The sequence below is a fragment of the Delftia sp. PE138 genome, assembly GCF_018320755.1.
Taxonomy (GTDB): Bacteria; Pseudomonadota; Gammaproteobacteria; order Burkholderiales; family Burkholderiaceae_C; genus Comamonas; species Comamonas tsuruhatensis.
Genome location: NZ_JABEPN010000008.1, coordinates 267,731 through 312,004, shown reverse-complemented (window position 1 = coordinate 312,004; position 44,274 = coordinate 267,731). Strand labels below are relative to the sequence as shown.

General features: G+C 67.9%; 40 protein-coding genes and 1 tRNA gene (1 of these 41 running past the window's edge). 18 read left to right on the top strand and 23 right to left on the bottom strand.

The window, feature by feature from the left end; all coding sequences use genetic code 11:
- The coding region (locus tag HFGMBDPB_RS24650; RefSeq protein ID WP_212646480.1) for a transposase at window positions 1-292 on the top strand (292 nt) is incomplete at its 5' end.
- Between the two features lie 275 nt (window positions 293-567).
- On the opposite strand, the gene HFGMBDPB_RS24645 is transcribed toward HFGMBDPB_RS24650, so the two are convergent.
- The 6 genes from HFGMBDPB_RS24645 to HFGMBDPB_RS24620 form a co-directional block, all read right to left on the bottom strand.
- Window positions 568-642: transfer RNA gene (locus tag HFGMBDPB_RS24645), tRNA-Arg, on the bottom strand.
- Window positions 643-719: 77 nt separating this feature from the next.
- Window positions 720-5,039 (bottom strand): translocation/assembly module TamB domain-containing protein, encoded by a 4,320-nt coding sequence (locus HFGMBDPB_RS24640; protein ID WP_212646479.1) that lies wholly within the window; start codon window positions 5,037-5,039, stop codon window positions 720-722.
- A 2-nt stretch (window positions 5,040-5,041) separates the two neighbouring features.
- Window positions 5,042-6,964 carry an autotransporter assembly complex protein TamA gene (locus HFGMBDPB_RS24635; protein ID WP_205626982.1) on the bottom strand — a complete coding sequence of 641 codons (1,923 nt, stop codon included), beginning with the start codon at window positions 6,962-6,964 and terminating at the stop codon, window positions 5,042-5,044.
- 4 nt (window positions 6,965-6,968) lie between these two features.
- A complete protein-coding gene (locus HFGMBDPB_RS24630; protein ID WP_016453729.1) occupies window positions 6,969-8,156 on the bottom strand; it encodes a vWA domain-containing protein in 1,188 nt (395 codons plus the stop codon).
- A gap of 31 nt (window positions 8,157-8,187) precedes the next feature.
- A complete protein-coding gene (locus HFGMBDPB_RS24625) occupies window positions 8,188-8,922 on the bottom strand; it encodes a GNAT family N-acetyltransferase (RefSeq protein ID WP_016453730.1) in 735 nt (244 codons plus the stop codon).
- An 8-nt stretch (window positions 8,923-8,930) separates the two neighbouring features.
- Window positions 8,931-9,785, bottom strand: a complete 855-nt coding sequence (locus HFGMBDPB_RS24620; RefSeq protein WP_016450128.1) for an AAA family ATPase — start codon at window positions 9,783-9,785, stop codon at window positions 8,931-8,933.
- A gap of 116 nt (window positions 9,786-9,901) precedes the next feature.
- Between HFGMBDPB_RS24620 and HFGMBDPB_RS24615 the strand changes: the two genes are divergently transcribed.
- On the top strand, window positions 9,902-10,576 hold the full coding sequence (locus HFGMBDPB_RS24615; RefSeq protein ID WP_016450129.1) for a c-type cytochrome: 675 nt from the start codon (window positions 9,902-9,904) through the stop codon (window positions 10,574-10,576).
- Window positions 10,577-10,651: 75 nt separating this feature from the next.
- On the opposite strand, the gene HFGMBDPB_RS24610 is transcribed toward HFGMBDPB_RS24615, so the two are convergent.
- Together HFGMBDPB_RS24610 and HFGMBDPB_RS24605 are read right to left on the bottom strand one after the other, a co-directional pair.
- Complete coding sequence (locus HFGMBDPB_RS24610; RefSeq protein WP_016453732.1) at window positions 10,652-11,110, bottom strand: DUF1841 family protein; 459 nt, start codon at window positions 11,108-11,110, stop codon at window positions 10,652-10,654.
- A gap of 77 nt (window positions 11,111-11,187) precedes the next feature.
- Complete coding sequence (locus HFGMBDPB_RS24605; RefSeq protein ID WP_212646478.1) at window positions 11,188-11,787, bottom strand: short chain dehydrogenase; 600 nt, start codon at window positions 11,785-11,787, stop codon at window positions 11,188-11,190.
- 106 nt (window positions 11,788-11,893) lie between these two features.
- On the opposite strand from HFGMBDPB_RS24605, the gene HFGMBDPB_RS24600 reads away from it, so the two are divergent.
- Window positions 11,894-12,784: a LysR family transcriptional regulator gene (locus HFGMBDPB_RS24600; RefSeq protein WP_016453734.1), complete on the top strand. Its 891-nt coding sequence runs from the start codon at window positions 11,894-11,896 to the stop codon at window positions 12,782-12,784.
- Between the two features lie 10 nt (window positions 12,785-12,794).
- Here HFGMBDPB_RS24600 and kefC read toward each other — a convergent pair whose 3' ends face one another.
- Window positions 12,795-14,657: a glutathione-regulated potassium-efflux system protein KefC gene (gene kefC / locus HFGMBDPB_RS24595; RefSeq protein ID WP_212646477.1), complete on the bottom strand. Its 1,863-nt coding sequence runs from the start codon at window positions 14,655-14,657 to the stop codon at window positions 12,795-12,797.
- Between the two features lie 297 nt (window positions 14,658-14,954).
- Here kefC and HFGMBDPB_RS24590 point away from each other — a divergent pair, with 297 nt between their 5' ends.
- Together HFGMBDPB_RS24590 and HFGMBDPB_RS24585 are read left to right on the top strand one after the other, a co-directional pair.
- Window positions 14,955-15,584, top strand: coding sequence for a LysE family transporter (locus HFGMBDPB_RS24590; protein WP_012203595.1), 630 nt, complete (start codon window positions 14,955-14,957; stop codon window positions 15,582-15,584).
- A 76-nt stretch (window positions 15,585-15,660) separates the two neighbouring features.
- Window positions 15,661-16,125, top strand: a complete 465-nt coding sequence (locus tag HFGMBDPB_RS24585; RefSeq protein ID WP_017406698.1) for a MaoC family dehydratase — start codon at window positions 15,661-15,663, stop codon at window positions 16,123-16,125.
- 131 nt (window positions 16,126-16,256) lie between these two features.
- On the opposite strand, the gene HFGMBDPB_RS24580 is transcribed toward HFGMBDPB_RS24585, so the two are convergent.
- The 3 genes from HFGMBDPB_RS24580 to HFGMBDPB_RS24570 form a co-directional block, all read right to left on the bottom strand.
- Window positions 16,257-16,562 (bottom strand): DUF4148 domain-containing protein, encoded by a 306-nt coding sequence (locus HFGMBDPB_RS24580; protein WP_016453737.1) that lies wholly within the window; start codon window positions 16,560-16,562, stop codon window positions 16,257-16,259.
- 183 nt (window positions 16,563-16,745) lie between these two features.
- A complete protein-coding gene (gene trmL / locus HFGMBDPB_RS24575) occupies window positions 16,746-17,243 on the bottom strand; it encodes a tRNA (uridine(34)/cytosine(34)/5-carboxymethylaminomethyluridine(34)-2'-O)-methyltransferase TrmL (protein WP_016450136.1) in 498 nt (165 codons plus the stop codon).
- Window positions 17,244-17,295: 52 nt separating this feature from the next.
- On the bottom strand, window positions 17,296-18,039 hold the full coding sequence (locus HFGMBDPB_RS24570) for a ComF family protein (RefSeq protein ID WP_212646476.1): 744 nt from the start codon (window positions 18,037-18,039) through the stop codon (window positions 17,296-17,298).
- 89 nt (window positions 18,040-18,128) lie between these two features.
- Here HFGMBDPB_RS24570 and HFGMBDPB_RS24565 point away from each other — a divergent pair, with 89 nt between their 5' ends.
- The 7 genes from HFGMBDPB_RS24565 to HFGMBDPB_RS24535 all read left to right on the top strand — a co-directional run bounded on the left by HFGMBDPB_RS24565 (window position 18,129) and on the right by HFGMBDPB_RS24535 (window position 24,612).
- Window positions 18,129-19,031 carry a class I SAM-dependent methyltransferase gene (locus tag HFGMBDPB_RS24565; RefSeq protein WP_212646475.1) on the top strand — a complete coding sequence of 301 codons (903 nt, stop codon included), beginning with the start codon at window positions 18,129-18,131 and terminating at the stop codon, window positions 19,029-19,031.
- A 670-nt stretch (window positions 19,032-19,701) separates the two neighbouring features.
- Complete coding sequence (gene coxB, locus HFGMBDPB_RS24560) at window positions 19,702-20,883, top strand: cytochrome c oxidase subunit II (RefSeq protein ID WP_016450139.1); 1,182 nt, start codon at window positions 19,702-19,704, stop codon at window positions 20,881-20,883.
- Between the two features lie 35 nt (window positions 20,884-20,918).
- Complete coding sequence (gene ctaD, locus HFGMBDPB_RS24555; protein ID WP_016450140.1) at window positions 20,919-22,589, top strand: cytochrome c oxidase subunit I; 1,671 nt, start codon at window positions 20,919-20,921, stop codon at window positions 22,587-22,589.
- 105 nt (window positions 22,590-22,694) lie between these two features.
- The gene (locus tag HFGMBDPB_RS24550; RefSeq protein ID WP_016450141.1) at window positions 22,695-22,802 is read left to right on the top strand and encodes a cytochrome oxidase small assembly protein; all 108 of its coding nucleotides are present in this window, start codon (window positions 22,695-22,697) and stop codon (window positions 22,800-22,802) included.
- 28 nt (window positions 22,803-22,830) lie between these two features.
- Window positions 22,831-23,451, top strand: coding sequence for a cytochrome c oxidase assembly protein (locus tag HFGMBDPB_RS24545; protein ID WP_016453742.1), 621 nt, complete (start codon window positions 22,831-22,833; stop codon window positions 23,449-23,451).
- Entirely contained in the window at window positions 23,448-23,660 is a 213-nt protein-coding gene (locus HFGMBDPB_RS24540) for a DUF2970 domain-containing protein (RefSeq protein WP_016450143.1), read from the top strand. Before HFGMBDPB_RS24545 ends, HFGMBDPB_RS24540 begins: the two co-directional genes overlap by 4 nt.
- Before the next feature lie 70 nt (window positions 23,661-23,730).
- Window positions 23,731-24,612: a cytochrome c oxidase subunit 3 gene (locus HFGMBDPB_RS24535; protein WP_016450144.1), complete on the top strand. Its 882-nt coding sequence runs from the start codon at window positions 23,731-23,733 to the stop codon at window positions 24,610-24,612.
- 70 nt (window positions 24,613-24,682) lie between these two features.
- Here the strand turns inward: HFGMBDPB_RS24535 and HFGMBDPB_RS24530 are convergent, their stop codons facing one another.
- Window positions 24,683-24,925, bottom strand: coding sequence for a twin transmembrane helix small protein (locus HFGMBDPB_RS24530; RefSeq protein WP_016450145.1), 243 nt, complete (start codon window positions 24,923-24,925; stop codon window positions 24,683-24,685).
- A 29-nt stretch (window positions 24,926-24,954) separates the two neighbouring features.
- On the opposite strand from HFGMBDPB_RS24530, the gene HFGMBDPB_RS24525 reads away from it, so the two are divergent.
- The 5 genes from HFGMBDPB_RS24525 (at window position 24,955) to HFGMBDPB_RS24505 (ending at window position 30,764) form a co-directional block, all read left to right on the top strand.
- Window positions 24,955-25,728 (top strand): SURF1 family protein, encoded by a 774-nt coding sequence (locus HFGMBDPB_RS24525; RefSeq protein WP_212646486.1) that lies wholly within the window; start codon window positions 24,955-24,957, stop codon window positions 25,726-25,728.
- A complete protein-coding gene (locus HFGMBDPB_RS24520; RefSeq protein ID WP_502757480.1) occupies window positions 25,673-26,404 on the top strand; it encodes an SCO family protein in 732 nt (243 codons plus the stop codon). Before HFGMBDPB_RS24525 ends, HFGMBDPB_RS24520 begins: the two co-directional genes overlap by 56 nt.
- Before the next feature lie 208 nt (window positions 26,405-26,612).
- Window positions 26,613-27,227, top strand: coding sequence for an SCO family protein (locus tag HFGMBDPB_RS24515; protein ID WP_016453745.1), 615 nt, complete (start codon window positions 26,613-26,615; stop codon window positions 27,225-27,227).
- Between the two features lie 160 nt (window positions 27,228-27,387).
- Window positions 27,388-28,983 carry a methyl-accepting chemotaxis protein gene (locus HFGMBDPB_RS24510; RefSeq protein WP_043791256.1) on the top strand — a complete coding sequence of 532 codons (1,596 nt, stop codon included), beginning with the start codon at window positions 27,388-27,390 and terminating at the stop codon, window positions 28,981-28,983.
- Window positions 28,980-30,764, top strand: a complete 1,785-nt coding sequence (locus tag HFGMBDPB_RS24505) for a putative bifunctional diguanylate cyclase/phosphodiesterase (protein ID WP_212646474.1) — start codon at window positions 28,980-28,982, stop codon at window positions 30,762-30,764. The genes HFGMBDPB_RS24510 and HFGMBDPB_RS24505 overlap by 4 nt, the downstream gene beginning before the upstream one ends.
- Window positions 30,765-30,920: 156 nt before the next feature.
- Here the strand turns inward: HFGMBDPB_RS24505 and HFGMBDPB_RS24500 are convergent, their stop codons facing one another.
- The 9 genes from HFGMBDPB_RS24500 to HFGMBDPB_RS24460 form a co-directional block, all read right to left on the bottom strand.
- The gene (locus HFGMBDPB_RS24500) at window positions 30,921-31,586 is read right to left on the bottom strand and encodes a Crp/Fnr family transcriptional regulator (RefSeq protein WP_016450151.1); all 666 of its coding nucleotides are present in this window, start codon (window positions 31,584-31,586) and stop codon (window positions 30,921-30,923) included.
- A gap of 227 nt (window positions 31,587-31,813) precedes the next feature.
- Window positions 31,814-32,782, bottom strand: coding sequence for a DUF6999 family protein (locus tag HFGMBDPB_RS24495; RefSeq protein WP_212646473.1), 969 nt, complete (start codon window positions 32,780-32,782; stop codon window positions 31,814-31,816).
- Window positions 32,782-34,743, bottom strand: a complete 1,962-nt coding sequence (locus HFGMBDPB_RS24490) for a 3-oxoacyl-[acyl-carrier-protein] synthase III C-terminal domain-containing protein (RefSeq protein ID WP_212646472.1) — start codon at window positions 34,741-34,743, stop codon at window positions 32,782-32,784. Before HFGMBDPB_RS24490 ends, HFGMBDPB_RS24495 begins: the two co-directional genes overlap by 1 nt.
- Window positions 34,744-34,758: 15 nt before the next feature.
- On the bottom strand, window positions 34,759-35,694 hold the full coding sequence (locus HFGMBDPB_RS24485) for a fatty acid desaturase (RefSeq protein ID WP_212646471.1): 936 nt from the start codon (window positions 35,692-35,694) through the stop codon (window positions 34,759-34,761).
- A complete protein-coding gene (locus tag HFGMBDPB_RS24480; RefSeq protein ID WP_046241516.1) occupies window positions 35,691-36,437 on the bottom strand; it encodes a sterol desaturase family protein in 747 nt (248 codons plus the stop codon). The genes HFGMBDPB_RS24485 and HFGMBDPB_RS24480 overlap by 4 nt, the downstream gene beginning before the upstream one ends.
- A gap of 33 nt (window positions 36,438-36,470) precedes the next feature.
- Window positions 36,471-37,463 carry a Bug family tripartite tricarboxylate transporter substrate binding protein gene (locus HFGMBDPB_RS24475; RefSeq protein WP_209798726.1) on the bottom strand — a complete coding sequence of 331 codons (993 nt, stop codon included), beginning with the start codon at window positions 37,461-37,463 and terminating at the stop codon, window positions 36,471-36,473.
- Window positions 37,464-37,559: 96 nt separating this feature from the next.
- Entirely contained in the window at window positions 37,560-38,504 is a 945-nt protein-coding gene (rpoH, locus tag HFGMBDPB_RS24470; RefSeq protein WP_016450157.1) for an RNA polymerase sigma factor RpoH, read from the bottom strand.
- Window positions 38,505-38,768: 264 nt separating this feature from the next.
- Entirely contained in the window at window positions 38,769-39,836 is a 1,068-nt protein-coding gene (locus HFGMBDPB_RS24465) for a 2,3-butanediol dehydrogenase (protein WP_016450158.1), read from the bottom strand.
- A gap of 69 nt (window positions 39,837-39,905) precedes the next feature.
- Window positions 39,906-41,708: an NAD(P)/FAD-dependent oxidoreductase gene (locus tag HFGMBDPB_RS24460; RefSeq protein ID WP_212646470.1), complete on the bottom strand. Its 1,803-nt coding sequence runs from the start codon at window positions 41,706-41,708 to the stop codon at window positions 39,906-39,908.
- A 320-nt stretch (window positions 41,709-42,028) separates the two neighbouring features.
- Here HFGMBDPB_RS24460 and HFGMBDPB_RS24455 point away from each other — a divergent pair, with 320 nt between their 5' ends.
- Entirely contained in the window at window positions 42,029-43,987 is a 1,959-nt protein-coding gene (locus HFGMBDPB_RS24455; RefSeq protein WP_016450160.1) for a sigma-54-dependent Fis family transcriptional regulator, read from the top strand.
- A gap of 94 nt (window positions 43,988-44,081) precedes the next feature.
- Here the strand turns inward: HFGMBDPB_RS24455 and HFGMBDPB_RS24450 are convergent, their stop codons facing one another.
- Window positions 44,082-44,274, bottom strand: the 3' portion of a protein-coding gene (locus HFGMBDPB_RS24450) for an SDR family NAD(P)-dependent oxidoreductase (RefSeq protein WP_016450161.1). It continues 605 nt past the right edge of the window; only the last 193 of its 798 coding nucleotides appear in the window; its start codon lies beyond the right edge, outside the window; the stop codon is at window positions 44,082-44,084.

Below are 44,274 nucleotides of genomic sequence, written 5' to 3'. Positions count from 1 at the left end.
AGGGCGCCCCCGCAAAAGACCATCGAAGTTGCATGCCGACAAGGGCTATGACTACAAGCGTTGCCGTGCGCACTTGAGACAACGGGGCATCGCCAGCCGCATTGCCAGGCGAGGCGTTGAGAGTAGCGAGCGACTGGGCAAGCATCGCTGGGTGGTGGAGCGGACCCATGGATGGTTTGCAGGCTTTGGCAAGTTGCGAATCCGCTTTGAAAGACGACTGGATATCCACGAAGCGCTGCTAAAACTGGCAGCGGCGATCATCTGTGCACGCTTCGTGGATCGGTGGTGTTAGCCAGTCTAAGTGATTTGCCCTGCCTGAGCAGGCCCTGCGATGGCGCTGGAGAAGGTTCGGCGCTGATGCGGGTACGCGCGCTTAGCTCGGGCCAAACGAAACGAAAACGGCCCCTTCGATTCCCATAAGGGCGCCGAGGGGGCTGTCGTCGTTTCCGTGTTGAGAGCCCACTGCGCGGGCATGCAATCCAGCTCTTGAGACCGTATTCATGTCCCACTTATGGCCCAGACACCCACTCAATGAGCTGTAAGTGGTTGTCGCCATTGGAAAATTGATGGTCCCTCCGACAGGAATCGAACCTGTATCTGGCGCTTAGGAGGCGCCCGTTCTATCCATTGAACTACGGAGAGGAGCAAACGGCGATTGTAAACCCATGGCGGGTCCGCCCCGCGCAGCGCCGGCAGGGCGGCTGCGCAGGGGTGGGGCGTCAGTCCTTGCGCACGGTGTAGATCAGGTCCAGCGCGCTGGTTTCCCCGGTCTGGCCGCGCAGGGTGAGGCGGCGCGAGAGGTCGTAGAAGATGTACAGCGTGCCCATGGCGCCCGAGAGGCTTTGCTCGTAGGTGACATAGAGGTCGCTGGACAGGCGCTTGCCCAGGGTGAGGGCGGCGCCGGTGGAGCCTTCGCCGCCCGGTCCCTTGAAGCCGATCTCGTCCAGGCCCAGGTTGCTGGCGATCTTGCCGCTGTTGTTGCGCCCGCCGCTGAGCAGGGACAGCGCGGCCTGCTGGAGCAGGGCGCTTTCGGCGCCGCCCGTGGCGGGGTCGCGGCCCATGACCACCCAGGAGAGCTTTTCGGCATCGGGCATTTCGGGGTCGGAGTACAGGCGCACGCGCGGGGCGTTGGCCGTGCCCTGCACCTGCACGCCTGCGCGCACGGCGATGTTCGGGCGCAGCGCCAGGATGTCCAGCGAGGGGTTGGCGTAGGGGCCGTTGAAGCGGATGAGGCCGGTCTCCACGTCCAGCGACTGGCCCCAGGCGCGGTAGCGGCCCTGCACGGTGCGGATCTCGCCGGTAATGCGCGGCGGGCCGCCCGCCACGGTGGGGCCTTGCACTTCCAGCGCGCCTTCCAGGCGGGTGGTGATGCCGTAGCCCTGCAGCGCGAAGTCGCGGCCCAGGTCAAGCTTGACGAGGATGTCGGGCAGCTTGATGGTTTCCGCGCGGGCCTGGGCCTTGCGGTCGGCCTGCTGCTGCTTGCGCGCCGCTTCCTGCTCGGCCTTGCGCGAGGCGGCCGAGTGCACGACCACGTCGGAGTCCAGCGAGGGCGCGGATTCCTCGGGCAGGATGATGGTGGCGCGGTCGGTGGTGAGGTCGCCGCGCAGCGTGAACTGGCCTTGCTCCAGCCTGGCCTGCAGGCCGCCCGAGACGCTGACCTGGCGGTCCGCGCGCACCAGCACCTGCAGCCTGGTGGCCTGGGCGCGCAGGTCCATGCTCAGGCCGGAGTTGCTGCCATCGGCGTTGGGCGGGTCCCAGCGCACGAAGCCCGAGCCCGTGAGTTCGCCGCCTTCGCGCGGTGCCGTGGTGAGGTTGCCGCTGTAGCCCAGGATGCGCGCATTGCTGCCGCGCCCGCCCTGCATGCGCAGCTCGGTCAGGTCCAGGCGGTTGCCTTGCAGGCGCGCGCGCAGCACGCCGTTTTGCAGGTCGATGCCGTCCAGCGCGGACAGGATGCTCAGGCCGTCGGCCGAGAGATTGCCCTGCCACTGCGGGTTCTGGCGGTCGCCGCTGATCTCGGCCTTGGCCTGCAGCGAGCCGGTGACGCGCCAGCCGGGCGGGGCGAACAGCGCCCAGATGCCGATGTCGGGCATGCGGGCGTCGATCTGGCCGGACAGAGGGGCCTTCTCGGGCCAGGTCCAGGTGCCGTCCTGCTGGGCCAGGCGCGTGCCCAGCTGCGCGGTCAGGGTGCCGGCGCGTTCGCTGTCCCAGTCGAGCTTGGCCTGCACGTCGTCGCCCTGGGCGCGCACGCTCAGGCGGGCCTGCTTGATGTGGGCGCGCATGCCGGCGCCGCGCACGGTATGCGTGCGCACTTCGCCGGGCTTGCTGGAGCGCGGCCCCGTGGTGTGGATGACGGTGGTGCCCGAGCCGTCTTCCACGGCCAGGCGCAGGTCGCCGGCTGCACGCTCGACCAGCAGTTCGGCCTTGAGCGCGGGGCCCGTCGTGTCGATGTCCCAGCGGGCGTTGAAGCTCAGGTCGCCGCTCAGGCCCATGGCGGCCAGCGGGGGCTCCTCGGCCATGGACAGGGCATCGACCCAGGCCAGCGGCAATGCCTGGGCGCGGCCGGTGCTGCGCAGGGCCCAGCGGCCGTCGCCGCCCTGGCTGGCGCGGGTGTCATCCCAGGCCAGCAGCACGGGCTGGGGCGCTTGGGCATTGGTGCGGCGCTGGGGCAGGGTGGGCGGCGTGACCTGCAGGCTGCCGGCCGATGCCGTGAAGGCGGTGGACAGCACGGTGCGGCCCGTGGTGCGCTGGGCGATCCGTACGGGCTGGTTGCCTGCCAGTTGCAGCTGCCATGGGCCGGGCAGGTCCTGGCCCGGACTCAGCCGGGCCTGCAGCTTGTCGATGCTGGCCTGCCAGTCCAGGGGCGCGGCACCGCGCGCCGTGGCAAGGCCTGCCTGCAGGGCCGTGTCGATCTGCGCGGTCTGCGTGCCGCGCTTCGCCTGGCCGGCCAGGGTGAGGCTGGCCTGCTCGGGCGAGCCCTTGAGGGCCAGGCGCAGCTCGGGCAGCTCCAGCGCCTGCTCGGGCGGCGTGTTGGCGGGCAGGTAGCGCAGCTTGGCGGCCTGCAGGTCGGCCTGCAGCTGCAGGCCGCTGGCGGGCAGGGGGTCGCCCACGGCGGCCTTCATGCGCTTTTGCAGTGCGCCCCATCCGCCGCGCCAGCTGGCGTCCAGCTGGGCCTGGCCTTCGATCAGGGCGCCGGCCAGCGGGTCCTTCATGCCGGGCAGCTTGCGCAGCCACTGCGTGAGGGCGGTGAGTGACGACAGCTTGAGCTGGCTGCTGCCCTGGCCTGCGGCAGGGCTGATGTGGCCGTCCAGCGAGAGTTCGGCGCCGGGCAGCTGGGCCTTCAGCACGGTCTGCAGCTTTTGCTGTTCGGTGTCGAACTGCAGGCTGCGGCTGCGCACCGAGGCCTGCAGCGCATCAAGCTGCAGGTTCTCCAGCGACAGCACGGGCTGGGCCCAGCGGCCTTTGGTGGCGAGTTTTTCTATGCGCAGGGGCTGGCGCTTGGCGCCTGCGGGCGCTGCTGCGGCCTGGATGTCCACGCTGAAGTCCACCTGCTGCTCTGCCGTGGTGCTGGCGCGCAGCTCGCCCTGCAGCGGTGCGGCTTCCAGGAGGCTGTAGAGCGCGGCGGGGTCCAGGCGCTGGACCTTGGCCTGGCCTTCGAAGACCTTGGTGGCGGGCTCGAAGCGGCCCTGGGCGTCGATGCTGCCCGAGCCTATGGCGATCTGCGCCTGCTCCAGCAGCCACTGCTGGCCGTCATAGCGCACTGCGGCCTCGATCTGGTCCAGCGGCAGACGCTGGCGGTCCCAGGGGCCGGGCATGGCGTTGTTCAGGCGTGTCGTCAGCTGCCAGGCGGTGGTGGCGATGGCCGAGCCTGGTGCCTGGTCCGATGGCTGTTCCGTGGCGGGTGCCTGGGCTGTATCAGCTGCCTTGCCATCCGGCCCGGCCTGCAATTCGCCGCTGATGCGGGTGCGCGGTCCCTGGGGCCAGAAGGCGGCGATGTCGATCTGGCTGAGCTGGGCGCGCGCGGTCTGCAGCGGCTGGGGCTGCCAGGGCCGGATGCTGGCCTCGATGTCCGCATGCATGGGTTCGGACACGGGGGCGGCTTCCTTGCGCTCCCTGGCCTTGCCGTTCTTGCCATCGGCCCTGGCGGATTTCTGTACGGCGGCAGGGGCAGGCGTTTCCTCGGACACCGTCCCGGGCTTGGCATCAACCTGGAGCTTGATGCCCAGTTGCGCAGCGGCGGTGGCCAGGGTGCCGTCGATCTGTGCCTTGGCCTGCACGGCCAGCGGTGCAGGTTTGGGGGCCTTGGCTGCGGAGGCCTCGTCGTCCGAAGCCAGGGCAGGCGCCTGCAGGTCGCCCTGCAGCTCGGCCTGGATGGCCATGGGCGCGCGGGCCTGCAGGCGCAGCCTGGCCTGGTAGCTGCCATCGGCCCATTGCAGGTCGCGCACGTCCAGCTGGTGCTCGCTGCCGTCGTAGGCGTAGTGGCCTTGCAGGCCCAGTACCTCGGCCTGGGGCGGGCCTTGCCAGACGATGCGCTCCACATGGAAGGGCACGTCGATCTTCACGGGCAGCACGAGCTGCTGCAGCGGCTCGACGGGTTTCTTGTCCTCGAGGTCGGGGGTGCTGGCAATGTTCAGCTCGGCGATGCGCACTTCGCCCAGGCGCACGGTGCGCGACAGCAGGGGACGCAATTGCCAGCCGATGGTGGCGTCGCGCAGCTCCACCTTCATGGTGGGGCTTTGCCATTGCAGCCAGCCGATGCGCCCGCCCTGGCGCACGGTGCCGGTGACTTCCTTGGCCTGCAGGCTCTGGCCTGCGGGCAGCCAGCCGGCCACGCGCTGCAGGGTGTAGGCCAGCGAATCGGCACGGCCGCTCCACCACCAGGCGGAACCCAGCAGGGCGGCCAGCAGCAGGACCAGGACCAGGAAGAACCAGAGCAGGTAGCGCAGCCAGCGGCGGCGGGGCGCAGGCGACGGAGGGGACGCCTGGGGGCTTTGGTCTGGCGCGGCGGAGGAGGCAGGGGTATTCAAGCGGGAATCCACCATGGTCAGAAGTTGAAGCCCAGGCGCAGGTGCAGGCGCAGCTGCTTTTCCTGGGCGCCCCAGGCGATGTCGGCCTGCACGGGGCCCACGGGGCTGCGCCAGCGCAGGCCGGTGCCCACGCCCACGCGCATGTACATGGAGTCGGGCGCATCGCCCACGGTGCCGGCGTCCAGGAAGACGGCGTGCTCCCAGTCCTGCGTGTTGCCCTTGATGACGATGGGCCGCTGCCACTCGATGCTGCCCACGGCCATGTAGCGCCCGCCGATGACCTTGCCGCTGTCGGTGCGCGCACCGATGCTCTGGTACCCGTAGCCGCGCACGGTGTTGTCGCCGCCGGTGATGAACAGCTGGGTGACGGGCAGGTCGGCATCCTTGCGGGCCAGCAGGGCACCGCCGGAGGCGCGCAGCGCCAGGCGGCTGCGGCGCTTGGTCTCGGGATCGACCTCGCCGATGGGAATCAGGCTGAGCCAGCGGCCCGAGACACGGCCGAACGGTGTGCGCTGGGGCGTGAGCGTGGTGCCCGCGCCGACTTCCCAGGCGAAGCCGAAGCCCGAGGAGGGCGCCAGCGTGCTGTCGAAGTAGCGGCCCGTCCAGCCGTAGTTGGCCGTGACCGACGAGCTGGACGGGGGCGCGCCCTCGCCCTGGGTCTTGGCGTAGTCGTACTGCAGGTAGTAGTTGCGGTCGATGTGGTCTTCGGACTTGGTGCGGCCGGCGCGCAGCTGCAGGCTGTTGACATCGAAGTCGCCCGAGGGCGCGCGCTCGGCCTTGGCCGTGGTGAACCAGCGCCACAGGGTTTCATCGGGCAGGGCGGTCCACTGCGTGGAGATCAGCGGGTTCTTGCGGTCGAAGCGCATGCGCGTGACGGCGCGCCAGCCCAGCCAGGGCAGGCGGTTGTGGATGTGGTCCACGCTCAGGCGCGGGCCGGTGTCGGTGCTCATGCCCACGCCGAAGACCCATTTCTGCATCTGGGCCTCGCGCACCTGGGCGATGACGGGCGTGGTGACCTGGGCGCCCTTGCGCTTGATGGCTTCCTCGTCCTCGGCGGCGCTGTCTCCCTGCTGGGGCACGTTGGCCAGCGTGAGGAAGACGGAGTCGTAGTAGCCGCTGCTGGCCAGGCGCAGCTGGGCGTCGACCAGGGCGGTCTGGTCGTATTCCTCGCCCTCGGGCAGGCGTGCGATGCGGGCCGTGCCCACGGGGTCGTAGCGCTGGGCGCCTTCGATGCGCAGCGGGCCGAAGGTGTAGGCCGGGCCGGGTGCATAGGCCACGCTGACATCGGCCTCGTGCGTGTCGGCGTCGATGTCTGCAAGGCTGGAGTCGATGCGCGCCAGCGGGTAGCGGCGCGACTGCAGCGTGCGCAGGCCCTGGCTCTTGGCCTGGCTCCAGCTGGACTGGCTGAAGCGCTGGCCGGGCTGCAGCGGCCAGTCCTCTTCGATGGTGGCGCGCTGGGAGGCGCCATCGGGATCGTCGGCATTGACGCCCGCAAAACGCACCTGGCTGCGCGCAATGGTGGCGGGCTCGCCCGGGTCCACCTTGACGGTGACCTCCAGCGGGGCCTCGTCGGATTCGGGCGTTTCCTTGATCTCCACCGTGACCGTGGGGCTGAAGTAGCCCAGCGTGCCGATCAGGTCGCGCACGTTGGCGTCGGTGGCGCCCAGCAGCCGCGTGAGCTCGCGCCGCTGCAGGTCGCTCTGGTAGCGGTAGCGGCGCAGTTCGAGGTGCTTTTCCAGCAGCTCGCGCACTTCCTTGGGCGCATCGACGACAAGGGAGAAGGCCGGGTCGCCGGTCGCTGCAATCAGCGACGGGTCCGTGTCCTTGTCATCATTCTTGGACGGCAGGAGGCTGCAGCCGCCGAGCATCAGGGCTGCACTCAACAGAAACAAAAACGCCGGCCCTCGGGCCGGCGCTGTCGCGGGGGGGAGCTTGGGCATCGGCCTATTTTGACAGCAGGCGCATGGCGTCTTCCAGACCTTTGAGTGTCAAAGGGTACATGCGGTTGCCCGTGAGCTGCTGGATGATGCTGATGCTCTGGCGGTACTGCCAGACGCCGGGCGGCTCGGGGTTGATCCAGGCAAAGCGCGGGAAGGCATGCGTCAGGCGCTGCAGCCATTCGGCGCCGGGCTCCTCGTTCATGTACTCCACGCTGCCGCCGGGCTGCAGGATCTCGTAGGGGCTCATGGTGGCGTCGCCCACGAAGATCAGCTTGTAGTCCTTGTTGTACTTGCGGATGATGTCCCAGGTCGGAAACTTCTCGGCGAAGCGGCGGCGGTTGTTCTTCCACATGAAGTCGTAGACGCAGTTGTGGAAGTAGTAGAACTCCAGGTGCTTGAACTCGCTCTTGACGGCGGAGAACAGCTCCTCCACGCGCTGCACGTGCTCGTCCATGGTGCCGCCCACGTCCATGAGCAGCAGCACCTTCACGTTGTTGTGGCGCTCCGGGATCATCTTGATGTCCAGGTAGCCCGCGTTGGCGGCCGTGCTGCGGATGGTGTCGGGCAGGTCCAGCTCCAGGTCGCTGCCTTCGCGTGCGAACTTGCGCAGCCGGCGCAGCGCCACCTTGATGTTGCGCGTGCCCAGCTCCTGCGTGTCGTCGTAGTCGCGGTAGGCACGCTGCTCCCAGACCTTGACGGCGCTCTTGTTGCGGCCCGGCCCGCCGATGCGCACGCCGGCCGGGTTGTAGCCGCCGTGGCCGAAGGGGCTGGTGCCGCCCGTACCTATCCACTTGTTGCCGCCTTCGTGGCGCTCCTTTTGCTCCTCCAGGCGCTTCTTGAGCGTGTCCATCAGCTCGTCCCAGCCCATGGCTTCGATGGCGGCCTTCTGCTCGGGCGAGAGTTCGCGCTCCAGCAGCTTCTTCAGCCAGTCCTGGGGAATCTCGCGCGTGAGGTCGGCCACCATCTCCACGCCCTTGAAGTAGGCGGCGAAGGCGCGGTCGTACTTGTCGTAGTGCTTCTCGTCCTTGACCAGCACGGTGCGGCCCAGGTGGTAGAAGTCGTCCAGGCTCCAGGCGTCCTCGCTCCTGGGGCCGACCACGCCGGCCTGCAGCGCCTCCAGCAGGGTCAGGAACTCCTTGACCGAGACGGGCAGCTTGGCCGCGCGCATGGTGTAGAAGAAGTCGATCAGCATGGCATCTCCCGGGGGCCTTGCGTACGCGCCCTCATGTGCGCGCCACGGCGGTGCTGCCGTCCGAATGGCGCTGCAACTGGTCCAGCAACTGGGCGCGCGACTCGGGCCATTCGCCGCTGCGCAGGCTGTACATCACGGTGTCGCGGATGGTGCCGTCGCGGCGCAGCGCGTGGCCGCGGATCACGCCGTCCTTCCTGGCACCCAGGCGCTCGATGGCGCGCTGGCTGGCGAAGTTGAAGCAGTCCGTGCGCCAGCCCACCACATGGCAGGCCAGCGTGTCGAAGGCATGGCCCATGAGCATGAGCTTGGCCGAGGTGTTGACATGGGTGCGCTGCACGCTGCGCGCGTACCAGGTGTAGCCGATCTCCACGCGGCGCACCTCGGGCAGGATGTCGTGGTAGCTGCTGGTGCCCAGCACGCGGCCGCTGTCGTCGTCGAGCACGGCAAACGCGAAGCGCTTGCCCTGGCTGCGCTGCTCCAGCGCGGCCTCGATATAGGCGCGCACGTCGTCGGGCTCGGGCGCGGAGGTCACGCGGATGCGCCACAGCTGGCCGTCCTGCACGGCCTCGCGCAGGCCCGCTTCATGGCTGAGCGCCAGGGGCTCGAGCCGCACGCCGTTGAAGCGCATTACCACGGGCTGCACGAAGCCCTGGTGCGCCACGGCGCCAGCCACGGGGATGGTGGTGACCTGGCCGGTGATGGCCGGCACGCGCGATTCTGCGCCGGCGTGGTCGGGGCCTTCGGTGTCGGGCTTGGAATCCGGCATGGCTGGCCTCAGCGGTTGCGCTGGTTCATGAAGACCAGCTTCTCGAACAGGCTCACGTCCTGCTCGTTCTTGAGCAGGGCGCCCACCAGCGGCGGCACGGAGACCTTGCCCTCGGCGGTCTGCAGCGATTCCACGGGAATGTCCTCGGCCACCAGCAGCTTGAGCCAGTCGATCAACTCGCTGGTGGAGGGCTTCTTCTTGAGGCCGGGCAGGTTGCGCACGTCGTAGAACACCTTCATCGCGGCGGCCAGCAGCTCGCCCTGCAGCTTGGGGAAGTGCACGGCCACGATCTGGCGCATGGTGTCGGCGTCGGGGAACTTGATGTAGTGGAAGAAGCAGCGGCGCAGGAAGGCGTCGGGCAGCTCCTTCTCGTTGTTGGAGGTGATGAACACCAGCGGCCGGTGCTTGGCGCGGATCATCTCGCGCGTCTCGTAGCAGTAGAACTCCATGCGGTCGATCTCGCGCAGCAGGTCGTTCGGGAATTCGATGTCGGCCTTGTCGATCTCGTCGATCAGCAGGGCCACGGGCCGGTCTGCCGTGAAGGCCTGCCACAGCACGCCCTTGACGATGTAGTTGTGGATGTCCTTGACGCGCTCGCCGCCGTCGATGTCGGACAGTTGCGAGTCGCGCAGGCGGCTGACGGCGTCGTATTCATACAGGCCCTGCTGGGCCTTGGTGGTGGACTTGATGTGCCACTGCAGCAGCGGCATGTCCAGCGCGGCGGCCACTTCCTCGGCCAGCATGGTCTTGCCCGTGCCGGGCTCTCCCTTGACCAGCAGCGGGCGCTGCAAGGTGGCTGCGGCATTCACCGCGAGCATCAAATCCTGGGTGGCGACGTAGTTCTCGGAACCTTGAAATTTCATGGGCGGTATCAGCGTAAGTATTGATGGGGACGCTTGACGGTGACTGCCATAATCGTTCGCGCTACCCGCTCAGCAGTAGGCATCCGTCAGAACTCTTGAAGGATTGTGCGCGCAAAATGATAAAAACTTTGACCACGGTATTGGCGCTGGCTGTCGCATCTGTGACCTCTGTGGCACAGGCCCAGCAAAGCAAAGGTGACGCAAAGGCAGGGGAGGGGAAGATCGCCATGTGCATTGGCTGCCATGGCATCCAGGGCTACCAGGCCAGCTTCCCCGAGGTGTACAAGGTCCCCAAGATTTCCGGCCAGGGCGCACCCTACATCGTGGCCGCGCTGCAGGCCTACCAGAAGGGCGAACGCAAGCATCCCACCATGCGCGGCATTGCCGATCCGCTGACCGAGCAGGACATGGCCGACGTGGCCGCCTACTACGCCGAGCATGGCGTGGCCAAGGCCGCCGACGCCAAGGTCCGCGAGCCCAGCACTCAGGTCGCCGCGCTGCTGCAAAAGGGCGCCTGCGTATCCTGCCACGGCCAGGGCTTTTCCAAACCCATCGATCCCAGCTACCCCAAGGTGGCCGGCCAGTATGCGGACTATCTGTACTCCGCCCTCAAGTCCTACAAGACCGAAGGCAACCCCCATATCGGCCGCAGCAACGGCGTGATGGCCGGCATTGCCAAGCAGTTCACCAACAGCGAACTCAAGGCGCTGGCCAACTACATCGGCAGCCTCGATGGCGAGCTGCAGACCCTGCCGCAGCCCCATTTCCGCCTGGGCCACAAATCGCAGTGAATCGCGCGCAGCCCCATACCCCATAGCAAAAGCCCGCAATCGCGGGCTTTGTCTTGAGGGTGATGCACAGAGGCGCTATGCGCCGCCCGTGGCCTTGGCGCCGTCACTCGTGGCGCGGCGCTGGACTGCGGCGATATAGGCTTCGCCATCGGGCGGGCGGCCCGAACGCTGGCTTTCCCAGAGCATCTGCCCCAGGCATTCCATGGTGGCGTGGTGGGCGTCGTGCAGCGAGTCCAGGCGGCGGCTGAGCAGCTCCACGGCCTGGCGTATGCCGCGCGGCTGGTCGATGCTGCACTGCTCGCTGATGGACAGATGCATGGACAGATGCAAAAACGGATTGGTCACGCCGGGCGTGGCGTCGTAGTCGCGCAGCAGGGCGGCGTCCACGTCGGCAAGGTCATCGAAATACTCGGGATGCTCGGCGATCCAGAGGCTGGCCAGCGTCTCTATGGCCTCCATCGGCGCGCCGCTCAGCATCTTGGTGCGCACGCCGCAGAAAAAGCGCCGCACATCGGCTTGGGTGGGGTTGAACATGGTGGCGCGCAGCGTAGCACGCGGCCCTTTTGGGCGGGCACGCAAGGACTTTGCCGAGGGCCCGCCGCAAGAAGAGGTCAGAGCACCTCGAAGACCCTGCCGGTCTGGGCGCCTTCCACGCTGCGCTGGTAGGCCAGGGCCACGCGGGCGGCGGGCACGGTCTCGAAGCCGGGGAAGACCGAGCCATAGGCATCGGCCGATTCGGTCAGCAGGGTGGGGCTCACGGCGTTGATGCGCAGGCCGCGCTGCAGTTCGACCGCGGCGCCGGTGACGAAGCCGTGCAGCGCGGCATTCACTGTCGATGCATTGGCGCCGTGGCGGATGGGCTCGGTGGCGGCGACGCCGCTGGTCAGCGTGATGGAGCCGCCGTCGCGCAGCCAGCGCTGGCCCAGCAGGGCGAGCCGCACCTGGCCCAGCAGCTTGTCCTGCAGTCCGGAGTTGAACTGCTCGGCCGTCATCTCGGACAGCGGGCCGAAGTGCAGCTTTCCGGCCGTGCTGACGATGGCGTCCACCTGGCCGGCGGCTTCGAACATTTTCTGCAGCGTCTCGGGCTGGGTGAAGTCGGCGCGCAGATCGCCGCTGTTGCGGCCCACGGTGACGATGTCATGGCGCGGGGCCAGCAGGGCCTGTACGGCGCGGCCGATGGTGCCGGAGGCACCGATGAGAAGGATCTTCATGCGGTTTTCTTTCTGAGGGGGTGAACAGGCCTCCAGTGTTTTGCAAATCATGGATGGCATAAAGTAGCCGGATCTTTTTGTACTCCTAAGCATTGGTTGGCAATCCATGGACAAGTTGCGCAATATGGAGGTCTTCATGGCCGTGGTCGAGGACGGCAGCTTTGCCCAGGCCGCGCGGCGCCTGGACATCTCGGCCGTGATGGTGGGCAAGCATGTGCAGCAACTGGAAGCCCACCTGGGCGCGCGCCTGCTGCAGCGCACCACGCGGCGCCACAGCCTGACCGAGGTGGGGCGCAGCTTCTACGAGGACAGCCGCCAGGTCTTCGAGCAGTTGCGCTGGGCCGAGTCGGCCGTGGAGCGCAGCCGCAGCGCGCCCCAGGGCCTGCTGCGCATCAGCGCGCCGACCACGCTGGGCAACCATGTGATCGCACCGCTGGTGGCCGACTACCAACTGGCCCATCCGCTGGTGCGCGTGGATCTGCAATTGAGCGACAGCATGGTCGACCTGGTGGGCGAGAACATCGACGTGGCCGTGCGCATCGGCCCCGTGGGCGGCGAAGGCCTGGTGGCGCGGCCGCTGCAGCCCTATCGCATGGTGATCGCGGCGGCGCCTTCGTACCTGCGGCGGCGCGGTCATCCGCGTGGCGTGGGCGATCTGGCGCGCCATGACTGCCTGAGCTACGCGGTCTGGCAGCGCCGATCGGAATGGATTCTGCGCGGCGACGGCTCGGCGCCGGTGCAGTGGCCCGACGATGCCCGCCTGCGCTGCAACAGCGGCGACGGGCTGCGCCATGCGGCGCTGCGCGGCCTGGGCCTGATCCTGCAGCCCGAGGTGCTGCTGGCCGCCGACATGGCCGCGGGCCGGCTGGTGCCCGTGCTGCAGGACTGCGTGCCACTGCCGCGCCCGGTGCACCTGGTCTATCTGCCGGACCGCCGCCAACTGCCCAAGCTGGCGCAGTTCGTGGACCACATGGTGCAGGCGCTGGGCGCGTCCTGAGGCCCGGTTTTCAGGGGGCGGGCGCCTGCTCCTTCTCCTGCTGCGCCTGGGCCTCCTGCCGCTCCTTGGCCATCTGCTCGACCAGCTGCTGGCGGCCCTGCTTGGCCACGGCAATGAGCTGGGCCTGGTCCTTGTGGTGGGGGTACATGCGCTCGATCAGCTGCAGGTTGTGCTCCCGAAAGCGCGCGGTGGTGCGCCGGGCCTCGGCAGGGCTGTGGCCAGCGAGCTCCAGCACGGTGCGCGCCGAGACGAGGCTGGACTCGAAGACTTCGCGCTCGACATGGCGCACGCCCAGGTCGCGCAACTGGTACCAGTGGGCCATGTCGCGCGCGCGGGCCACGATCTCCAGGTGCGGAAAGCGCTTGCGCACGCGGGCGGCGATCTTCAGCGATTGCTCGGAAGAGTCCACGGCAATGACCAGCACCCGCGCCTTGTCCGCGCCGGCAATGCGCAGCAGGTCCATGCGCGTGGCATCGCCGAAGAACACGCGGTAGCCGAAGGTGTGGGCCACTTCCAGCATCTCCACGCTGTGGTCGAGGATGGTGGCCGGCACGCCCTGGGTCAGCAGCACGCGCGCCACGATCTGGCCGTAGCGGCCAAAGCCCGCAATGATGATCTGCGCGTCCTGCGGCTCCGATATTTCATGGGGCCTGGCAGCCTGGCCCGCGCCGTCGACCTGGCAATCCTTCATGTCGGCAAAGCGCTGGAGCAGCAGCTTGTCCATCAGCACCAGCACCAGCGGGCCGATCAGCATGGACAGGGCCACGGCGGCCACCAGCATGGACGAAATGCTGTGGTGGAACACCTTGTACTGCGCCGCCGTCTGGAACACCACGAAGGCGAACTCGCCGCCCTGGGCCAGCAGCAGGGTGAACACCGGGCGCTCGCGCCAGGGCAGCTTCAGCACGCGGGCCAGGGTGTAGAGCACGGCGCCCTTGAGCGCCAGAAAGCCCAGCACCATGGCCGCCATGGCCCAGGGCGCGCGCAGCAGCACGCCGAAATCGATGCTCATGCCCACGGCCATGAAGAACAGGCCCAGCAGCAGGCCCTTGAAGGGCTCGATGTTGGTCTCCAGCTCGCTGCGGTACTCGCTGTCTGCCAGCAGCACGCCGGCCAGGAAGGCTCCCAGCGCCATGGACAGGCCCACCTGCACCATCAGCATGGCAATGCCCACCACCAGCAGCAGCGAGGTGGCCGTGAAGATCTCGGGCGTGCGGCTGCGGGCGATCCAGCGCAGCAGGGGGCGCAGCAGCAGGCGGCCGCCCACCACCACGGCGGCGATGGTGCCCACGGTCTTGAGCACCTGCAGCCACAGGTGGCTGTCTGTGTGCGTGGCATTGGCGGCCTTGACCGCGCCCAGGATGGGGATCAGCGCCAGGATGGGAATGGCGGCCACGTCCTGGAACAGCAGGATGGAAAAGCCGGCCTGGCCGCTGGGCGTGCGCATGAGGTTGCGCTCGGCCATGACCTGCAGGCAGATGGCCGTGGACGACAGGGCCAGGCCCATGCCCGCGATCAGGCTCACGCGCCAGGAAAAGCCGAAGGCCCAGGCCGCCAGGAACAGCACGCCCGTGCAGGCCAGCATCTGCGCGAGCCCCCATCCCAGGATGGGCCGGCGCAGCTCCCACAGGCGGCTGGGCTGCAGCTCCAGCCCGATCACGAAGAGCATCAGCACCACGCCGAACTCGGCAAAATGAAGAATGTCATCCACATTGCTGACAAGCGACAGTCCCCAGGGGCCCATGGCAATGCCGGCACCCAGGTAGCCAATGATGGCGCCCAGGCCCAGGGCACGCGCAATGGGCACGGCCAGCACGGCGGCGGTGAGATAGAGAAAGCCGTAGGTCAGCCAGATGGGGGCGCTGTGTTCCATGGAAGCTAGGGATCTTGGAGTTGGTGTTTACCCTGGGGTGATTGATTGTGTCACTCTCACAGCTGGGTCAGCTTTTTGACAGGGTTGAAAATGCCCCCCACGCTCCCTTTGCTGCGCTAGGTCCGCTGCCCCTGGCCGGGCGCCCCCCGAGGGGGCCGTTTTCATCTTGGGGCGGCCCGGCGATGAAAAATGCCACCGAATGCTTCACCGCCCCATCCGGCTTTGCCGCGGCAGTGCGCCAGATCGGCCGCACGGTTTTAAGATGCCGGCCTGCTCCGTATTTTTAAGGTGTTTGGCATGGATTGGCACACTTGGATCGCCTACTTTGTGGCCTGCTGGATCATTGCGGTCTCCCCGGGCTCGGGCGCCGTGCTGTCCATGAGCCATGGCCTGTCGTATGGCGTGCGCAAGAGCAGCGCCACCATCTTCGGGCTGCAGCTGGGGCTGCTGACCATCTTGCTGATCGCCGGCGCGGGCGTGGGCTCGCTGCTGCTGGCCTCCGAATGGGCGTTCAACGCCGTGAAGATCGTCGGCGCGTGCTACCTGATCTACCTGGGCATCAGCCAATGGCGCTCGGGTGCCGCACCCCTGGCCACCCAGGAATCCATGCCCGAGCTCAGCGTGCGCCGCCGCGTGCTCACGGGCTTCCTGACCAACGCCACCAATCCCAAGGGCATCATCTTCATGGTGGCCGTGCTGCCCCAGTTCATGACCACCAGCCGCCCGCTGTGGCTGCAGTTGCTGATCCTGGCCGCCACCATGCTGGCCGTGGACACCATGGTCATGCACGGCTATGCGGCCAGCGCCAGCGCGCTGCGCGGCTTCATGCGCAGCGCGCGTGCCGTGCGCAGCCAGAACCGGGTCTTCGGCGCGCTGCTGATGGCCGTGGGCACGGGGCTGTTCTTCGTGCAGCGCGCCTCGCGCTGAGCCCCTCCCTGGGCTAACCCTAGCCTGTCGCGCGCCCGACATGGAGCGCGCGGCACCGGCCCCTACCATTTGGGGCATGAAAACCTTCCATTCCTATTCCGAAGTGCGTGCCTGCGTGGGGCAGGAAGTCGCCGTCAGCGACTGGATCACCATCACCCAGCAGCAGGTGCAGCTGTTCGCCGATGCCACGGGCGACCAGCAGTGGATCCATGTGGACCCCGAGCGTGCGTCCAAGGGCCCCTTCGGCGCGCCGATCGCGCATGGCTTTCTGACGCTGTCGCTGATTCCCCAGTTTTTCCAGAGCTGCTTTCACATCGAAGGCGCGCAAATGGGCGTGAACTACGGCCTCAACCGCGTGCGCTTCACCTCGCCCGTGCCCGTGGGCAGCCGCCTGCGCGCGCGCCTGACGCTGCAGGCCGCCGAGCCCATCGAGCCCGGTGGGCTGCAGATGACCTGGCTGGTGACCGTGGAGCGCGAAGGCGCGGACAAGCCCGCCTGCGTGGCCGAGTCCGTGGCCCGCAACTACGGCGCCAAGGCCTGAATGAAAACTGACCCCCACGCTGCCCTCCCAAGAGGGAGCTTTTCATCTTGGGGCGGCCCGGCGATGAAAAAAGCCCGCAGGCGGCACCTGCGGGCTGGCTGCGTGGTGGCAGCGGTTGCGGGGTCTGGGGCTCAGGCGCCGAAGTTCAGCTGGCCCGAACGCTCGGCAGCGGCGGCCTCGCGGCGCACTTCCTCGCGGCTCACGCCAGCGGTGGCAGTGTTCTGGATGGGCAGGTAGCCTTCGGCGACGGAGGGCATGGTGCCATTGGCCTGGGCGGCCTTCAGGTCGGCCATGACCTGGGCACGTGTCAGCGTGCTCTGGGTCTTCACTTCGGGCGGGTAGCTGCTGTTGTCGGCGTAGTCGAAGCCGGCGGCCTGGGCGGCGAAGGCGGAAACGGTGAGGGCGGCCAGGACGGCAAAACGGCGGGTGTTCTTCATGATTCAAGTCCTTTGTTTTGTTTCTGGGACAGGGCGTTCCTTGCGGAAATCGCTTGGTAACGTAGAGCCCATGACTCAAATGTAGGACGGTGTGGAATCGGGATAAACCCTTGGATTGGCAATGCGCTTTTTCAGCGGTTGAAACAATCGGCGGGGAACTTTCCGCCGACCCGGGCCGGTCGCTCAGGCCGCGCCGGGCGCGCCCTCGGCCAGTGCGGCGCCGGCAAACTGCTGCTGGCGCCAGGCTTCAAACACCGTCACGGCCACGGCGTTGGACAGGTTCAGGCTGCGCTGCTGCGGCAGCATGGGCAGGCGCAGGCGCTGCTGCGGCGGGAACTGCTCGCGCACCTCGGCGGGCAGGCCCTTGCTTTCGGAGCCGAACACCAGCCAGTCGCCGGGCTGGAAGCCGATGGCGTGGGCGGGACTGCTGCTGTGCGTGGTCATGGCGAACATGCGCTGGCGGTCCGGCCGGCAGTCCTGCAGGAAGGCCTGCCAGTCGGCATGGCGGCGCACGGGCGCGTACTCGTGGTAGTCGAGGCCGGCGCGGCGCATCAGGCGGTCTTCCATGGAAAAGCCCAGCGGCTCGATCAGGTGCAGGCTGCAGCCGGTGTTGGCGGCCAGACGGATCACATTGCCGGTATTGGGCGGGATCTCCGGCGCGACGAGAACGATATGGAACATGGCCCGTATTGTCTCGCGGCGGCAGATGCCCCCGGGCCCCGGTCCCCTGCGGTCAGGGCGTGCGCGCCAGCACCAGGGCGCTGACCTCGGCCGCGCCTGCGCGGCGCAGGCAGGTGGCCAGCGCATGCAGGCTGGCGCCCGTGGTCATCACATCGTCGATCAACAGGATCTTGCGGCCGCGCACGTGGGCCAGCTGCGCAGGTGGCACGGCAAAGACCGTGCGCAGCTGGCGCAGGCGCAGGGCGCGCGGCAGGTCATGCTGGGCCTGTGCCGTGTGGGCGCGCTGCACGGCCTGGTGCCGCAGCTTGCCCCGGGTGGATGCGCTGCAGAGCGCGCGGGCCAGCACCAGGGTCTGGTGAAAGCCGCGCTCTCGCAGGCGCTGCGGCGACAGCGGCATGGGCAGCAGCAGGTCGCATTGCTGCAGTTGCTCGCGCGCCTGAGGCAACTCCAGCAGCAGATCGGCCAGGCTGCGTGCCAGGCCGGTATCTCCCCGGAACTTGAAGTCGCCGATCACCGTGTGCCACGGGTAGGCATAGTCCAGCGCGGCCAGGCAGTGCGTCAGCGGCGGCGGCTTGACCAGGCAGGCGCCGCAGGTGCGGGGACCATCGGCGCCGGTGCAGGCCGGCAGCGGCATGGCGCAGCGCCCGCATCGCGCCATGGGTCCGGCCCAGCGTGCGCGGCAGTCCTGGCACAGGCGCCGCGCAGGCCAGCGGTGGCAGACGGCGCACTGGCTGGGCAGCAGGCCGGGCAGGCCGGCATGCCAGCGCGAAAGCCATGACGCAGGCAGGTTGGGCATGGAGTCAATATACTCGCGCCGCGTCCGCCACCCCTTTGCTCCGGGGCCGGGCGCCTGTCTTTTGAGGAGCACCGATTCCCCGCCCAGCCATGTCCCACGAATTGCCTCCCACCATCGATCCGGCCGCCGCATTGCGCTGGCAGCAGGGCGCGCCTGCGGCCTCGCCGTGGCTGCATGAGGAGGTGGCGCGCCGCATGCAGGAGCGGCTGGACTGGATCGTCAAGCCGCCCCAGCGCTGGTGCCACTGGCAGCCCGTGCGCGGCGGCCTGCAGGCCCATGCGCTGCTGCGCCAGCGCTATGCGCAGTCCGAATGCCTGGTCTATGAAGCCTCGCCGCTGCATGAGGCCGCCGCCCGCGAGCAGCTGGGCACGCGCTGGTGGCAGCCCGCGCGCTGGACCGGGGGCGCCACGCGCTTCGGCGAGCCCGAGCCCGCCGGCGTGGACATGCTGTGGGCCAACATGGCCCTGCACCAGCAGGCCGACCCGCAGGCGCTGATCACGCGCTGGCACCAGGCGCTGTCCGTGGACGGCTATGTGATGTTCTCCTGCCTGGGGCCCGATACGCTGCGCGAGCTGCATGCCCTCTACGCCCAGCTGGGCTGGCCGCCCGCCGGCCAGGCCTTCACCGACATGCATGACTGGGGCGACATGCTGGTGCACGCAGGCTTCAGCGAGCCGGTGATGGACATGGAGCACATCACGCTGACCTTTGCCACGCCCGAGCGGCTGCTGCAAGAGCTGCGCGAGCTCGGCCGCAACTTCCATCCGCAACGCTTTGCCGCGCTGCGCGGCCGCCGCTGGCAGCAGTGCCTGCACGACGCCTTGCGCGAACGGTTGGCCGGCCCCGACGGACAGCTGGCGCTGACCTTCGAGATCGTCTACGGCCATGCCTACAAGCCGCAGCCGCGCGTGCGCCTGGAGTCCAGCAGCGCCGTGTCGCTGGAGGACATGCGCAGCATGCTGCGCCAGCCGCGCAACACGGGTTTGCGATAGCCTGAATGTCGCTTTCCAGTCATTGATCGAAAACAAAAACGTCTACACTTTTCCCGAGCTGACAGAGACAACAGCTTTTCCCTGGGCTCGCTCTCCCGGGCCGGGAAAAGACCAGCGGTCCGCAGGCCGAAAGGGGAGACGATTTGGTGTTTCGCTTTGCCACGGGAACGAGAACGGGCCGGCGCATTCAAGAGTGGCCCGCCCGCAAGTTTGATCATCACCGGCTGCAGCAGTGCCTGCTCCTCTGGGAGCGGGCACTGGTCTTTCTGTCCCTGTGTTCCCTGCTGCCCGCACTGCTGGGCCGCATGCGCTGCCTCTTTCCATCCGCTCCCGGCCCGCACGGCACACACGGCACACATGCCCTGAAGGGCCGGCGCGCGCGCATCCTCCCATCCACTTTGCTGCTGTCCCCCGAGTTCATGCGCCTGCAGGCGCAGGCGGGGATGGCGGCCCGCCCCCATCCTGGTCCCACGTCCGAGCTGCCGTTGATGCCGGCTGGCACGCTATTGGTGATTGCGCGCAGGCACATCTGCGGCGCTTTCATGCATGCTCGGACAGTTGAGGCCGGGAGTTGCCCTTTGGGCAGGCGTTGAACGGTCTGGCTGCGCGGCCCCCACGCCGGCGCAGCGGAGCGAGTGGATAACCCGAGGCTTAGATGTAAGTGAAAACTATGAAAAGCATTTCCACCAGGCTGGTTCTCTGGGGCTTGATGAGTGTGGCAGGGGCAGGCTCCCTTGCACATGCGGCGACAGATCTGCCAGGCGGCCCGGCCGTCAATCAGCTCAACCTTCATCCGGCGGTCACGCGCATCGCGCACGAGCAGCATTACCTGCACTGGATGATGCTGATCATCTGCACGGTGATCTTCATCGGCGTGTTCGCCGTGATGTTCTATTCGATCTGGAAGCACCGCAAATCGCGCGGCGCCAAGGCCGCGAACTTCCACGAATCGGCCACGGTCGAGGTGGTCTGGACCGTCGTGCCCTTCATCATCGTCGTGCTCATGGCGCTGCCGGCCACCAAGGTGCTGGTGGCGCAGAAGGACACCACCAACGCCGATGTCACGATCAAGGCCACGGGCTACCAGTGGAAATGGGGCTACGACTACATCAACGGCGAAGGCGAGGGCCTGAGCTTCATCTCCACGCTGGACAGCAGCCACCGCGTGCTGTCCGACAGCGGCGATGTGTCCAAGGCACCCAACGACTACCTGCTCAAGGTGGACAACCCGCTGGTCGTGCCCGTGGACCGCAAGGTGCGCATCATCACCACGGCCAACGACGTGATCCACTCCTTCATGGTGCCGTCCTTCGGCATCAAGCAGGATGCGATTCCGGGCTTCGTGCGCGACACCTGGTTCCGCGCCGAGAAGACCGGCGACTACTACGGCCAGTGCGCCGAGCTGTGCGGCAAGGAGCATGCCTACATGCCCATCCACGTGAAGGTGCTGTCCAATGACGGCTACAAGGCCTGGGTGGACGAGCAAAAGAAGATCGCCGCCGCCAAGAAGGACGACCCCAGCAAGGTCTGGTCCCTGCAAGACCTGATCGCACGCGGCGAGAAGGTCTATGCGGCCAACTGCGCGGCCTGCCACCAGGCCAACGGCAAGGGCGCCGGTCCCATCAAGGCGCTGGACGGCAGCCCCGTGGTCCTGGGTCCCACGGCCGAGATGATGCATGTGGTGCTGGAAGGCCGTGCCAACGGCGCCATGCCCGCCTGGAAGCAGCTGAGCGATACCGAGCTGGCCGCCGTGGTCACCTTTGCCAAGAACCACTGGTCCAACAAGACCGGCCAGCTGGTGCAGCCGGCCGAGTTCGTGGCCGCCCGCACCGGCAAGTTCCCTGCGCAGTGAGCACGCAAGACAGATGAGCGATTGGAGATAACAGCATGAGCGCCGTACTTCCCCCCATCCACAGCCCTGCGGGCGAGGGCCACGAACATGCGCATGAGCACGAGCATGGGCACGGGCATGACGACCATCACCACCACGCCACGCCCACGGGCTGGCGGCGCTGGATGTTCGCCACCAACCACAAGGACATCGGCACGCTGTACCTGCTGTTCTCGTTCACCATGCTGATGGTGGGCGGGGTGCTGGCGCTGCTGATCCGCGCCGAGCTGTTCCAGCCCGGGCTGCAGATCGTCAACCCCGAGCTGTTCAACCAGCTGACCACCATGCACGGCCTGATCATGGTGTTCGGCGCCATCATGCCGGCCTTCGTGGGCTTTGCGAACTGGATGCTGCCGCTGCAGATCGGCGCCTCCGACATGGCCTTCGCGCGCATGAACAACTTCAGCTTCTGGCTGCTGATCCCGGCCGGCCTGATGCTGGTGGGCTCGTTCTTCATGCCCGGCGGCGCACCCGCCGCAGGCTGGACGCTGTATGCGCCGCTGACGCTGCAGATGGGGCCGTCCATGGACACCTCCATCCTGGCCATGCACATCATGGGCGCCAGCTCCATCATGGGCGCCATCAACATCATCGTCACCGTGCTCAACATGCGCGCGCCCGGCATGACGCTGATGAAGATGCCCATGTTCGCCTGGACCTGGCTGATCACGGCCTACCTGCTGATCGCCGTCATGCCCGTGCTGGCCGGCGCCATCACCATGACGCTGACGGACCGCCATTTCGGCACCAGCTTCTTCAACCCCGCAGGCGGCGGCGATCCGGTGATGTACCAGCACATCTTCTGGTTCTTCGGCCACCCCGAGGTCTACATCATGATCCTGCCGGCCTTCGGCATCATCAGCCAGATCGTGCCGGCCTTCAGCCGCAAGAAGCTGTTCGGCTATGCGTCCATGGTGTATGCGACCTCGTCCATCGCCATCCTGTCCTTCATCGTGTGGGCGCACCACATGTTCACGACCGGCATGCCCGTCACGGGCCAGCTGTTCTTCATGTACGCCACCATGCTGATCTCGGTGCCCACGGCCGTGAAGATCTTCAACTGGGTGGCCACCATGTGGCGTGGCTCCATGACCTTCGAGACGCCCATGCTGTTCTCGGTGGGCTTCATCTTCGTGTTCACCATGGGCGGCTTCACGGGCCTGATCCTGTCGATGGCGCCCATCGACATCCAGCTGCAGGACACCTACTACGTGGTGGCCCACTTCCACTACGTGCTGGTGGCCGGATCGCTGTTCTCCATGTTCGCGGCCTACTACTACTGGGCGCCCAAGTGGACGGGCGTGATGTATTCGGAGACGCGCGGCCAGATCCACTTCTGGGGCTCGCTGATCTTCTTCAACATCACCTTCTTCCCCATGCACTTCCTGGGCCTGGCGGGCATGCCGCGCCGCTATGCCGACTACCCCATGCAGTTCGCCGACTTCAACATGGTGGCCTCGCTGGGCGCGCTGGGCTTTGGCCTGATGCAGGTGTATTTCTTCCTCTTCGTCGTCGTGCCCGCCATGCGCGGCAAGGGCGAGAAGGCGCCGCAAAAGCCCTGGGAGGCTGCCGAAGGCCTGGAGTGGGAAGTGCCCTCGCCGGCGCCGTTCCATACCTTCGAGACGCCGCCCAAGCTGGATGCGACGGCGACCCGCGTCATAGGCTGAAATGAACCACCGCCTGGGTCGCTTCGCGCCTTCCCCCTTCCTCGGTGCCCCTGGGGTGGGGCGCGACAGTCTCAGAGATTGCCAGTAGTCATGGAGATCAGAAAAATGGATGCACAGCAACGAAAAGCCAACGTGCGGCTGGCGCTGATCCTGGTATCGGTGGCGCTGGTCTTTCTGGCCGGCTTCGTGATCAAGATCACCGTGCTCCATTGAGCGCTTGAAGGCAACAGGAGGGCAATCCGTGAGCGTGCGCAGTGAAAACGCGAAGATGGTGGGCAAGCTGGCCGTGGTGGCGCTGGGCATGTTTGCCTTCGGCTACGTGCTGATTCCCATCTACAAGCACATCTGCGAGCTCACGGGCATCAACATCCTGTCGCTGTCCGAGCGGCAGGTGCCGGGCAACGGCACGGCCGGGCGCGATGTGAAGCTGCCGGCCAACTCGCAGGTGGACAAGAGCCGCACCATCACCGTGGAGTTCGACGCCAATGCGCGCGGGCCCTGGGACTTCAAGCCGGCGCAGCGCTCCATGCAGGTCCATCCGGGCGAGCTGGCCACGGTCATGTACGAATTCCAGAATGTGCAGAACCGCCGCATGGCGGCCCAGGCGATACCGAGCTATGCGCCACGCCAGGCGGCTGCGCATTTCAACAAGCTCGAGTGCTTCTGCTTTTCGCAGTACACGCTGGAGCCAGGGGAAAAGCGCGAGTGGCCGGTGGCCTTCGTGATCGATCCGCGCATCTCCAAGGACGTGACCACGATCACGCTGTCCTATACCTTCTTCGAGGTGGGCGGCAGGACGCCGGCCGCGCCCACGGGCGATGCGCCGGTGGCCGCAGGGCCGAAGCAGGAGCCGGCCTCATGAATGCGCCGCAACCCGGGGACAAGCGCCGCCCGCCCAGCGTGTGGCGCACGGTGCGCGCCGTGGCCTGGTCCCTGTTCGGCGTGCGCAGGGCTAGCGAGTACCAGCAGGACGGGGAGCGCATCACGCCGCTGCATGTGATTGCAGTGGGGCTGGCGGCCATCTTCCTGCTGGTGCTGGGATTGATCGCGCTGGTCAAGCTCGTGGTCTGAGCGGCGCGGCCATCGGGGACAGAGAGTGATAGACGGGAAACACAGAACCAAGAATGTCAGGAGCTGAGCAATGAGTGCAACCACCCACGGCAAAACGCCTTACTACTACGTGCCGGCAGAGTCCAGCCATCCCGTCATGGCGGCGGCGGGGCTGTTCTTCGTGATCCTGGGCGCGGGCAACTGGATCAACGGCCATGAATGGGGCATGTACAGCCTGGGCCTGGGCCTGGTCTGGTGGCTGGCCGTGCTCTTTTTCTGGTTCCGGGAGGCCGCGCATGAAAGCGAGTCGGGCAAGTACGGTCGCAAAATCGACCTGTCCTTCCGCTGGAGCATGAGCTGGTTCATCTTCTCCGAGGTGATGTTCTTCGGCGCCTTCTTCACCGCCCTGTGGTGGGCGCGCTCGCACTCGGTGCCCGCGCTGGGCAGCCTGGACAACGCCTTGCTGTGGCCCGACTTCAAGGCCGTCTGGCCCAGCATGGCAGCCGGCGCCACGGCCTCGCCGGCCAACAGTGTCGAGCCTTTCCAGACCGTGGGCCCGTTCTGGCTGCCCACCATCAACACGGCGCTGCTGCTGACTTCGGGCGTGACGCTGACCATTGCCCACCATGCGCTGCAGGCCGGCCACCGCGCCCGCACCATCGCCTTCATGTGGATGACGGTGATCCTGGGCTTCGTCTTCCTGTGCGTGCAGGGCTACGAGTACTACCACCTGTACACGGATCTGAACCTCAAGCTGTCCTCGGGCGTGTTCGGCTCGACCTTCTTCCTGCTCACGGGATTCCACGGCTTCCACGTCTTCGTGGGCATGCTGATGCTGTTCTTCATCACCATGCGCCTGCATGCCGGGCACTTCACGGCCGAACGGCATTTCGGCTTCGAGGGCGCGGCATGGTACTGGCACTTCGTGGACGTGGTGTGGCTGTTCCTCTACGTGCTGGTCTACTGGATGTAGTCTGTATCCGGCCCCATGCAAAAAGAAGCGCCAGGGCGCTTCTTTTTGTTTGTGGTGGCAGGGGGCTTGTCTATTGCCCGGCGGTCCAGCCGGTGGGATGGATGTAGCCCAGCTTGGCCGCCAGCAGCACGCACAGGAACAGCGCGATGGACAGGCCCACGCGCAGCGCCAGTGCACGGAACATGGCGCGGCTGCGGCGCCTGTCGTCGCCCGCTCCCTGCTGGTCTTCGGGATTGCGGCGCATCATGAAGAACAGGGCGCTGCCCAGACTGGCGACAATGGCCAGCAGGGCGAGAACGATCACGAATTTCATGGGTGGATTATCCGGTGCGTGTTTCCAGAATGCCAGAGCGCTGGCGGTTTGTACTGATCACCTTGGCCGCGCTGATCGGCGTGGCCGTCACGCTGTCCCTGGGCCGCTGGCAGCTGCAGCGCGCGGCCTACAAGCAGGAACTGTTCGACGCCGTGCAGCGCCAGCAGGGCCTGCCGCCGTGGAGCAACGCCCAGCTGGCAGCCGTGCAGCCCGGTGCGGTGCCGAACCCCGAAGCCGCGCCCTGGCTGCACCGTCCCGTGCAATTGCAGGGCCACTGGATTGCGGGGCAGACGCTGTACCTGGACAACCGCCAGATGCAGGGCCAGCCGGGCTTCTTCGTGCTCACGCCGCTGCGGCTGGCTGCGCCGCATGAGGACGTGGTGATCGCCGTGCAGCGCGGCTGGGTGCCGCGCAACTTCCTGGACCGCACGGCCCTGCCCGAGGTGCAGACGCCCGAAGGGCTGGTGACCGTTGAGGGGCGCATGGAGGCCACGCCGTCCCGGCTCTACGAATTCGGCCGTGCAGGGGCAGACCCTGATGGGCAAAAGTCGCGCATCCGACAGAATGTGGACATTGCCGAATGGGCCGTGGCCTCCGGGCTGCCGCTGCGCGAATGGAGCCTGCTGCAGACCGGCGAAGCCAGCGAAGGCCTGCGGCGCGACTGGCCCGTTGTGACGGCCGGTGTCGAGAAACACCATGGCTATGCGTTCCAATGGTTTGGACTTGCGGCCCTGATCACGCTTTTGTATGTCTGGTTCCAAATCGTCCGACGCTTTGTCCGCCCGCGCCATGCCCGCTCCTGAGACTCCCCTGGAGATGACTGTCCATGGCCTGCCACCCTTGCAGCCGGGCCTTGCCGGTGCGCAACGCACGCGCAGCGGCCGCTGGAAGATGCTGGCCGTGTTCGCGGTCTGCGCCGCGCCCGTGGTGGCCTCCTATTTCACCTACTACGTGCTGCGGCCTGGCCAGCAGCGCAGCTTTGGCGAGCTGATCGCGGACCAGCCAGCCTTGCCACCGGCCACGGCCACCACGCTGGACGGCGCCCCTGTACCGCTGCAGTCGCTCAAGGGCCAATGGCTGCTGCTGAGCGTGGCGGGCGGGGCTTGCGGCAGCGCCTGCGAAAGCCATCTCTATCTGCAGCGCCAGCTGCGCGAAACCCTGGGCCGCGAAAAGGACCGGCTGGACCGGGTCTGGCTCATCTCCGACGACGCACCCGTGCCCGCCCACCTGCGCCCCGCGCTGGCCCAGGCCACGGTGCTGCGCGTGCCCGAGGCCGTGCTGCGCGGCTGGCTGCAGCCTGCGCCCGGCCATGCGCTGCAGGACCACCTGTACGTGGTGGACCCGCAGGGTCACTGGATGATGCGCATGCCCGCCGGGCTGGGCATGGCCGACGCCGGCAAGGCCAAGCGCGACCTGGACCGGCTGCTGCGAGCATCGGCCTCGTGGGACACGGCGGGACGCCCCGGCGACGGCGACTGAGGCCTGCGCCAAGGAACCGAGCCGGCAGCCAGGCCGTCTCATGGAGGCAGGCAGGCCCCGCAGCGCCGGGGTCTTGCGGTTATGGGTTATGGTTTGCGGCTGTGCGAAAGCGCCTTCAGCAGACGCTTTCGCCTTTTCCCTTTCCAGCCCGGGCGGCGCGCAGGCTTTGCGGCCACGCAGCCTGCGGCAACTACCTTGTTGAGGAAGCATGAACAAACGGACAGCGCTGCGCTTTCTGGGCGTGACCGCCATGGCATGGGGCGCCCTGGCGCTGAGCGGATGCTCGCGCGAGGCCAAGACCAGTTTCCAGGGCGTCGATGTCACGGGCGCCGAATACGCCAAGGACATTCCCCTGCGCGATGTGGACGGCAAGCAGCGCAGCATCAAGGACTTTGCGGGCAAGGTCGTCGTGGTCTTCTTCGGCTACACGCAATGCCCCGACGTCTGCCCCACCACGCTGCAGGAGCTGGTCGAGGTCAAGCAGCAGCTGGGCGCCGATGGCGACAGGCTGCAGGGCGTCTTCGTCACCCTGGACCCCGAGCGCGACACGCCCGAGGTGCTCAAGGCCTACCTGGGCAACTTCGACCCCGGCTTCGTCGGCCTGCACGGCACGCCCGAGGAGACGGCGGCCGTGGCCAAGGATTTCAAGCTCTTCTACAAGAAGGTGCCCGGCAAGACCGAAGGCACCTACACGCTGGACCATTCGGCCGGCAGCTATGTCTACGACACGGCCGGCCGCCTGCGCGTGTACGAGCGCTACGGCGGCGGCCCGCAGGTGCTGGGCGCCGACGTCAAGGCCCTGCTGCAGGAAAAGCGTTCCTGATCCTGCGCGCGCCGCAGCCAGTGTGACCGCCGTCACATTGGCTGCGTTTAGGCGCGATGCGGCACACCATCCCTGATGTGCATCGCCGCAGGACTGCTTAGAGTGGGCCCCGCCTGGAGCGTCATGCCGACGCCCCGCCCATCTCCAAGAGACCTGATCCATGCGGCGAAACGTGTACGTCACCCAGCGTGAGTACCCTTTGAACGAAGGAGAGACGCTTCTTTCCGTCACCGACCTGAAGGGGCGCATCGTCTATGCCAACGATGCCTTCATCCGCGTCAGCGGCTTCGAGGCCGCCGAGCTCTACGGCAAGGCCCACAGCATCGTGCGCCATCCGGACATGCCGGCCGCCGCCTTTGCCGACATGTGGACCACCATCCAGCGAGGGCTGCCCTGGAGCGCCCTGGTCAAGAACCGGCGCAAGAACGGCGACCACTACTGGGTGCGCGCCAACGCCAGTCCCATACGCCATGCGGGCACCGTGGTCGGCTACCTGTCCGTGCGCACCCGGCCGCAGCCGTGCGAGGTGCAGCAGCATGCGGCGCTCTATGAACAGATCAATGCCGGCGTGCGCTCGCTGGGCCTGCACCGGGGCTTCCCAGTGGGGCGTGGCGCCGCGGGCGCGCTGCAGCGCTGGTGGCGCTTCAGGCCGCTGGCCTGGCGGGCGCAGGCCATGGTGGCGGGACTGTGGCTGCTGGGATCGGCCGGGCTGTGGTTGCCGTCGCTGCAGGCCTGGGCCTCGGCTTTGCCCCTGTCCCTGACGCTGGCCGAGATCTGGCCCGCCTGGCTGATCTGGAGCCTGGCTTGCGTGGCGGCCGGGCAGTGGCTGCGCACCAGGCTGCTCATGCCCCTGGCTGCCCTGCGCGGACAGGCCCAGGCCGTGGCCAGCGGGCAGCAGACGGGGGAACTGTTCACGCAGCGCACGGACGAGATCGGCGCCATCGGCGGCGCCGTGCGGCAGACCGGACTCAACCTGGTCTCCCTGGTGGACGACATCCAGGGCAAGAGCGACCAGGTGCGCCGCTGCGCGCTGGCCGTGCAGCAGGGCAGCACCGAACTGAGCGACCGCACCGAGGCTGCCGCCGCCAGCCTGGAGCAATCGGCCCAGGCCATGCAGGCCCTGGCCTGCGCCATAGAGCGCAGCAGCGCCCAGGCCGGCGAGGCCGCCCGCCGCGCGCGGCATGGCGTGGACATGGCCGGGCAGAGCAGCCGCATGGTCGCGCAACTGGACCAGGGCATGCGCGGCGTGGCCCGGACCAGCGACCAGGTCGGGGAGATCAGCTCGCTCATCGACGGCATTGCCTTTCAGACCAATCTGCTGGCGCTCAACGCCGCCGTGGAGGCCGCGCGCGCCGGCGAGCACGGCAAGGGCTTTGCCGTGGTGGCCGACGAGGTGCGCGGCCTGTCCCAGCGCAGCGCCCACGCTGCGCGCCAGATCAAGGCATTGATCGAGGCATCGCAGCAGCAGGTGGCGCAAAGCTGCGCCATGGCGCGCGAAATGGGCGAGGCCATGCTCGCCGTGCAGGCCGACATGCGCGAGCAGCTGCTGCTGGCCGAAGGCATGCAGGCCGCCAGCCAGGCCCAGGCCGGTGGCGTGCAACAGGTACAGGCCGCCGTGCAGCAGCTCGAACAGATGACCCAGCACAACGCCACGCTGGCGCGCGACACCATCGCGCACGCGCAGCAGCTGGCCGGGCAGGCTCAGGCGCTGGAGGCTGCGGCATCGGTCTTCCACGGCAAGGGGCCGTCCGCATGATGGCGTCGGCCTGGAGCGCGCAAGCCGGCCATCTGATCGGGCCGTGCGAGGCGCTGGATGAGGAGCTCAAGCGCGTGGCCATGGAGGCCGCGCCCGACGGCATCGTGCTCGTGGATCGCAAGGGCCGCATCCTGCTGGCCAATCCCGCCATGCAGGCCATGAGCGGTTATGGCGCCTCCGAGCTGCTGGGCCGTCCGCTGCAGATGCTGCTGCCGCCCGAGGCGCATGCGGCCCATGGGCCGCAGCTGCAGTCCTACTTCGCCCAGCCCGCGCGCCGGCCCATGGGGCAGGGGCGGGACCTGTGGCTGCTGCGCAAGGACGGCAAGCGCCTGTCCGTGGACATCGCCCTGGGCCATTCCCCGCACGGCGGGGGCGTGGCCGTGGCCTTTGTGCGCGACCTGTCGCAGCTGCGCCAGATGGAGGCCTGCATGCACTACCACGCCACGCACGACACGCTCACCGGCCTGCTCAACCGCTGGCAGTTCGGGTTGCAGCTGGAGCAGGCGATCTCGCAGGCGCAGGTGCAAGTGGGTTCGGGCTCGGGTTCGGGCTCGGGCACCGGGCCCGCGTCCTTTGCGCTGCTGCTGCTGGACCTCGACAACTTCAAGGCCATCAACGACGGATATGGCCACGACGTGGGCGACCAGGTGCTCAAGGAAGTGGCGCGCCGCCTGCAGGCCGCGCTGGGCACTTCGGCCACGCTGGCGCGCATGGGCGGTGACGAGTTCACCGCCGTGCTGCATCCCTGCAACGGGCCGGACCTGCGCCGGCGCGTCGACGCGCTGCTGGGCGAGCTGTGCCGGCCCTGCGCCATCGGCCACTACGCGCTGAACTTCGGCGCCAGCGTGGGCGTGGCCTTCTACCCGCAGGACGCGGGCGATGCGGCCACCCTCATGCGCTATGCCGACATGGCCATGTACGACGCCAAGCAGCGCGGCCGTGCCTCCTACGCCTGCTATGCCAGCGCCATGGGCGAGGCCATGGCCGAGAAAGTGCTGCTGCACGAACGCCTCAAGCGCGCCCTGGACCGGGGTCTGCTGAGCCTGCATTTCCAGCCCCAGGTGCAGGTGCTGGGCGGCCAGGTCCAGGGCGTGGAGGCCCTGCTGCGCTGGAACGACGAGCAGATGGGCTGGGTCTCGCCGGAGCGCTTCGTGCCCGTGGCCGAGTCCACGGGCCTGATCCTCGCGCTGGGCGAATGGGTGATCGATGCGGCCTGCCGCCAGGCCGGCGACTGGCTGCGCGCAGGCATGCCGCTGCGCGTGGCGGTCAACCTCTCGGCCCAGCAACTGCGCCAGGCCGACCTGCAGCAGCGCCTCATGGGCAGCCTGGCCCGGCATGGCGTGCCGCCGCACCTGCTGGAGCTGGAAGTCACCGAGTCCGCCGCCATGACCGACCCGCAGCAGGCGCGCGAACTGCTGGGCAGCCTGCTTGCCGCAGGCGTCTGCGTGGTGCTGGACGATTTCGGCACCGGCTACTCCTCGCTGGCCCACCTGCGCGATCTGCCCGTCTCGCGCGTGAAGATAGACCGCACCTTCATCGGCCCCATGCTCGACAGCCCGGCCGACGCCAAGATCGTCAAGGCCGTGATCGCGCTGGCCCGCACCCTGGGCCTGCAGGTGGTTGCCGAAGGCGTGGAAACCGCCGAGCAGCTGCGCCTGCTGCGCATCCTGGACTGCGACGCCTACCAGGGCTGGCTCTTCGCCCGCGCCATGCCGGCGGAGCAGATTCCCGCGCTGATTCACAAGCCCGTGGCGACCTTGCTGGCGCAGCAGGAGGAATAGGCGCTTGAGCATCAAACTGCGGACTGTTGCGATGGGAAGGGAGCGATGGTGAGCAGGGACGGCGGTTCTGCCAAACCTGGCGCTTGATGTTGCAACAGGTCGGCAAGCCTACCGGTCCGCCCGATCAACCGCCACGCCTCTCGCACCCCACCTCCTTCACCCCACCTCCCTCACCCCACCCCCACTGATCCTCGACAACACCGCAGGCTGCAGCACGCAATGCCATCGATCCGGCCGCTCCAGCGCGCCCAGTTGCACCAGGCGCACAAGGCTGCGCGCAATGGTTTCGCGCGTGGTGGCCAGCAGGGCGGCCAGTGCGCCCTGGCTGGGCAGGCGCACGAGCAGGCTTGACTGCAGCGCGGCCAGTTGCATCAGGGTGGCGGCCAGCTGGCGCAGCACGCCGGGGATGCGGACGATGTGGGCCCATTCCGCCAGCAGGGCGTTGTTGCAGGTGTAGCTGGTGGCCAGCGCGCGCACGAAGGCGGCATCGACCAGGCCGCGGCGCGTGATGGTGGCGATGTCCACGCAGCAGATGCGCCCCGGACCCAGGGCCTCGAAGTGCATGGCCGAGGGCTGCTGCAGCCAGCCCGGGCTGCCCAGCGCGTGGCCGTTGCCGAACAGCGCCACGGGCCGCTGCACGCCGTCGCCGCCACGGCGGATAGCCAGGACGAAACCGAGCTTGATCACCTGGAATTCATGGGCAACGCAGCCTTGCGCCTGGAGCTTCTGGCCCTTGGCCAGGCCGCGTTCGCGGATGTGCGGCAGCCATTGCAGGAAGGCGGGTTCGGGCAGTTGCCCCAGCAGGCAGTGCGACGAACGCATGCATTCGCTGCAGCGTACGGCTGAAGGCGCAAAGGACGACGATGGCATGGCACGGACGGTTCGAAGGCGCCGCAAGCCAGGGCAGGAGGCGCCCCGGCGCTGGCAGGGACCCGGGCGTGCGGCCAGGGCGAAGCCGTGCAGGCTAGCGGGCCCTGCGGCTGAATGCAACGTGATGTAACCGTTTTCGCGCCAGATGGCATCAATCCGCCGCTGTTCCTTGACCTGGGTCAGACGGCTGCCGTGCTGCTGGCATGGTCGGCACCGCTGGCCGTTTCGCTGCCGTGGGCGCGGGCGGCTTCGCGCATGCGTGCCAGCTCGCGTGCGGGCAGGGGGATGTCGCCGCTGGCGACCTTCATCAGCAGGCAGTGCAGCATTTCGGTGGACAGTCCGTGCAGCACCAGGCGGTGGCCGGCGCGCAGGGTGGACAGGGGCACCAGCGGGTGCTTGTTGTTGAGCATGACCAGGTGCTCGGGCGAGGCGAGGATCTTGGCCGCATAGATGGCCACGGTCTCGTCCAGCTGCAGCGAGTTGCTGGCGCGCCAGAAGTCGTTGTCGGTCAGCAGCAGCTGGTAGACGGGCGTGTAGACCTCGATGGCGCTTTGCAGGTCCAGCAGGTTCAGGCGCCCGCGCGGCATGTCCTCAAGGCGCAGGGGCGGGTTGCGCAGCATGGAGAAGTCGGGCTCGGCCACCGGCTGCAGTTCCTGGCCTGCGGCGCGCAGCGCGTTGTTCAGGCGGATGACGAAGTTGAACAGGTTCAGGTCGTGCCTGAGGAACAGGTCGTCCTTGATGTCGTCGATGTTGTCCGGCTCCAGCGGTGTGGTGGACACGGGCGTGGGCGCATTGGCCGCGACAAAGGCCAGGATCTGCGAGCCCAGGTGGAAGTGGCGCAGGATGAGCCAGTTGGCCTCGGGCGAGACGAAGCGGTTCATGCTGAAGGCCAGCAGCCGGTGCAGCAGCCTGGAGTGGGCCCAGTTGCGCGGCAGCAGCACCTTGAGGATCTGGATAAGGACGATGCTGGTGCGCGCCAGCGGCCGCAGAAAGGGCAGCAGGTACTGGCGCGAGCCGCTGCTGCAGTCGCGCAGCCAGGCGGCCTTGACGTCGTCGGGCAGCGGCGTGCTCTGGTCCAGGTACAGGGCACGCCAGGGGCTGGGGTCGCGCTCGTCGTGGGGCTGGTCGATGAAGTCTGGCGGTGGCATCAGTTCTCCTCGGTCAGGACATGCTCGAACTGCATCAGGTACAGCGCCGCCGTGTGGCGCGCGGTGCGCACGATGGCCTGCGCCGCCGTGCCCCCGCTGCCGTCTGTGTCGTCTGTGTCGTCCAGCGCCATCACCATCTGCACGGCCATGAGCCAGCGCTCCAGGTGGTGTTCGTCGTTGGCGCCGTGGTATTCCAGGAAGCGGAAGGCATCGGGCGGCAGCGGCAGGCTGGCGCGCAGCAGCGGCAGCAGGCTGGGCACGATGCGCTGGCCCGTGCCTTCGATGATGTAGATGGCGCCCAGCAGGCCGATCGGATTGGGCGTGGCGGCCAGGCCGTGCAGATAGGCGTTGAGCGCCTCGCCGCCGGGGTTGCGGCGCAGGCGGGTGAGGTCGGTCTCGGTGCCACCGGCCTTGAGGTAGTCCTCGTGCAGGATGCGGAAGTCGTTCTGCTCCTCGCCCGCATGCACGTCGATCAGCGCGGCCAGCGCCGCATGTTCGCCGGTGAGCGAGGCCGCGCCCTCGCGCATCCACAGGCTGCCCTCTCGCACCTGGGGAACCCAGTGGCTCATCCAGCGCACGTAGTCCGCCGTCTGCAGCCTGCCTGTGCGTATGCGCTGCAGCAGCGGCGTGCGCCACACGCGCGAGCGGTAGTCCTGCCAGAGGCTGGCCAGTTCGGTCAGCAGCGGCGCGAGCGTGGCCGGGGCCTGGTTCGGGTCGTGGGGCGGGGCGATGGTGGAGACATCGGGCAGCAGGTCCGGGGCAGCGGGAGCTTCGGCGGTGGCACTGCGTGCTGCGGCGGTGGCCGGGGTGGCGGTGGGAGCCTGGGCCGCATCCTCCACTTCCAGCAGCATGTAGCCGGCCGTGAAGCGGCCCGATTCGGGAATGAAGCACAGCACGGTGTCGCCGTGCTTCAGGCGCGCCGATTGCGTGCGCAGGAATTCGGCCAGCATCACGAAGATGGAAGCCGCGCCCGTGTTGCCGCGCCAGGCCAGGTTGCTCCACCAGCGCTCGCGCGGGATGCCGAGCTGGGCCTTTCCCAGCAGCTCGTCCACCACGGGGATGAAGCGCTCCGACGAGTAGTGGCACAGGAAGTGGTCTATGCCGCGCCCGGGCACCCAGCCCGTGTGCGCCAGGTGGGCGTATTCGTGGATGCAGACATCGAACAGGTGCGGCAGCAGGCGGATGTCCTGGCGCAGCGACAGCGCGCCTGCGGCCTCGGCATCGCCCCAGGCGGCAAAGTCCAGGTGGCTGGTGGCGCGGTCGGGCGTCAGGCCCAGCTGCATGCAGACCGGGTAGTCGCCCGCAAAGCTGCGCAGGTGCGTCCAGCGCAGCTTCAGGCGCAGGCCGGGCGCGTCGGGCAGGGCCTGCGGGCCGCCCAGCAGCACGGCGCCTGCGCCATCGGACAGCATCCAGCGCAGGAAGTGGGCGTCGAAATCCGTGTTGTATCCCTGTGCCGCGAAGCGCGAGCGCTTGAACAGGCGCGAGGGCATTTCGCTGGCCACGGCCAGGGCCAGCGAGTCGGGCGCGCGGTCCACGGCCTGGGCCGCTGCCTGCAGCGCGCCCACGCTGGCGGCGCAGACGCCGTGCACGGACAGGGTCTCCATGGGCGGCGCGGCCATCTCGCCCTGGATCATGCTGGCAAAGCCGGGCATGAGCGCATCGCCGCCCGAGGAACCGCTGGCCAGGAAGCCCACATCGCCCAGCGCGCGCCCGGCCTGCGCCAGGCAGTCCTGGATGGCCTGGGCGGCCATGGCCGTGTTGCTGTGGACGGTGCGGCCTTCGGGGTCGATGGCGTAGTAGCGCTGGACAATGCCGTTCTCGGCCAGGATGCGGCGCTTGAGGCGCTCGGACAGGCGGTTGAGCGGCGCCACGTAGGCATCCATGCCTGCGTTGTCCACGGGTTCACCGGGCAGGAACATGCCTGCGGCATGCAGATAGACGTTGGAATAGGCGACGGGCATGGGTTCAGGGTCGTATCAGTCGTATGTTCCGGGAGGCATTTGCGCACGCGTGCGCGCCGACGGCCAGACCGTGCCGAGCACGAAGACGCGGGCCATGTAGGGTAGCAGTCCGCCTTCGTTGAGCGCGGGGGCCACGCGCTGGCGATAGTGCAGGTCGTGCAGGCGCGTGAGCTCGGACCAGTGGGCCTGGGGCTGCTCGTGGTGGGCCGTGTGCAGGCCGATGTTGAACAGCAGCGGATTGACCCAGCCCTCGAAGTTGCGCGCGTAGTTCAGTGGCGTGGCGCTGTCCAGCCGCTGGCCGCGCGTCAGTGGCCGGCCATCGGCATGGGCGTGCTGCAGGTAGTTGGTGGCCAGCAGCCAGTGCAGGCCATGCAGCTGGGGAACGATCACCAGCAGCAAGGCCTTTTGCCAATCCAGCGACAGCAGCAGTGCCCAGCTGCCCAGCCACAGCAGGTACTGGCCCATGCAGTAGCGAAAGGCGCCGGGCCAATGCCGCCGCAGCTGGCCCAGCCAGCGCAGGAACAGCGGGTACAGCACCCAGCCGGCCTGCAGCGGGTGCAGGAGGTAGCCCAGCAGATGGTTGTGGTCGCCGCCGAAGCGGTAGGTGCGTGCCATGTCGCGCGGGCCGTGGCGGTAGCGGTGGTGGTTGGCCACATGGGCGGGCCAGAACACAAAGGTCGGGTGGCCTTGCAGCAGGGTCAGCCAGTAGTCGGTGAAGCGGTTGGCCCAGCGCCCGCGCCACATGCGCAAATGCGTGTGGTTGTGGTGGATGACGCCCACGCCCAGCGTGAGGAACAGCTCGATTCCGTAGAGCCACAGGTTCCAGCCATGCTGCCACTGCCACCACACGATCAGCGGCAGCGCCACCAGATAGGCCAGCGACTGCAGGTCGCGCCCGTGGCGCAGCCGGGGCAGCCGTGGCTGGACGTGGCGAGCAGGCGGCCGGCTCATTCCGTCCTGGGCCGGGCCGTGGCGGGCAGGGCCACGCGCGTGCGCATCAGCCGGTCCATGAAGGCCAGCGCAAAGCCATAGTTGCCGTTGGGCCGGGCATGGTGCAGGTGGTGGCGCCGGCTGGCGGCCAGCGCATGCGTGTCGGACACTCCGGGAAAGAAGTCGTAGTTGGAGTGGCCTATGACGTTCAGCAGCAGGCTGAGCACCGGCACCGAGGCCAGCGACCAGAAACTGAAGTCGTGCACCACCATGGGCAGCAGGATGACGTTGCCCAGCATCAGCGCCTCGATGGGATGGAAGCTGTAGGTGGACCACGGCGTGGTGACGATGGAGCGGTGGTGGTCGCCATGAAAGCGCCCCAGCAGCCGCGTGTGCAGCAGGCGGTGGTTGATCCAGAAATGCACATCGTTCCAGATCAGCAGCACCACGACTTCGATGGCAATGCGCCATGGGCCTGCATCGGGCTCCAGCCGCGCCCACCCCAATTGCAGAAGGCCCCAGGGCACGATCATGCCGATGCCGAAGATCAGCACCGAATGCAGCGACTGGCGCCATTCGCGCTGCAACTGGTCGGGCTTGAGCGGGCGCGTGTCCAGCACGCGGCCCACGCCGCGCCGCTCCAGCCAGCGCGTGAGCGCCGACATGCCCCAGCCACCGGCCAGGTAGAGCACGCCAAAGAAGGCCAGACCCCAGGCCATGACCTGCCAGGCATTGAGTTCGGCAAAGGCTTGGGCTGCGGTCATGGGGGTGTCAAAGAGAGCACGTCACTGGGCGCATCATTGTGCGCGTATGCCCTGTTCGCGGATGATGCGGCCCAGCGTCGCCACGTCCTGGCGCATGCGCAGGGCCAGGCCTTCGGGCGAGCTGCCCACGGCCTGCCAGCCCTGGGCGGCCAGGCGCGCGCGCATCTCGGGCGAGCGCACGATCTCGCTCACGGCCTCGGCCAGCTTGTGCACATGGGCGGCGGGCATGGCCTTGGGCGCGGCCACGGCGTTCCAGATCTCCAGGTCGAAATCGCCCACGCCCAGCTCCTTGAGGCTGGGCAGGCCCGGCGCCAGCGGGCTGCGCGCGGCCGAGGTCACGGCCACGCCGCGCAGCTTGCCGGCCTGGACCTGGGCCATGGCCAGCGCGGGCGGCAGCATGGACAGCTGCAGGTCGCCGCCCTGGATGGCGTTGAACACCTGCGGGTAGCCGGGATAGGGAATGTGCTCGGGCCTGAGCGCGGAGCGGCTCTTGAGCAGCTCCATGCCCAGGTGGCCCACGGTGCCCACGCCGGGCGAGCCGTAGCTCCAGCGGCTGCCGGCCTGGGCAGCGGCCTCCAGGAAGGCCCGACCCTCGGGCGCGCCGGCCGGCGCCACCAGCACCAGGGGCGCCACGCCGATCAGGCTGACGGGCTGCAGGTCCTTGACGGGGTCGTAGCGCACTGCGGGGTTGAGCAGGCGGGCAATCGTCAGGTTGCCGTTGATCATCACGCTGAAGGTATGGCCATCGCGCGCACGGGCCACCTGCTCGCCTGCAATGTTGCCGCCTGCTCCCACCTTGTTCTCGACGATGACGGGCTGGCCCAGACGCTTTTCCAGCGGCTCGGCCAGGGCGCGCGCCGTGAGGTCGGGGGAGGAGCCCGCGGGAAAGCCCACGATCAGATGCAGGGGCCTGCTGGGCCACTGGTCGCCCGCCACGGCGGCGCAAGGCAGCAGGGCCGAAGCCAGGGCGGTGGCCAAGGCATTGGCGAAGAGGCGGCGTAGTGGCGAGATGGCGCGGGCGGGCATGGGTGCGTGGGGGCCGCAAAGGCTGCGGGCAATAAAAAACCCGGAGATTATCCGGGTTTGTCTTGAAGCGGCCTGTCAGCCCAGGCCTTCACGCTTTCAGGCGAATTCGGCCAGGGCCTTCTTCATCTTCTTCATGGCAGCCACCTCGATCTGGCGAATGCGCTCGGCGCTCACGCCATACACGGCGGCCAGCTCATGCAGCGTCATGCCGCCCGAGCCGTCATCGTTGACCTTGAGCCAGCGCTCCTCGACGATGCGGCGGCTGCGGTCGTCCAGCGAATCCAGCGCCATGGCAATGCCGTCGGTGGCCAGATGGTCACGCTGGCGCGACTCGATCATGGCCGTGGGCTCATGTGCGCCGTCGGCCAGATAGGCGATGGGGCCGAAGGCCTGCTCGCCATCATCGCTGGGCGAGGGGTCCAGCAGCACGTCGCCACCGGCCAGGCGCGTTTCCATCTCCATGACTTCTTCGCGCTTGACGTTGAGCTTCTCGGCCATGGCGTCGATCTCGCCGGAGGTCAGCGTGTCGCGCAGCATGGCGCCGTCCTCGGCCATGGCGGCGTCGGACTTCAGGCCCTGCTTCATGGAGCGCAGGTTGAAGAACAGCTTGCGCTGGGCCTTGGTCGTGGCGACCTTGACCATGCGCCAGTTCTTGAGGATGTACTCGTGGATCTCGGCCTTGATCCAGTGCATGGCGTAGCTCACCAGGCGCACGTTCTGATCGGGATCGAAGCGCTTGACGGCCTTCATCAGGCCCACGTTGCCTTCCTGGATCAGGTCGCCGTGCGGCAGGCCGTAACCCAGGTACTGACGCGAGATGGACACCACCAGGCGCAGGTGGGACATCACCAGACGCCCTGCGGCGTCCAGGTCACTGTGTTCCTTGAGCTTGCGGGCGTAGTCCTGCTCTTCCTCGAGGGTGAGCATGGGCAGGCGGTTGACCGCGGAAATGTAGGCATCCAGATTGCCCAGAGGCGGCACCAGGGCCCAGGGGTTAGCGGGCGCCAAGGTGGTCGCAATGGAGCCGGAGGCGTTTGTCATTGCAGAGTTCCTTTCTTCCATTCCTTCATATTAGCACTCGTTAGGATTGAGTGCTAAAGCCGAAGTTCCGCGGGTTTTTCAGTCGGTTGCAGAAATCTTCGGCACTGCAAAAGTCGCTTCTGGCTAGTCTGAGCGATTTTTGGAAACCCTGCTTGCCGGCGGGAGGCATGTGTCGGCCCCCGCCGGGTTTTGACCCCTTTGCGCCCGGCTCCGCCGGCGACCGGCACGAAAGATCCAGGTTCGTGCAGTCGCGGTGCCCAGCGGCTATTTGAACCGTGGCTGCACGATGATCTTCACCGCCGACTCGTTGTTGTGGATCAGCGTGTCAAAGCCCTGGGCCACCAGGTCATCGAGCTGGATGCGCTGGGTGATGAAGGGCTCGAGGTTGATCTTGCCCTCCTCGACCAGCTTGATGGTTTCCTGGTGGTCGTTGCAGTAGGCGATGGTGCCGCGCACGTCCAGCTCCTTCATGACCACGCTGTGCACGTTGATGGTGGCCGGATGGCTCCAGATGGACACGATCACCACCACGCCCGTGGCCTTCGTCGCGGCCACCAGCGTGTCCAGCACCTTGTTCACGCTGGTGCATTCGAACGACACATCCACGCCCTTGCCGCCGGTGAGCTTCATCACCTCGGCCACCACGTCCACCTCGGAGGGGTCCAGGATGTGATCGGCCACGCCCGATTCACGCGCCTTTTGCTTGCGCTTGGCACTGAGCTCGGTGATGACGACGGTCAGGCCCTTGGCCTTGAGGATGGCCGACAGCAGCAGGCCGATGGGGCCGGCGCCGCCCACCAGTGCGACATCGCCGGCCTTCGCTCCGCTGCGGGTGTAGGCATGGTGGCCCACGGACAGCGGCTCGATCAGCGCGGCCTGGTCCAGTGGAATGGCATCGGAGATGGGATGCACCCAGCGGCGCTTGACGGCAATCCGCTCGGACAGCCCGCCACCGCGCCCGCCCAGGCCGATGAAGTTCATGTCCTTGGACAGGTGGTAGTTGTCGCCCGGCCCCGTGGGCACATCGTCGGCCACGATGTAGGGCTCCACCACCACATGCTGGCCGACCTGGATATCGTCCACCCCTGCGCCCACGGCGTACACCACGCCCGAGAACTCATGCCCCATGGTGATGGGTGCGGACTCGCCCGAGATGGGATGTGGGTGGCCGCAGGGCGGGATGAAGATCGGCCCTTCCATGAACTCATGCAGATCCGTGCCGCAGATGCCGCACCAGGCCACTTCGATGCCCACGGTGCCGGGCTCCACCACGGGTTCGGGGATGTCCTCGATGCGGATGTCGCCCCGGTCGTGGAAACGTGCTGCTTTCATGATTGAACTTTCTGTTTTGCAAGGCTGGGTTGGCGGGCGGCACAGCCGCCCCATGGCGATTATTCGGCCTTACCGCAGGTGATGAACTTGCTGCAGGTCATAGACACGCACCGGCAGGCCTTCCTGCCGCGCCTTGAGCTGCAGCGCCAGGTACAGCGAGTAGTGGCGCGACTGGTGCAGGTTGCCGCCGTGGAACCACAGCGCCTCTTGCTGCGTGGGCTTCCACATGTTGCGCTGCTCGCCCTCCCACGGTCCCGGGTCCTTGGTGGTGTCCGAGCCCAGGCCCCAGACCTTGCCTACCTTGTCCGCCACCTCCTGGCTGATCAGGTCGGCCACCCAGCCGTTCATGGAGCCATAGCCGGTCGCGTAGACCACCAGGTCCGCCGGCAGCTCGGTGCCATCGGCCAGCACCACCGCGTTTTCCGACAGGTGGCTGATCTGCTTGCCCGCCTGCAGCTTGATGCTGCCGTCGATCACCAGATCGCAGGCCCCCACGTCGATGTAGTAGCCCGAGGCGCGGCGCAGGTACTTCATGAAAAGGCCCGAGTCGTCATCCCCGAAGTCCAGCATGAAGCCGGTCGCCTCCAGCTGGCGGTAGAACTGAGCGTCGCGCTCGCGGATGCGGTTGTACACCGGCACCTGGAAGTCGGCCATGATGCGGTAGGGCAGAGAGGCAAAGATCAGGTCCGCCTTCCTGGTCGTCACGCCGCTGGCCACGGCGCGCTCCGAGTACAGGTCGCCCAGGCCGATGTCCATCAGCGAATCGGAGCGCACGATGTGCGTGGACGAGCGCTGCACCATGGTCACATCGGCGCCGTGCTCCCACAGGGCCGCGCAGATGTCGTGGGCGGAATTGTTGGCGCCGATCACCACCACCTTCTTGCCCGCGTAGGCGTCCGGGCCATGGTGCTGGGACGAGTGCTGCTGCTCGCCCTTGAAGATGTCCTGGCCCTTGATCTTGGGCACATTCGCCTTGCCCGACATGCCGGTGGCGAACACCACATGCCTGGGGCGCAGCACCTGCGTCTCGCCATTGCGCTCCACGGTCACTTCCCATTCCTGCCGGACCTCATCGAAGCGGGCGTTCAGGCAGTTGGTGGACGGCCAGTAGTTGACCTCCATCACCTTGGTGTACATCTCCAGCCAGTCGCCGATCTTGTCCTTGGGCGCGAACACGGGCCAGTTGTCCGGGAAAGGCATGTACGGCAGGTGGTCGTACCAGACCGGGTCGTGCAGGCACAGCGATTTATAGCGGTTGCGCCACTGGTCGCCAGGGCGCGCCTGGCGGTCGATGACGATGTGCGATACCCCCAGCTGGCGCAGCCGCGCGCCCAGCGCAATGCCGCCCTGGCCGCCGCCGATGACGAGCACGAAAGGCTGCCTGTCGCGGCCCAGTTCCTGGGCTTCCTGCTGGCGGCGCTCCAGCCAGGTCTGGCGGCCACGCCGGATGCCGTGCTCGGCCCCCATCGGGCGGCGCGTGCCCATGGGTTCCTCATGGCCCTTGAGCTCCTGGGCGGCCGTCAGCAGCGTCCAGATGCGCCCGTCCCTGATACGGACATGGCCGCCGCCGCGCGCATGGCGCGTGTCGAGCACGATCCAGGCGGACACCACGCCATCGGCCTCCTCCACCGTCTCGCGCTCGTCCAGCGAAAGGCGCACGGGCGCAGCGGCGTCCAGCTGCGCGGCCAGCATGTCGGCGATCTGGCTGCGCCCTTCCATGGTCTTGATGTTCCAGGTCAGCAGCACCAGGTCGCGCCAGTAGCATTCGTCGGCGAACAGGCGGCTGGCGGCCGCGAAGTCGCGGTCTCCCAGGGCATGGTTGAGTTGGTCAAGCATCGCCTTGGCGCGGGCGTTGGGCGTCGTATCGGTCATGGTTGTCTCCTTGATGCGGTCATGCCCGCTGGTTTTTCTTCGGGCAGGCGCTCTTACGCAATCACCATGCCAGGCAGGCCCGGCGGCAGGATGCGCCAGGCAAATCAAGGGGTTGCCTGCGCGCCTCCGGTACAAACCCTGCGCCTTGCAACCCACTGCCCGGCATTGCCGCCCGCGACAGGTGGGGCAGCCCTGCGACACCTGTCGCACCAGGCGTGCTGCAGCGCAGCAGGGGCAGTGGGTAAGTCTTGATTGGCGCTGCGCCGCACAGGGCACAGAATCGTCTGCGGTACGTTCAAAGCCCGCATCGACTCCACGCCATGCCCCTGCAGTCCTACGCCTCGCACATCCAGGAAATCGAAGCCTTCGGCCTGGGCTACTCCCACCGCGGGCAGGAACGCGACCGCGCCGTGCTGCGCAGCTGGCGCCGCTGCATCGACTCCCACCGGCTCGACCCGGCGCATACCAGCGAAGCCCACATCGTCACCGAAGGCCAGCTGCGCGCGCACCGCGAGGAGTCCGAGCCGCTGATCCACATCGCCCGCCATGCGCTGGAGCGGCTGTACCAGCAGCTCAAGGGCCTGGACTACGTGCTGCTGCTGGCGGACCGGCATGGCGTGGCCGTGGACTTTCTGGGGCATGAGGCCGACAAGGGCGACCTGCGCCGCGCGGGCCTGTATCTGGGCGCGCAATGGCGCGAGGACCACTCGGGCACCTCGGCCGTGGGTGCCTGCCTTGAGACGGGCGAGGCGCTGACGGTGCACCAGAGCGACCATTTCGACTTCACCCACACCGGCCTGTCCTGCACGGCCGCGCCCATCTACGACATGCGCGGCGAACTCGCGGCGGTGCTGGACCTGTCGCTGCTGCGCTCACCTGCCGAGCGGGCCAGCCAGAACCTGGCGCTCAACCTCGTCATGGCCGCGGCGCGGCGCGTGGAGCAGGCCAACCTGATGGCGCAGTCCGGCCAGGACTGGGTGGTGCGCCTGGCCCAGTCGCCCGATTTCCTCGACGTCGATCCCGACGCCTCCATCAGCGTCGATGCACGTGGCCGCATCCGCGCCATGACCCACGCGGGCGCGCGGCTGTTGGCAGCGGCCGCGCAACTGGACTGGCGCCAGCGCAAGAGCCTCATCGGCCAGCCGCTGGAGCGTTTCTTCGACGTGGACCTGCGCCACCTGTCCGAGCTGCGCCGCAATCGCCCGGCGCAGGAGCGCATCATCCGCGCCCGCGACGGCAGCATCCTCTTCGCCCATGCCATGGAGCCGCAGCGCCGGACACGCCGCCTGCAAGCGCAGGCAAGGCCGGCGCAGCCCCCGCTGCCTGCTGCGCTGCAGGCGCTGGACACGGGTGATGCCGCACTGCAGACGCTGCTGCGCAAGGCCGCGCGGCTCGCACCTCAAGAGCTGCCCGTGCTGGTGCAGGGAGAGACCGGCGCGGGCAAGGAATACCTGGCCCGTGCGCTGCATGCATCCAGCGGCCGCAGCGGCGCCTTCATTGCCATCAACTGCGCAGCCATTCCCGAGGCACTGTTGGAGAGCGAGCTGTTCGGCTACCTGCCCGGCACCTGGACCGGCGGCGCCAGCAAGGGCCGCGAAGGGCTGATTGCTGCGGCACACGAGGGCACGCTGTTCCTTGACGAGATCGGCGATATGCCCCTGGCCCTGCAGGCCAAGCTGCTGCGGGTGCTGTCCGAATCCGAAATCACTCCCTTGGGGGCGCGCGCGCCACGGGCGGTGGCGGTGCGCTTCATCTCGGCCTCGCACCAGCCGCTGGCCGAGCTGGTGCGGCGTGGCAGCTTCCGGGAAGACCTGCTGTACCGCCTCAACGCGGCCGAGCTTCGCCTGCCTGCGCTGCGCCAGCGCAGCGACCTGCAGACCATTGCCGACCAGATGCTGGCCACCCTGGGCAGCCACCTGCACCTGGGCGACGCAGCCCGCGCCGTGCTGGCCGCGCACGCCTGGCCCGGCAACCTGCGCGAGCTGCACAACGCGCTGCGCTACGCCGCAGCCCTGTGCGGCCACGATGGCGACGGCACCATCGAGCCCGACCACCTGCCTGACCACCTGCACGATGCGCTGCACCGCGCCCCAGCGCGCACCGCCTTGGCTGGCAATGCCGGCGAGCCCGCCGCACAGGCGCTGGAACAGCTGCTTGCGCAATGCCAGGGCAATGTCTCCGAGGCGGCGCGCCAGCTCGGCGTCAGCCGCTCCACCATCCACCGGCGCATCCAGCAACTGCAGCTTGGCGTGCGGCATGCCCATTGGCGCGGGACATAGCACGGCCTTCGCCCCAGGGCCCATGCGATGTCCATGGCGGCTGGCCGCAGCGATCGGCCCGTCGGTCGCAGCGCAGGTCAGTCGCAGTGCAATTTCAGTCGCAGCGTGCGGTCATGCCGCCGTCCACGACAAGCTCGGTTCCCGTCACGAAGCGGGCCTCGTCGCTGGCCAGGTACAGGGCGGCACTGGCGGTATCGCGGCCATCGCCCATGAAGCCCAGCGGGATGCGCCTGACCCGCGAGGCCAGCAGCGTCTCCACATCGCCGCCTGTGCGCTGCCTGGCCAGC

What these genes read in the sequence shown, in the direction of transcription:
- HFGMBDPB_RS24640 (WP_212646479.1), bottom strand. Translation starts at nt 5,039, where the DNA reads ATGGTGGATTCCCGCTTGAATACCCCTGCCTCCTCCGCCGCGCCAGAC.
- HFGMBDPB_RS24635 (WP_205626982.1), bottom strand. Translation starts at nt 6,964, where the DNA reads ATGCCCAAGCTCCCCCCCGCGACAGCGCCGGCCCGAGGGCCGGCGTTT.
- HFGMBDPB_RS24630 (WP_016453729.1), bottom strand. Translation starts at nt 8,156, where the DNA reads ATGCTGATCGACTTCTTCTACACCATGCGCGCGGCCAAGCTGCCCGTC.
- HFGMBDPB_RS24625 (WP_016453730.1), bottom strand. Translation starts at nt 8,922, where the DNA reads ATGCCGGATTCCAAGCCCGACACCGAAGGCCCCGACCACGCCGGCGCA.
- HFGMBDPB_RS24620 (WP_016450128.1), bottom strand. Translation starts at nt 9,785, where the DNA reads ATGAAATTTCAAGGTTCCGAGAACTACGTCGCCACCCAGGATTTGATG.
- HFGMBDPB_RS24615 (WP_016450129.1), top strand. Translation starts at nt 9,902, where the DNA reads ATGATAAAAACTTTGACCACGGTATTGGCGCTGGCTGTCGCATCTGTG.
- HFGMBDPB_RS24610 (WP_016453732.1), bottom strand. Translation starts at nt 11,110, where the DNA reads ATGTTCAACCCCACCCAAGCCGATGTGCGGCGCTTTTTCTGCGGCGTG.
- HFGMBDPB_RS24605 (WP_212646478.1), bottom strand. Translation starts at nt 11,787, where the DNA reads ATGAAGATCCTTCTCATCGGTGCCTCCGGCACCATCGGCCGCGCCGTA.
- HFGMBDPB_RS24600 (WP_016453734.1), top strand. Translation starts at nt 11,894, where the DNA reads ATGGACAAGTTGCGCAATATGGAGGTCTTCATGGCCGTGGTCGAGGAC.
- kefC (WP_212646477.1), bottom strand. Translation starts at nt 14,657, where the DNA reads ATGGAACACAGCGCCCCCATCTGGCTGACCTACGGCTTTCTCTATCTC.
- HFGMBDPB_RS24590 (WP_012203595.1), top strand. Translation starts at nt 14,955, where the DNA reads ATGGATTGGCACACTTGGATCGCCTACTTTGTGGCCTGCTGGATCATT.
- HFGMBDPB_RS24585 (WP_017406698.1), top strand. Translation starts at nt 15,661, where the DNA reads ATGAAAACCTTCCATTCCTATTCCGAAGTGCGTGCCTGCGTGGGGCAG.
- HFGMBDPB_RS24580 (WP_016453737.1), bottom strand. Translation starts at nt 16,562, where the DNA reads ATGAAGAACACCCGCCGTTTTGCCGTCCTGGCCGCCCTCACCGTTTCC.
- trmL (WP_016450136.1), bottom strand. Translation starts at nt 17,243, where the DNA reads ATGTTCCATATCGTTCTCGTCGCGCCGGAGATCCCGCCCAATACCGGC.
- HFGMBDPB_RS24570 (WP_212646476.1), bottom strand. Translation starts at nt 18,039, where the DNA reads ATGCCCAACCTGCCTGCGTCATGGCTTTCGCGCTGGCATGCCGGCCTG.
- HFGMBDPB_RS24565 (WP_212646475.1), top strand. Translation starts at nt 18,129, where the DNA reads ATGTCCCACGAATTGCCTCCCACCATCGATCCGGCCGCCGCATTGCGC.
- coxB (WP_016450139.1), top strand. Translation starts at nt 19,702, where the DNA reads ATGAAAAGCATTTCCACCAGGCTGGTTCTCTGGGGCTTGATGAGTGTG.
- ctaD (WP_016450140.1), top strand. Translation starts at nt 20,919, where the DNA reads ATGAGCGCCGTACTTCCCCCCATCCACAGCCCTGCGGGCGAGGGCCAC.
- HFGMBDPB_RS24550 (WP_016450141.1), top strand. Translation starts at nt 22,695, where the DNA reads ATGGATGCACAGCAACGAAAAGCCAACGTGCGGCTGGCGCTGATCCTG.
- HFGMBDPB_RS24540 (WP_016450143.1), top strand. Translation starts at nt 23,448, where the DNA reads ATGAATGCGCCGCAACCCGGGGACAAGCGCCGCCCGCCCAGCGTGTGG.
- HFGMBDPB_RS24535 (WP_016450144.1), top strand. Translation starts at nt 23,731, where the DNA reads ATGAGTGCAACCACCCACGGCAAAACGCCTTACTACTACGTGCCGGCA.
- HFGMBDPB_RS24530 (WP_016450145.1), bottom strand. Translation starts at nt 24,925, where the DNA reads ATGAAATTCGTGATCGTTCTCGCCCTGCTGGCCATTGTCGCCAGTCTG.
- HFGMBDPB_RS24525 (WP_212646486.1), top strand. Translation starts at nt 24,955, where the DNA reads ATGCCAGAGCGCTGGCGGTTTGTACTGATCACCTTGGCCGCGCTGATC.
- HFGMBDPB_RS24520 (WP_502757480.1), top strand. Translation starts at nt 25,673, where the DNA reads ATGTCTGGTTCCAAATCGTCCGACGCTTTGTCCGCCCGCGCCATGCCC.
- HFGMBDPB_RS24515 (WP_016453745.1), top strand. Translation starts at nt 26,613, where the DNA reads ATGAACAAACGGACAGCGCTGCGCTTTCTGGGCGTGACCGCCATGGCA.
- HFGMBDPB_RS24510 (WP_043791256.1), top strand. Translation starts at nt 27,388, where the DNA reads ATGCGGCGAAACGTGTACGTCACCCAGCGTGAGTACCCTTTGAACGAA.
- HFGMBDPB_RS24505 (WP_212646474.1), top strand. Translation starts at nt 28,980, where the DNA reads ATGATGGCGTCGGCCTGGAGCGCGCAAGCCGGCCATCTGATCGGGCCG.
- HFGMBDPB_RS24500 (WP_016450151.1), bottom strand. Translation starts at nt 31,586, where the DNA reads ATGCGTTCGTCGCACTGCCTGCTGGGGCAACTGCCCGAACCCGCCTTC.
- HFGMBDPB_RS24495 (WP_212646473.1), bottom strand. Translation starts at nt 32,782, where the DNA reads ATGCCACCGCCAGACTTCATCGACCAGCCCCACGACGAGCGCGACCCC.
- HFGMBDPB_RS24490 (WP_212646472.1), bottom strand. Translation starts at nt 34,743, where the DNA reads ATGCCCGTCGCCTATTCCAACGTCTATCTGCATGCCGCAGGCATGTTC.
- HFGMBDPB_RS24485 (WP_212646471.1), bottom strand. Translation starts at nt 35,694, where the DNA reads ATGAGCCGGCCGCCTGCTCGCCACGTCCAGCCACGGCTGCCCCGGCTG.
- HFGMBDPB_RS24480 (WP_046241516.1), bottom strand. Translation starts at nt 36,437, where the DNA reads ATGACCGCAGCCCAAGCCTTTGCCGAACTCAATGCCTGGCAGGTCATG.
- HFGMBDPB_RS24475 (WP_209798726.1), bottom strand. Translation starts at nt 37,463, where the DNA reads ATGCCCGCCCGCGCCATCTCGCCACTACGCCGCCTCTTCGCCAATGCC.
- rpoH (WP_016450157.1), bottom strand. Translation starts at nt 38,504, where the DNA reads ATGACAAACGCCTCCGGCTCCATTGCGACCACCTTGGCGCCCGCTAAC.
- HFGMBDPB_RS24465 (WP_016450158.1), bottom strand. Translation starts at nt 39,836, where the DNA reads ATGAAAGCAGCACGTTTCCACGACCGGGGCGACATCCGCATCGAGGAC.
- HFGMBDPB_RS24460 (WP_212646470.1), bottom strand. Translation starts at nt 41,708, where the DNA reads ATGACCGATACGACGCCCAACGCCCGCGCCAAGGCGATGCTTGACCAA.
- HFGMBDPB_RS24455 (WP_016450160.1), top strand. Translation starts at nt 42,029, where the DNA reads ATGCCCCTGCAGTCCTACGCCTCGCACATCCAGGAAATCGAAGCCTTC.